At 27.1% G+C, this 56,631-nt stretch carries 65 protein-coding genes, 2 tRNA genes and 1 pseudogene (1 of these 68 only partly in view); 50 read left to right on the forward strand and 18 right to left on the reverse strand.

Annotated elements, in window-relative coordinates:
- The 5 genes from KGF42_RS03580 to KGF42_RS03600 all read right to left on the reverse strand — a co-directional run.
- Positions 1-227 carry the 5' portion of a hypothetical protein gene (locus KGF42_RS03580; protein ID WP_227825751.1) on the reverse strand. Its footprint begins 10 nt before the window's first position, so the window shows 227 of its 237 coding nt (coding positions 1-227); its start codon is at positions 225-227; the stop codon falls past the left edge of the window.
- 12 nt (positions 228-239) lie between these two features.
- Positions 240-380 carry a hypothetical protein gene (locus KGF42_RS03585; protein WP_021373113.1) on the reverse strand — a complete coding sequence of 47 codons (141 nt, stop codon included), beginning with the start codon at positions 378-380 and terminating at the stop codon, positions 240-242.
- Positions 381-450: 70 nt separating this feature from the next.
- Positions 451-708, reverse strand: coding sequence for a hypothetical protein (locus KGF42_RS03590; protein WP_227825752.1), 258 nt, complete (start codon positions 706-708; stop codon positions 451-453).
- Positions 709-862: 154 nt separating this feature from the next.
- Entirely contained in the window at positions 863-1,057 is a 195-nt protein-coding gene (locus KGF42_RS03595; protein WP_021381351.1) for a helix-turn-helix domain-containing protein, read from the reverse strand.
- Positions 1,058-1,153: 96 nt separating this feature from the next.
- Positions 1,154-1,456 carry a hypothetical protein gene (locus KGF42_RS03600; protein ID WP_227825753.1) on the reverse strand — a complete coding sequence of 101 codons (303 nt, stop codon included), beginning with the start codon at positions 1,454-1,456 and terminating at the stop codon, positions 1,154-1,156.
- Between the two features lie 553 nt (positions 1,457-2,009).
- On the opposite strand from KGF42_RS03600, the gene KGF42_RS03605 reads away from it, so the two are divergent.
- Entirely contained in the window at positions 2,010-2,321 is a 312-nt protein-coding gene (locus KGF42_RS03605) for a helix-turn-helix domain-containing protein (protein WP_227825754.1), read from the forward strand.
- Between the two features lie 266 nt (positions 2,322-2,587).
- Here the strand turns inward: KGF42_RS03605 and KGF42_RS03610 are convergent, their stop codons facing one another.
- From KGF42_RS03610 to KGF42_RS03655, 10 genes are all read right to left on the reverse strand, one after another.
- A complete protein-coding gene (locus tag KGF42_RS03610; RefSeq protein ID WP_227825755.1) occupies positions 2,588-2,926 on the reverse strand; it encodes a hypothetical protein in 339 nt (112 codons plus the stop codon).
- Positions 2,927-3,237: 311 nt separating this feature from the next.
- On the reverse strand, positions 3,238-3,432 hold the full coding sequence (locus KGF42_RS03615; RefSeq protein WP_021373110.1) for a helix-turn-helix transcriptional regulator: 195 nt from the start codon (positions 3,430-3,432) through the stop codon (positions 3,238-3,240).
- 249 nt (positions 3,433-3,681) lie between these two features.
- The gene (locus tag KGF42_RS03620; protein ID WP_124962842.1) at positions 3,682-3,882 is read right to left on the reverse strand and encodes a helix-turn-helix domain-containing protein; all 201 of its coding nucleotides are present in this window, start codon (positions 3,880-3,882) and stop codon (positions 3,682-3,684) included.
- Positions 3,883-3,965: 83 nt separating this feature from the next.
- Positions 3,966-4,121, reverse strand: a complete 156-nt coding sequence (locus tag KGF42_RS03625) for a hypothetical protein (protein WP_021373112.1) — start codon at positions 4,119-4,121, stop codon at positions 3,966-3,968.
- Between the two features lie 102 nt (positions 4,122-4,223).
- Complete coding sequence (locus KGF42_RS03630; protein ID WP_227825756.1) at positions 4,224-4,538, reverse strand: hypothetical protein; 315 nt, start codon at positions 4,536-4,538, stop codon at positions 4,224-4,226.
- A gap of 128 nt (positions 4,539-4,666) precedes the next feature.
- Positions 4,667-4,855 carry a helix-turn-helix domain-containing protein gene (locus tag KGF42_RS03635; RefSeq protein WP_227825757.1) on the reverse strand — a complete coding sequence of 63 codons (189 nt, stop codon included), beginning with the start codon at positions 4,853-4,855 and terminating at the stop codon, positions 4,667-4,669.
- Between the two features lie 203 nt (positions 4,856-5,058).
- On the reverse strand, positions 5,059-5,217 hold the full coding sequence (locus KGF42_RS03640) for a hypothetical protein (RefSeq protein ID WP_227825758.1): 159 nt from the start codon (positions 5,215-5,217) through the stop codon (positions 5,059-5,061).
- A gap of 160 nt (positions 5,218-5,377) precedes the next feature.
- The gene (locus tag KGF42_RS03645; RefSeq protein ID WP_167641004.1) at positions 5,378-5,572 is read right to left on the reverse strand and encodes a helix-turn-helix domain-containing protein; all 195 of its coding nucleotides are present in this window, start codon (positions 5,570-5,572) and stop codon (positions 5,378-5,380) included.
- Between the two features lie 205 nt (positions 5,573-5,777).
- The gene (locus tag KGF42_RS03650) at positions 5,778-5,936 is read right to left on the reverse strand and encodes a hypothetical protein (RefSeq protein ID WP_227825759.1); all 159 of its coding nucleotides are present in this window, start codon (positions 5,934-5,936) and stop codon (positions 5,778-5,780) included.
- A gap of 165 nt (positions 5,937-6,101) precedes the next feature.
- Positions 6,102-6,311 carry a helix-turn-helix domain-containing protein gene (locus KGF42_RS03655; RefSeq protein WP_227825760.1) on the reverse strand — a complete coding sequence of 70 codons (210 nt, stop codon included), beginning with the start codon at positions 6,309-6,311 and terminating at the stop codon, positions 6,102-6,104.
- Positions 6,312-7,763: 1,452 nt separating this feature from the next.
- Between KGF42_RS03655 and KGF42_RS03660 the strand changes: the two genes are divergently transcribed.
- From KGF42_RS03660 to tnpA, 35 genes and pseudogenes are all read left to right on the forward strand, one after another.
- Positions 7,764-8,678, forward strand: a complete 915-nt coding sequence (locus KGF42_RS03660; protein WP_227825761.1) for a ParM/StbA family protein — start codon at positions 7,764-7,766, stop codon at positions 8,676-8,678.
- A gap of 12 nt (positions 8,679-8,690) precedes the next feature.
- Positions 8,691-8,963, forward strand: a complete 273-nt coding sequence (locus KGF42_RS03665; protein ID WP_021381339.1) for a hypothetical protein — start codon at positions 8,691-8,693, stop codon at positions 8,961-8,963.
- Between the two features lie 272 nt (positions 8,964-9,235).
- Positions 9,236-10,099: a hypothetical protein gene (locus KGF42_RS03670; RefSeq protein WP_227825762.1), complete on the forward strand. Its 864-nt coding sequence runs from the start codon at positions 9,236-9,238 to the stop codon at positions 10,097-10,099.
- 180 nt (positions 10,100-10,279) lie between these two features.
- A complete protein-coding gene (locus KGF42_RS03675; RefSeq protein ID WP_227825763.1) occupies positions 10,280-10,528 on the forward strand; it encodes a hypothetical protein in 249 nt (82 codons plus the stop codon).
- Between the two features lie 2 nt (positions 10,529-10,530).
- Positions 10,531-11,973, forward strand: a complete 1,443-nt coding sequence (locus KGF42_RS03680; protein ID WP_227825764.1) for a hypothetical protein — start codon at positions 10,531-10,533, stop codon at positions 11,971-11,973.
- Between the two features lie 133 nt (positions 11,974-12,106).
- On the forward strand, positions 12,107-12,385 hold the full coding sequence (locus KGF42_RS03685) for an HU family DNA-binding protein (protein ID WP_227825765.1): 279 nt from the start codon (positions 12,107-12,109) through the stop codon (positions 12,383-12,385).
- A 156-nt stretch (positions 12,386-12,541) separates the two neighbouring features.
- Positions 12,542-12,618, forward strand: a tRNA-Tyr gene (locus KGF42_RS03690).
- Between the two features lie 169 nt (positions 12,619-12,787).
- Positions 12,788-12,877, forward strand: a tRNA-Ser gene (locus tag KGF42_RS03695).
- 54 nt (positions 12,878-12,931) lie between these two features.
- Positions 12,932-13,549, forward strand: a complete 618-nt coding sequence (locus tag KGF42_RS03700; RefSeq protein ID WP_227825766.1) for a hypothetical protein — start codon at positions 12,932-12,934, stop codon at positions 13,547-13,549.
- 368 nt (positions 13,550-13,917) lie between these two features.
- On the forward strand, positions 13,918-14,106 hold the full coding sequence (locus tag KGF42_RS03705; protein WP_009894806.1) for a hypothetical protein: 189 nt from the start codon (positions 13,918-13,920) through the stop codon (positions 14,104-14,106).
- 75 nt (positions 14,107-14,181) lie between these two features.
- A complete protein-coding gene (locus tag KGF42_RS03710; RefSeq protein ID WP_227825767.1) occupies positions 14,182-15,381 on the forward strand; it encodes a hypothetical protein in 1,200 nt (399 codons plus the stop codon).
- 130 nt (positions 15,382-15,511) lie between these two features.
- On the forward strand, positions 15,512-16,411 hold the full coding sequence (locus KGF42_RS03715; RefSeq protein ID WP_227825768.1) for a hypothetical protein: 900 nt from the start codon (positions 15,512-15,514) through the stop codon (positions 16,409-16,411).
- Positions 16,401-18,149 carry a hypothetical protein gene (locus tag KGF42_RS03720; protein ID WP_009894812.1) on the forward strand — a complete coding sequence of 583 codons (1,749 nt, stop codon included), beginning with the start codon at positions 16,401-16,403 and terminating at the stop codon, positions 18,147-18,149. The genes KGF42_RS03715 and KGF42_RS03720 overlap by 11 nt, the downstream gene beginning before the upstream one ends.
- 16 nt (positions 18,150-18,165) lie before the next feature.
- Positions 18,166-19,644, forward strand: coding sequence for a hypothetical protein (locus KGF42_RS03725; RefSeq protein WP_227825769.1), 1,479 nt, complete (start codon positions 18,166-18,168; stop codon positions 19,642-19,644).
- 2 nt (positions 19,645-19,646) lie between these two features.
- Complete coding sequence (locus KGF42_RS03730; RefSeq protein WP_227825770.1) at positions 19,647-19,838, forward strand: hypothetical protein; 192 nt, start codon at positions 19,647-19,649, stop codon at positions 19,836-19,838.
- A gap of 6 nt (positions 19,839-19,844) precedes the next feature.
- Positions 19,845-21,278 (forward strand): hypothetical protein, encoded by a 1,434-nt coding sequence (locus tag KGF42_RS03735; RefSeq protein WP_227825771.1) that lies wholly within the window; start codon positions 19,845-19,847, stop codon positions 21,276-21,278.
- 14 nt (positions 21,279-21,292) lie between these two features.
- Positions 21,293-21,790, forward strand: a complete 498-nt coding sequence (locus KGF42_RS03740) for a hypothetical protein (RefSeq protein WP_009894820.1) — start codon at positions 21,293-21,295, stop codon at positions 21,788-21,790.
- Positions 21,791-21,877: 87 nt separating this feature from the next.
- Positions 21,878-22,888, forward strand: coding sequence for a hypothetical protein (locus KGF42_RS03745; RefSeq protein WP_009894822.1), 1,011 nt, complete (start codon positions 21,878-21,880; stop codon positions 22,886-22,888).
- A 53-nt stretch (positions 22,889-22,941) separates the two neighbouring features.
- Positions 22,942-23,574, forward strand: a complete 633-nt coding sequence (locus tag KGF42_RS03750; protein WP_227825772.1) for a hypothetical protein — start codon at positions 22,942-22,944, stop codon at positions 23,572-23,574.
- A 5-nt stretch (positions 23,575-23,579) separates the two neighbouring features.
- The gene (locus KGF42_RS03755; RefSeq protein WP_227825797.1) at positions 23,580-24,218 is read left to right on the forward strand and encodes a hypothetical protein; all 639 of its coding nucleotides are present in this window, start codon (positions 23,580-23,582) and stop codon (positions 24,216-24,218) included.
- Position 24,219: 1 nt separating this feature from the next.
- Positions 24,220-25,209 (forward strand): hypothetical protein, encoded by a 990-nt coding sequence (locus KGF42_RS03760; RefSeq protein ID WP_227825773.1) that lies wholly within the window; start codon positions 24,220-24,222, stop codon positions 25,207-25,209.
- Between the two features lie 33 nt (positions 25,210-25,242).
- Positions 25,243-25,719 carry a hypothetical protein gene (locus tag KGF42_RS03765; RefSeq protein WP_227825774.1) on the forward strand — a complete coding sequence of 159 codons (477 nt, stop codon included), beginning with the start codon at positions 25,243-25,245 and terminating at the stop codon, positions 25,717-25,719.
- A complete protein-coding gene (locus KGF42_RS03770; protein WP_227825775.1) occupies positions 25,719-26,522 on the forward strand; it encodes a hypothetical protein in 804 nt (267 codons plus the stop codon). Before KGF42_RS03765 ends, KGF42_RS03770 begins: the two co-directional genes overlap by 1 nt.
- A 44-nt stretch (positions 26,523-26,566) precedes the next feature.
- A complete protein-coding gene (locus KGF42_RS03775) occupies positions 26,567-27,385 on the forward strand; it encodes a hypothetical protein (RefSeq protein ID WP_009894841.1) in 819 nt (272 codons plus the stop codon).
- 80 nt (positions 27,386-27,465) lie between these two features.
- Positions 27,466-28,269 (forward strand): phage tail domain-containing protein, encoded by an 804-nt coding sequence (locus KGF42_RS03780; RefSeq protein ID WP_227825776.1) that lies wholly within the window; start codon positions 27,466-27,468, stop codon positions 28,267-28,269.
- Between the two features lie 12 nt (positions 28,270-28,281).
- Entirely contained in the window at positions 28,282-28,494 is a 213-nt protein-coding gene (locus tag KGF42_RS03785) for a hypothetical protein (protein WP_227821712.1), read from the forward strand.
- A gap of 23 nt (positions 28,495-28,517) precedes the next feature.
- Positions 28,518-28,976 (forward strand): hypothetical protein, encoded by a 459-nt coding sequence (locus KGF42_RS03790; protein ID WP_227825777.1) that lies wholly within the window; start codon positions 28,518-28,520, stop codon positions 28,974-28,976.
- Entirely contained in the window at positions 28,977-29,417 is a 441-nt protein-coding gene (locus KGF42_RS03795) for a hypothetical protein (RefSeq protein ID WP_227825778.1), read from the forward strand. It begins immediately after the preceding gene.
- Between the two features lie 90 nt (positions 29,418-29,507).
- On the forward strand, positions 29,508-29,639 hold the full coding sequence (locus KGF42_RS19780) for a hypothetical protein (RefSeq protein WP_255650921.1): 132 nt from the start codon (positions 29,508-29,510) through the stop codon (positions 29,637-29,639).
- Positions 29,640-29,731: 92 nt separating this feature from the next.
- Positions 29,732-29,881, forward strand: coding sequence for a hypothetical protein (locus tag KGF42_RS03800; RefSeq protein WP_227825779.1), 150 nt, complete (start codon positions 29,732-29,734; stop codon positions 29,879-29,881).
- A gap of 51 nt (positions 29,882-29,932) precedes the next feature.
- Positions 29,933-30,100 (forward strand): hypothetical protein, encoded by a 168-nt coding sequence (locus KGF42_RS03805; protein ID WP_165478407.1) that lies wholly within the window; start codon positions 29,933-29,935, stop codon positions 30,098-30,100.
- A gap of 84 nt (positions 30,101-30,184) precedes the next feature.
- Complete coding sequence (locus KGF42_RS03810; RefSeq protein WP_074145057.1) at positions 30,185-31,078, forward strand: type II toxin-antitoxin system PemK/MazF family toxin; 894 nt, start codon at positions 30,185-30,187, stop codon at positions 31,076-31,078.
- Between the two features lie 744 nt (positions 31,079-31,822).
- The gene (locus tag KGF42_RS03815) at positions 31,823-32,227 is read left to right on the forward strand and encodes a BRO family protein (protein WP_227825780.1); all 405 of its coding nucleotides are present in this window, start codon (positions 31,823-31,825) and stop codon (positions 32,225-32,227) included.
- Between the two features lie 199 nt (positions 32,228-32,426).
- Positions 32,427-33,779, forward strand: coding sequence for an RNA-guided endonuclease IscB (gene iscB / locus KGF42_RS03820; RefSeq protein WP_227825781.1), 1,353 nt, complete (start codon positions 32,427-32,429; stop codon positions 33,777-33,779).
- Positions 33,766-34,166 (forward strand): annotated as a pseudogene (tnpA, locus tag KGF42_RS03825) (IS200/IS605 family transposase). The gene iscB and the pseudogene tnpA overlap by 14 nt, the downstream one beginning before the upstream one ends.
- Before the next feature lie 299 nt (positions 34,167-34,465).
- On the opposite strand, the gene KGF42_RS03830 reads toward tnpA, so the two are convergent.
- Positions 34,466-34,876 carry a helix-turn-helix domain-containing protein gene (locus KGF42_RS03830; RefSeq protein WP_227825782.1) on the reverse strand — a complete coding sequence of 137 codons (411 nt, stop codon included), beginning with the start codon at positions 34,874-34,876 and terminating at the stop codon, positions 34,466-34,468.
- Positions 34,877-35,136: 260 nt separating this feature from the next.
- On the opposite strand from KGF42_RS03830, the gene KGF42_RS03835 reads away from it, so the two are divergent.
- The 13 genes from KGF42_RS03835 (at position 35,137) to KGF42_RS03895 (ending at position 54,029) form a co-directional block, all read left to right on the forward strand.
- Positions 35,137-35,967: a phage antirepressor KilAC domain-containing protein gene (locus KGF42_RS03835; RefSeq protein ID WP_227825783.1), complete on the forward strand. Its 831-nt coding sequence runs from the start codon at positions 35,137-35,139 to the stop codon at positions 35,965-35,967.
- 130 nt (positions 35,968-36,097) lie between these two features.
- Positions 36,098-36,268, forward strand: a complete 171-nt coding sequence (locus KGF42_RS03840) for a ribbon-helix-helix protein, CopG family (protein WP_227825784.1) — start codon at positions 36,098-36,100, stop codon at positions 36,266-36,268.
- Positions 36,269-36,389: 121 nt separating this feature from the next.
- Complete coding sequence (locus KGF42_RS03845) at positions 36,390-37,178, forward strand: BRO family protein (RefSeq protein ID WP_227825785.1); 789 nt, start codon at positions 36,390-36,392, stop codon at positions 37,176-37,178.
- A gap of 320 nt (positions 37,179-37,498) precedes the next feature.
- Positions 37,499-38,686, forward strand: coding sequence for an ATP-binding protein (locus KGF42_RS03850; protein WP_227825786.1), 1,188 nt, complete (start codon positions 37,499-37,501; stop codon positions 38,684-38,686).
- A 20-nt stretch (positions 38,687-38,706) separates the two neighbouring features.
- A complete protein-coding gene (locus KGF42_RS03855) occupies positions 38,707-39,480 on the forward strand; it encodes a hypothetical protein (RefSeq protein ID WP_227825787.1) in 774 nt (257 codons plus the stop codon).
- A gap of 108 nt (positions 39,481-39,588) precedes the next feature.
- Positions 39,589-41,232, forward strand: coding sequence for a hypothetical protein (locus KGF42_RS03860; protein WP_227825788.1), 1,644 nt, complete (start codon positions 39,589-39,591; stop codon positions 41,230-41,232).
- Between the two features lie 369 nt (positions 41,233-41,601).
- Entirely contained in the window at positions 41,602-42,135 is a 534-nt protein-coding gene (locus KGF42_RS03865; protein ID WP_227825789.1) for a type III toxin-antitoxin system ToxN/AbiQ family toxin, read from the forward strand.
- A 382-nt stretch (positions 42,136-42,517) separates the two neighbouring features.
- A complete protein-coding gene (locus KGF42_RS03870) occupies positions 42,518-43,600 on the forward strand; it encodes a WG repeat-containing protein (RefSeq protein ID WP_227825790.1) in 1,083 nt (360 codons plus the stop codon).
- 57 nt (positions 43,601-43,657) lie between these two features.
- On the forward strand, positions 43,658-44,881 hold the full coding sequence (locus tag KGF42_RS03875) for a hypothetical protein (protein WP_227825791.1): 1,224 nt from the start codon (positions 43,658-43,660) through the stop codon (positions 44,879-44,881).
- Between the two features lie 611 nt (positions 44,882-45,492).
- Complete coding sequence (locus KGF42_RS03880; protein WP_227825792.1) at positions 45,493-45,630, forward strand: hypothetical protein; 138 nt, start codon at positions 45,493-45,495, stop codon at positions 45,628-45,630.
- Positions 45,631-45,895: 265 nt separating this feature from the next.
- Positions 45,896-52,369 (forward strand): hypothetical protein, encoded by a 6,474-nt coding sequence (locus KGF42_RS03885; RefSeq protein ID WP_227825793.1) that lies wholly within the window; start codon positions 45,896-45,898, stop codon positions 52,367-52,369.
- Positions 52,370-52,512: 143 nt separating this feature from the next.
- Complete coding sequence (locus tag KGF42_RS03890) at positions 52,513-52,908, forward strand: hypothetical protein (protein ID WP_227825794.1); 396 nt, start codon at positions 52,513-52,515, stop codon at positions 52,906-52,908.
- Between the two features lie 92 nt (positions 52,909-53,000).
- Positions 53,001-54,029 (forward strand): type II TA system antitoxin MqsA family protein, encoded by a 1,029-nt coding sequence (locus tag KGF42_RS03895; RefSeq protein WP_227825795.1) that lies wholly within the window; start codon positions 53,001-53,003, stop codon positions 54,027-54,029.
- Between the two features lie 730 nt (positions 54,030-54,759).
- Here KGF42_RS03895 and KGF42_RS03900 read toward each other — a convergent pair.
- Positions 54,760-54,921, reverse strand: a complete 162-nt coding sequence (locus KGF42_RS03900) for a hypothetical protein (RefSeq protein WP_018112694.1) — start codon at positions 54,919-54,921, stop codon at positions 54,760-54,762.
- A 258-nt stretch (positions 54,922-55,179) separates the two neighbouring features.
- Here KGF42_RS03900 and KGF42_RS03905 point away from each other — a divergent pair, with 258 nt between their 5' ends.
- On the forward strand, positions 55,180-55,335 hold the full coding sequence (locus KGF42_RS03905) for a hypothetical protein (protein WP_227821730.1): 156 nt from the start codon (positions 55,180-55,182) through the stop codon (positions 55,333-55,335).
- A 267-nt stretch (positions 55,336-55,602) separates the two neighbouring features.
- On the opposite strand, the gene KGF42_RS03910 is transcribed toward KGF42_RS03905, so the two are convergent.
- A complete protein-coding gene (locus KGF42_RS03910) occupies positions 55,603-56,529 on the reverse strand; it encodes an IS3 family transposase (RefSeq protein ID WP_311315297.1) in 927 nt (308 codons plus the stop codon).
- Positions 56,530-56,631 lie beyond the last annotated feature (102 nt).

Raw genomic sequence — 56,631 nt, forward strand, 5'->3', positions numbered from 1 at the left:
TTATATTGAATTTTATTTTCATTATCTAAATACATCATATTATTAATATTTTGTATTAATTGCTGTCTCAATTCCTCTCCTTTTAAAGACCAATCTAATCCGATTAAATTTCCTAGTCTGACATATAAAGAATTATAAGTTCCTGCTTCTCCTATTGTTTCACCTTCTAAAAGGTCACATATATTTATTAAATCTGTTGCTGTCATATATTCAGAATAATTTATCATGTTATTACCTCCTTATAATTTATTAGCTTGTTTCAATAATTCTAATTGATTGCTGTTTCCATATTTTGAAATAATACTTTCTGTAGTACTCCAATAGCTACTATCTAAATCCTTTTTAAACAATGATTTTATCTTGATTATTAATTTTTTCATGATTTATTCCCCTTTCAATTTTTTATTGGAAGTGGCGTTTTTAAAGAACGCCCTAAAACTTTTAATTTAGTTATTTGATGATAGTATTAGTAGAATTTAAATCTTTTCTATACTTATCATAGTCAAAATATCTTTCAAGTACTTCTTTAGCTAAATATTTAATATTTTCTGATTCTCCAATGTAAAGTTTAGCAAATTCAATAGTATCCATATTGTTATAGTATTCTATTTCATCTCCATCTATATAGTCATCAATTATCCTGCTTTTGTAAGGTTCTAAATCTCTTGCAAAAGCTTCTAAATCAAAATAACAATAAAGGTTTTTCATTTTTATATCCCCCTTTTTATTTAATTTACTGAAATTTAATAACCAGAATTTCGGTAAAGGATTTTATTTCTTTCTATTTCATATTTTTATAATAACATGTTTAACGAAAATTTACAACCAATTTTTCGGTTAAATGTTAATATTTTTTTAGAATTTATTGTAATTCTAGTAATTCCAATACTTCTTCACCTAAAAATTTATGAAGTTTTTCAAACTCTGGTATCGTAAAAGGCGTTTTACCTTTTTCTTTATCACTATAAGTTGTTTGGCTCATATCCATATGAGTAGCTAGTTGTTGTTGTGTATAGCCATGTTCTAGTCTTAACTCTTTTAACCTTTGTAGATTCATTTTATTCCCTCCAACATTATTATTATAGAATAATAATATCATATTAAAGAGTTATATAAAAGACACTTGAATTATTAAGTGTCTTTTTATGTACTACTATTTAATTGCTTTTAATTTTTCTATATCAGACCAATTTTTAGATGTAATAATTTGTGTAGCATTTAAGTCTTGTTTAATTTCTGTTACATCATCCTTTAAAGAAACAACATGTTTTTCTGTATATTCTAGTTCAGTCTTAATGTGTTTTACGTCTGTTTTAATTTCAATAATATCCTTTTGTATCTCATGTTGTCCAGTCTTTAAATCCTTGATGTCGCTTTCCATACCATCTAATCTAGTATTAATTCCTTTTATTTCTCCTTGCATTTCTTGTAATAATTCTAGTATCTTTTCATTCATAGCATTCACCATCCTATTATATTATTATAACATAATTCAAGTGTTATATTCCAACACTTACTAAGATAATCTAATAAATAGTTTAAATTATACTAGTAAATATTAGATAATTTATAACCATGTAGGTGTCAAGCAGTACAAACTATAATTTTAATGCTCAATCTTTAGTACTTTTGATAACGCAGTACCTCACAACTGCTATGTCATATTAAATTGTATTGAGTGCCATTATAGAAGCAATTTAATTAATTGATACCTCAATTTTTTATAGGCTTTAATTGGAAACCTTTATTAATTTACTTGTTTAATATTATTTATTAGCTAGAGTTTTAAGAAGGTTCTTCGCCTGTTACTTCTGTGAGAGGTGGTTCAGTGTTTTCTTGTTCTCCTTTGCTATGATTTAATTATAAAACAAATTGTTTTGAATGTCAATATGAAATATAAATAAACAAAACGATTTGTTTTAAGTAATGTTGTATATAAAACATACCGTTTTGAATACAATTGTAATTAAATTTATAATATGTTATATTTAGAATTAAGAGGTGATTTAATGAATAGATTGAGAGAGCTAAGAAAAGAAAAAGGATATTCAACTCAACAAGTGGGAGAACTATTAGGCGTACATTATGTAACAATACAAAACTATGAAACAAACAGAAGAAAAATTGACAATGAGACACTTGTAAAATTATCTAATATATACAATGTAAGTATAGATTATATATTATGTCTTACAGACAATAGAGAGAATATACAACTAGAAGAAGAAGAAAAACAACTATTAAATAATTATAGAGAGTTAGACAACAAGAGTAAAACGATAGTTCAAGAACAAATAAACACATTAAAAAAACTACTGTAAGCTAGAGTATATATGTCTAGCTTATTTTTTATATTCGATTCTAAAAAATAAAGGTACAAACAAGGCAATCACATTATAACACGCTTAAAATGGCTTTAAATGACTTGTATAATATATTATATTGTGTATAATGTACTATAATATAACCATATCAAAAAATCCCCTCATCTGCATACTTATATAAATATATATATCAATACGCAAGTGAGGGGAAAAAATATAAAAATATAAAAGTACTTAACAAAATGTCAAGTACTTTTTATGTATTATTGTAATTTTATTTTTATTTCTTCTAATTGTTCCATGTTTCTAGCGACCTGATCTGTTGTTCCATTTAGCTTTCTATTAATCTTAATTACTCTAGTTTCTATTGCATTTAACTTAATGTCAACCACATCAAAGTTATCTTTAATAGAAGTCATTTCCTCGGCTGTTGAAATAGATTGATTATATAGTATATCTTGTTTCTTTTCAATACTATCAAGCCTGTTTTCGATGCTATCAAATCTGGTATTCATATCTGTTTTTACTTCTTTTAATTCATTTTCAATTCCATTAAGTTTACTATCCATTTTCTGTAATAATTCTAATATCTTTTCATCCATCACGACCACACTCCTATTTAATTATTATAACATAATAATAAGTACTATATTCAAGTACTTAATAAAACAATCTGTAAATTATTTTACTAAATACTTGATGTGTTTTTGATAATGACATACTTCATAACTGTTATTTTATATTTAGTTTTAATATTATTTATAGCTAGAATTTTAAGAAGGTTCTTTACCTGTTACTTCTGTGAGAGGTGGTTCAGTGTTTTCTTGTTCTCCTTTGCTATGATTTAATTATATTACATTTAGAACAAAATTACAAGTAAAAAAGTTCTAAAAAATGTAAAAAATATTGGAATCTACTCTAAGTCAAGTAATTCCAATGGTTCTACATTTAAAAATTTTAAGATATTTTCGACTTCTGAAATGGAAAATTCTCTTTTTCCTGCTTCTTTATAACTGTATGCTCTTTGAGATATATTTATATAAGTAGCAAACTGTTGCTGACTGTATCCTCTTTCTATTCTTAATTCTTTTAATTTATCAAGTTTCATTTTATCACTCCTTTTTACTACATATATTATATAATATTTTAAGAATAGTATTTTGTCAAATTTGACAATATTGTAAGAATAAACAAATTACTATAAATTAGAATTATATATTTTAGCTTATTTTTTATATTCGATTTTAAAAACTAAAGGTATAAAACATGAGGTGAACGTATTGAAACATACTTAGAATGGATTTAAATGGCTTGTACAATATGTTGTTGTAATAAAATAGACTAGCTATAATCTAGTCTATTTTTTATGTGGTTCTAATAATTCATTTGCGTCTATATCTAAGTAATATAATATTTGTTCTAGTTCTTCAACTGAAAAATCTCTATGCCCATTTTCCTTATAAGCATATGCCCTTATGCTCATACCCATCTTAGTACTTAATGTTTGTTGAGTATAACCCTTTTGTTCTCTTAACTCTTTTAACTTACTAAGCTTCATTATATCACCTCTTGTAATTTTAATATTGGGTGTGTTACAATATACCTATAATATACTATTTACAGGTATATTGTAGCTTGTTATTAGTTATTAATCATATCTATTAATATGTATAACAAGCCTATAAATGAGATTAAAGCAAAAAGTATTTGTTCGGCTGATTTAATCATCTGAACTACGAGCTTTTCAAGTTGGTGGCACAACTCGATTAGCTCTTTTATTTTGTCTTTGGTTATCATTTAAGACACCCCCCAATATTAAATTGTATAAGGTAGTGTTAAGTACTACCTTAATTAGATTATACTGCCATAAGTAAAAAAATACAAGTAAATTATTACTTGTTATTCAAAGCCTTTAAGTTCAAGAAGTTCCTTCCAATTATTTATAATTATACTTTCTAAAATAGATAACTTATTATTGAATTTATTTGTATTACTTTCCATTTTCAATATAGCTGTTTCAACTGATTTCATACTAATGTTATCATCTGAATTACTAGTACTTTGAACTAGTTTCAATAAGTCAATTTGATTTACCATTTTATCTTGATTACTTTTTAATTCAATAATATCCGTACTTATTTTATTTTGTGAGGTTTTAATTTCTTTAATATCAGTTTTTAATTCTTCTAATAAATTGATTATACTAGTATCCATAGTTAGCCCTCTTTTCTATATATTTTAGTTGTGTTTTAATATTATAACATGGATTCCTGTGGATAACTTATACAAAAAAAGAACTACTATATGTCAAGTAGTTCTTTAAAATTTATTTTATATCTATTTTAATCAAGTAATTCTAACGGATTTATATCTAAATATTTATATATCTTTTCAAATTCTTCAATCGTAAATGATGTTTTCCCATTTTCTTTATTCTGATAAGTTCTTTCTTTTATTCCTAACATTTGACTCATATCATATTGTGTAATTCTCTTAGATGTTCTTAAATCTTTTAATTTATTAATTTTCATATTATCACCTCATTAATTTTAAAAATAAACAATATAAATTGCTTTTAATGCAAAATATAAGAAGAATAATAAGCCTAATACTTTTACTATTTGTAATGTAGTCTTAATGTGTTGATTCATTAAATCACCTCATTTACTTTTAATATTAGGTGTGTTACAATATACCTATACAATGTATCTATATAGGTATATTGTATTGGCTATTAATGTTTAATTATGTAGATAAGTATTAATAACCAACCGATACAAGAACATAAAGAAATCAAAATATGTTCAAGTGATTTAAAAACTTGGACAAGGAGCTTTTCAAGTTGTGCTACCAACTCGATTAGCTCTTTTATTTTGTCTTTAGTTATTCTCATAACGTCACCCCCTAATATTAAATTATATAGATAAGATTAATTCTTATCTTAAGTCTATTATAATACATGAAATAAAATTCGTCGATATAAAAATACGAATTGGATATAAAAATAGACTAGATATATTACAATCTAGTCTATTGAGTGTTATTAAATTATTTTATTTAATGTTAAGTATTTCCCTTGCTTCTATGTCATAAAGATTTATAAGCTTTTCAATTTCTGACGCTGTAAACTCTGTTTTACCTTTTTCTTTATTTTGATAACTTCTTACAGACATATTTAAATGATATGCTAGTTCGGTTGGAGTTAATTTATTATCTTTTCTTAATTGTGAAACTTTGTCTAGTTTCATTCTATCACCTACTTTACAAATAAACTATATACATGGCTTTTAATGTAAAATAAAGGAATATACATAATCCTAAAAATCTAAGTATTTTAAAGATTGTATTTGTATGTTGGTTCATTAAATCACCTCTTGTATAATTAATATTGGGTGTGTTACAATATACCTATATAATGTACTTATAGGTATATTGTAAGGGTTTTATGTTATATTAATTAAATATAATATAGATAAAAATAAAAACCCAGCCTAATAAAGATATTAAAGATATAAAAATATGTTCAGCAGATTTGACTATCTGAACTATGAGCTTTTCAAGTTGTTGCACCAACTCGATTAGCTCTTTTATTTTGTCTTTAGTGAACTTCATCAAGACACCCCCAATATTAAATTATTTAGTAAGTTTTTCTTACTATGATTATATAGTATCATAAATGGAATAATATGTAAATAAATTTCGGTAAAATTTTGCTGAAATATATTAGTATATTAAAATAGACTAGATCTATCACAACCTAGTCTATTGAATGTTATACTATACATTTTTTCTATCTAACAAACTTAATACTTCCTCATCACTTAAATTAAGTACGTCAAATATCTTTTCCAAATCTCCAATATAAAAAGGTCTTTGCCCATTCTCCTTACTTGAATAACTTCGATAAGACATATCAATATAAGTAGATAATTGTTGTTGTGTTAATCCCCTTTCAAGTCTATATTGTTTTAATAAATCTAATTTCATTAATTAGTATCCACCTCCTAAAGCAATCGTTTAATGTTTATTATTAATGCAATAATAACTATTAAACAACCAATACCGTACAATATACATGTTCTTGTATCTCTTTTCATAGCTTGTTTAAATGTGTTATAATATATAGTAGACGTATCACCTATACAAGAGTCGGTACACTCTTGTATAGGCTCATTGTTTTACTTATTAATAAAACAATAGATAGTTATTAAAGAACTAATAACACTTACTGTATTAAAGATAATAATAAATACTATCTTTAATGTTAAAACTTTGTTGATACGTCTACTATGCTTACCCACATTATTGTACCTCCTTTCTGTTAAATTTTGGTACAAGTTTATTATATCATTAACTACTACAATATTGCAAGTATAAATGTGAAGAAATTAGTATATATTATTTATATATTTGTTTAAATGATGTTATATCAATGGTTGTAAGTTACAAAGTTTGATTGGTGTTGAATGATGCTAAATGATGTATATAAGACTTTGTAATCCATAATAAAAAAATTTGTTCTATAGCAAAATAATATTTTATATAGATATCAACAACTAAAAATTGAAATGCAGTGATTACAACAGGTTTGTAGTCTAAGAATTATAATGACTGACATTTTACTGACAAAATAGAAAGTGTAGTTGTTGTAAGTGTTAAAAATGCTAGGTTTTAGGAAAATGGCATAAAATACTTACTTTTATGTCCTTTTTTACTGACAAAAATATATATTTTTAAAATAAGATAAAAGTAATATTTTAATTAATTAAATAAAGTAAATGGAGTATTTTACATATTAAAATAAATAAAAATGAGGTAGGGGGTATTTTATGGAAAGCGGCTTGTTTGTCAGTAAAATTTTGCGTGTAGTCCTTTCATTTCCACATTTCAAAAAAAATGCAGACGGATTTACAGACGAAATAGTTCTGTATTTTCCACATAAAACAAATATTTATCTAAAGATATTTCTTAGATTTTTACTCTTAAATTACATTCTCAACAAGGAAAATATAAAATAAAAGTGTATGTATTGATTACATAAAAATAACTAATACATATAAAAATATTAAATACAAAAAATAACTTGAAATATAGGAAGATTTATTAAATTAGAATTAAAATGTCGTCTGTAAGAAAATAAATTTCAATATTTTACTTAAAATTAAAATTAACATCTAAAAAAACACAAATAGTATAGTTAAAGAAATTGATTTATTGGTTTGGAAATAGTTGATATATGATTTAAATATTAACTAAAAATTTTTAATAATAAATTATTAGTTTAAATTTAAATAATATATAGTTCTAATTTAGTGCTAATTTTAACTAATAACTAAAAAATGTCATTTTATAGTTGAATTTTTGTGCAAATTTAATGTAATTATCAAGTTTTTATATGGTATAATATATTTAGCAAATATTTACTTAGGAGGAATAAAAATGGAAGAAAATTACCAAGTTATAGGCTTAGATATAGGAAGAGGATACGTAAAAGGATATAGTAAGTACAATGGAATGGTTAAAGAATGTTTATTCAAATCAGTATTTGGTGATGGAAGAAACATAGATTTTGAGAAATATGAAAATCCAATATACATAGATTTTGAAGGTGTAAGTTATTTTATTGGCTTATTAGCGGAAAAAGAAAGTATAACACCTATAAGAAATTCTGATGACTCTAAAATATCTTTGACAATGAGAATATTAGTTGCTGCTGCTCTTAATGAAATAACTGTAGCTGATGAAGTAAAAATAATGTTGGGTGTTCCATATAAATCATTTAGAAAAACTACATTAAAAGAAGTAATAGATACATATAAAGGTAAGACATTCAAAATAAAAGATAAAATAAAGGGTGGATATAAAGAAATAAAAATATCTGACATATCCATATTTAGAGAAGGGGATGCCGCTTTATATCATTTGTTAGAAGGTGAAGTGAATGAAGACAAGGCGGTTGGTGTGGCTCATATAGGATTTAGAACCACAGAATTATCCTACTTTGAAAAAGGTTTTGTATTTAATGACAAACTATCAGATACATTAGAAGCCGGAAATCAAGATGCTTTAACAATAGTTCAAAAACAACTTAAAGATAGAGGTATAATAAGAGAGCTTAATGAAATAGATAGTTCTAATGATTATGATGAACTTAAAAAGGCTGCCTATATTATGGCATCTGAAAGTACAGCTCAAAGAATAGCTTCTAAGTGGAAAAATATAGATGAAATGGATGTATATGTGAGTGGAGGTACTGCATTACATATGACATTTGATAATAGATTCAAAGTCTCTAAAGACGCTCAAATGGTTACAGCTAAAGGATTATTTGAAGTAGGTATGGAACAATTCTAGGAGTGATATTATATGAAAAAATCATCTAGCTTTTATTTAGAAGAAGATATATTTGGTGAAATAGAAAAATATCAAAATGATAAAAATATAAGCAGTAGAAATACAGCTTTGGAAAGAATAATATTAGAGTGGAAAAATCTTCAAGAAGAAAATAAATTATTAAAACAATGTTTAGGCAATGGTGTATATAGGACAAATAAAAAGACAAGTGTTACTGAAGAAAAAAAAGATATAAAAAAAGAAAATCCTATTATTAAGAATATATTTAATAATATGCCAGATTAAATAAAAATATCTACTCAAGAAATTTTGGGTAGATATTTAAAAAAAATATTGAGAACATAGAGGGTATGTGATATAATAGAAATAGAACATAGAGGGTAATAAAATTTCTGAAGCAACATGTTGCGAAGAACAATTGCAAGATGGTTTTTATCTTGTAATTGAAATAAAATTTATAGGAAAAGAGGTAGATATTTATAGTTAGAGGTAATGAATTTATAAAAGATGTTATTGTAACAGACAAAAGAACAGGAGAAATATTAGAATATAAAGGAATGAAAAGAGGTGAGGTACTTGAAATTGGAAAGAGAAAAAAGAGCTTTTCGCCAGAGCAAAAGGCTATTATGAATAACAAAAAAGAATTACCATACCATAATTTTAAATTAGGAGGTTTTGTATTTTGTACTTATGTTAAAAATGAATTATTATTTAATGAAGTAAATATAAGTAAAGCTAATATAAGTAGGTTAATATATCTTGCAACATATCTAAACTATAATACAGGAAAGGAAAATTTATTGGTTAGATATTCTCAGTTTAAAGAAATGATTCCTATAGATAGAAAAAACATGAGAGAAATATTAAATCTTAAAGATAGGGCATTTAGAAATTTTTTAGCAGACGTAAAAAAATGTGAGTTATTATATGAATCTAATAATAAATTTTATATAAATCCAAAGTATTTTACTAAAGGAATTCCTAATTTTGAAAATAAAGAATATACAAGAATATATATAAATACTAGTAGATTTCTTTTTGAACATTGCACACCAAGACAACATAAACAATTAAGTTATATATATCAACTCATACCATATATACATTTCGAGAGTAATATCTTATGTTTAAACCCTCATGAAACAGATATTTCAAAAATAAAAAAAATTAGTTTATATAAAATTTGTCAATTATTAAATATTAGTACAATAAAACAAGATATGAACAAATTTAAAAAAGAATTACTTAGATTTTATATAAAAGTAGAAGATGATAAATATTATTTTTTTAAATATGTAATTATTGAAGGGAATAATAAAAATACAGATTATTTTGTTATAAATCCTTGTGTAATATGGAAGGGAAATAATTTAAATTTAGCAAAGAAAACAATTGATTTATGCTTTTTTAATTGTATTTAGAAAGTCTGTCTAAGAATAAGAGGTAATGAACTATAAAAATTAACAAAAACATAGGAAAAACAGTTAAAAAATTAAATTTAGGGGTGGCACAGAAATGTGACCAAAAGGCAAAAAAACGGCACAGAAATGTGACCAAGAAAATTAATTAGATAAAATCTTATAATATAGAAAAGGAGAAGTATGAAAGAGAAAAAAATAGAATTAATATATTTAGAAGATTTAGATGAATCAGAGAAGACAGGAGTGCATAAAAATAGGTATCAAATATTGAATGAGGAATATGAACAAATGATAGATACATATACAGAGATGAGTAAATGGTCTTCATATGATGTCGTAAATGAAAGGCATAAGGAGGATTTTAAGGATGAACTATGGGATTATGATGATACAGATTATGATGATGGATTGCAAGGAAAGGAGATATAATATTGATATATAATAATAACAATTTTTATGAAGAAATAGATGGTAAATCTGCACAAGATTACATAAAGAACTTAGATTATAGCATAGACAATAGCAAAGATAGAATTAAATACATAGAGGAACGATTAGGGGTAAAACACACATGGTTTGAAGAGTCAAATAGAAATTATATAGATACATTTTATAATACTCTTACAAAAAGAAATGAGAATATTATTACTAGAGTGAAATATCAAGAAAAAAAACAATTCAATGATAAATTTTGGGAAAATATATTTGAGCAAACATCAGATAGTCCTTTAGATAAAGATGGTGTATATTATGTTATTATTGATGGAGAAGAAGTAGTTATGGATTATAATAGATTCATTACTTGGTGTGACTATAATCAGATTAATCCAGTCGAATATATAGATGTTAAAAATCCCTTTAGTAATAGTAATGGTACATGGGAGTATACACATCATAATACATCGAAAATTAAGTTGATATTAAATAAAGCTGACAGCACATATTCCACTTCTAATATAGCAAAAACATTAGAAATAATGGGGAGTTATATATTATCAGCTGATGATAAACCTAAGGAAACTAAAATAAGAATATACAATTCAAAAGAGTTATTTAATAGAGCATGTCAGGAAGAAGCACTTCTAAATAAAATAGCACCTGCAAATGGTGGAAATATAAATTCAAACACTTCTAATAAAGATGGATTCCTAGAAGACAATTCCTTTGCATTTTTTCAATTACCTAAAAACTATAAAAAAATAAAAGATATAAAAGTCAAACCTAAGGATATTAGAAAATATCCAATTATAAAAACATACTCAGATACTTATGAATGGTATAAAGCTAAATATAAAGAATTAGGACATAAACAATTAAGTAAAGAAGAGTTAAAACTTAAGAGAATAGTTAGGAAGAATTTAAATGCATTAAAAAATGATATGACTGATGCTAAAAATTCTATAGAGAGACCTATTATATGGAAAGCACCATTAGCAGATGCTGGAAGCCCAGAATGGGACTATTTAGATATGTTTGATAAATCACATGTTAAAGAGCTTCTAAAGGTTCAAAAGGGAAATGATTTACAAGATGATTTAACATGTATAGTTATGGATTTAAATAATATTATATCTAAGACTGAATTTACTACAGTACAAAAAGATATTTTAAATTTATATAGAAAAGATAAATCATTAGAGTTTATTTCAAATTTAATGAATATAACTCCTCAAGCAATAAATAACCAAATAAATAAAATAGTAAACAAAATAATAGATACATATGAAAAAAATTATGAAGAAAATTATTATTATATATCTGTTTGTAAAGGAAAATATAAAAAATGTAGCAGATGTGGAAAAATTAAGCTGCTATCTAGGTTTGATAAAAATGGTAAAAAGGGATATCGCTCAAATTGTAAAAACTGTAATTAGCTGGTGGGGAAAAGTGGTTTAAAAAAGGGTCGCTTAAAAGATATTACTTATGTAAGGGGTTAATAAAAATAATAAAATTACCCCTTACTATCATCAAATGAAAATTATATAAGAAAAGGGAGATTAAGAAAATATGAAAAAAGTAGATTTTTTAAAAGAAGTAGCAGAAGAATTAGGTGTGTCACAGATAAGAGTAAGAGAGATACTTGATGTGATAGAAAAAAAAAGAAACGAAGTACTACAAGATGGTGAAGAATTGACGTTGATGGGAGTTAAATACCTAACTAAAATACAAAAAGGTAAAGAAGGAGAAATAACTCTTAAAGATGGAACTAAAAAACCTTGGAAAACTGAGGAAAAAAGAGTTCCAAAATTAAAAATAGCTAAATCTCTAAAAGATGCAATTGTATAGAGAGTGTATGGGTTAAAAGCCCCTTCATATGGTGACATATGATAGCAAACCTAGAATATGCTAAAAGTTAATACAATTAGCAGAGATAGCTCATTTTGAGAAGCTCTAGTGGCTAGTAATAGGTATCTTACAATATAAGATGATGATGCCACTAAAAGGAATGTAGCTCAGGTGGTTAGAGCGTCAGAATGTAGTTCTGGAGGTCGTGAGTTCAACTCTCATTATTCCTACCATTAAGATGGGAGTAATGTCCCCAGTTCACTAAGATGAGAGTAAAATCTCCAATAAGAAATAGTAGAAAGAGACTTAATTATAAGTCTCTTTTTTGTTAAAGTAGCAGTCTCCAAAACTGTGCAAATATTATGCTATGAAGGTTCAAGTCTTTCTGCTCCTGCCAAATATGGAGAGGTACTCAAGTGGTAAAGAGGATAGTTTGCTAAACTATTAGGTCAATTAAATGATACAAGGGTTCAAATCCCTTCCTCTCTTCCAATAAAAGAATTTGTTGTTTTAAAATAATATTTTAATTAAAAGGGAGATGTTTTTATGGTTAAATATAATGTTCATAAAGCTTTAGCAGAAAAGAAGTTATTAGAAGATAAGATAGATAGATGTATTAGTAATTTTAAAATTGTAGGTACTAAAAAAGGTTCTGATAAAAATGTATATGAAACAAAAACAAGTGTAGAAGATTTTAATGTAGAAGTTTCAAGTAAATACCAGCAAATAGAAGATTTAATATATAATTATAATGCATTAGATAAAGCAATTAATATCTCTAATGCTATAACAAATGTTCAAATTGGTAATAAAAATTATACAGTTTTAGAAGCAATAAAAAGAAAAAATAGTATAGAATTAGATAAATCCTTGTTGAGACAAATGGTTAGTAACTATGATTGTATGATGTCTGAAGTAAATCGTAGAAATGAAGAAGTACAAAGAAATACAGATAAAATGTTTGAGGAAAAAGAAAAAAGTAAAGATGGAGCAGAACTTATTTCATTTTATAAAAAACAACAAGAATGGTCTTTAGTAGACCCTTTAAAAGTAAGAGAGAAAATAGAAAAGTTAAGGGATGAAATAGAAGAATTTGAAAAAGAAGTTGATTTTGCATTGAGTACATCAAATGCACTTACAATTATAGATGTAGATTTAAAATAGTCTTTAATTAGGCTATTTTTTAATTTGCAGGTTAGGCGAATAACATAAATTATAAGTTCCCATTGGTTTTGGGTTAAAAATCAAACTGCTTATATAAAAGTGATGGGTACATACAAACGAAACGATTGTACTGTATAAAAGAGAATAATGGATATAAAGCTTAAAGTTAAAAATTCAAATGTAAAATCTCAAGGATAAAAGATTAAATTATTAAAATAGTAAAAATAAAATAAAAAAGTTATAGAAAATCCTTGATAAATGCTAAATGCGTTAACTTATATTAGCTATTGTTAGCTACAAGGCTGCCTAATTTGCAAATAAATATATTCCCAGTAGAGTTAGTAAAATTATAAAAAAGGTGAGAGTACATGAAAAATAATAAAGGAACAGTATTAGAAAAATGTGAAATAATAAAACAAGAAAATAATACATATAAAATTATAGAACATTTGAAAGATGGAGACCATGAAGTATTACTTAGTGATGTTTTGGATAAGTATACTGGTGATACAGATTTAAACATAACGATAAGATTAAGTGAAACAATAGTCCAATAAATTAACATTGGGCTATTTATTTTTACTTAATATATCGATAATGATATTTATGTGATAAACAGGGAGATATTGAATATGGAAGACATATTGAAGAGAAAAGAAGATGAATCTTTGATTGATTACAGGTTTAGAATACGATTAGCAAAAGCTAATAAAGAGATAGATTTGGATTGGGGAGAGATAGTTGAACTATTAGGGTTAGAATGTTCTCCAGACCATTGTAGAAAGGTTTCTTATGGCTTGAAAGAGGCTTTTGATTATCTTAATTCTAAGATACAGGATAATTCTACTCAAGAAGAGATTGATAAAATAAATGAGAAAATATTAGAGTTGAAAAAGATGAAAGTACAGTTATCTGATGAAAGGTCATTAGTAAATAAGAAAATAAGAGAATATTCAAGAATGGATAATATAATTGATTTATTTAATAATAAAATAGATGATATATCACTTCATAAGCCGTTTCTAAGTGATTCTAGTTACAAATGCTATGAATCTTCAAATCAAGAGGCTATTATGCTAATTTCAGACATACATTATGGATTAGAGACTATTAATGCATTTAATAGATATAATTCAGAAATATTCAAGATAAGGATACAATATTTAAAAGATAAAATTATTGAATATAGTAAGTTACATAAGGTTAAGAGACTGCATGTAATGCTACTTGGAGATTTAATTTCTGGACATATACATAATTCTATAAGATTAGAAAATAGAGAAAATATAGTTGAACAAATTATAGAAGTATCTGAAATACTTAGTGAATTTATATATGAACTATCTAAAGAAATTGATAAAATCATTGTTTATTCAGCATGTGGAAACCATGATAGGATTCTTCCTAAAAAAGATGAAAATTTAGATAAAGATAATTTTACACTATTAATAGATGAATATATAAAGCTAAGAATTAAAAGTTTAGGCAATGTAATATTCCAAGAAAATATATATGATAATGATATAATAGTAGCTAAAATATGTGGAAATACATGTTTCGCAGTACATGGAGATAAAGATAAAATGTCTACAGCAATTCCTAAATTGACCTCTCTTATAAAATTAATTCCTGATTATATCTTTATGGCTCATTTACATAATTGTAAGGAAGATAATTATGGAGAAAGTGAAATATGTGTAAATGGAAGTTTCTCCGGAACGGATTCTTATGCTAAGAATCTAAGATTAAGTTCATACGCAATGCAAAAATTAATGATATTTAATGAAAGTGGGAGAATATGTACTTACAATATAAATTTAAGTAAGCTATAAGTTATTTATTAAGAGCTGAGTTAAGTTTATATTGTAAATTTAATTCAGCTCTTAATTGAGTTGAATCTCCCTATTAACCACTAGAGAACTAAATCTCTAGTGGTCTTTTTTAATGGTGGTGATGTTATGAATGGCAATTAGTAAAACAAAGTGTTTGAATTGTGGTGAAGAAAAATATACAGATAGATATTTTTGGAAAAGTCATAGTGAAATATTTACTTTAAATAAAAGACTTCCAGTATGCAAAGAATGTTTTAGAGCTAGGTTTTTACTATTAAATGGGTGTTACAATGGAGAACTTGTAAAGGCACTAAAACATATATGTTTCAACTTTGATGTTTATTTTGATGAAAAATTAGCTAAAGAACTTGCAGATAAAAAAAATAAAGATGAATTAATAGATGAATATATGAAAATTATTAATAGAAATTCAAAATATAAGGGAAAGACATCTTTAGATAATTTATTGAAAGAAATATATACAGGAGGTAATAATAATAAAAATATAGTCATAAATGATGAAATTAAATTAAAATGGGGAAGAGGTTTTGATGATTATGAGTATAAAATCTTAGAAAGAAAATATAAGGAATATAAAGAATATTATGAACCAGAATCATTAACTGAAAGAAAATTGTTTGAAGAGATTTGTATTATTGAATTAGAAAAAGATAAATCAAGAGAAAAGGGAGATATGAAAGCTTTTAATGATCTCTCTAAATTAGTATCAAGTAAAATGCAAGATGCTGAAATAAAGCCTAGTCAGAAAAAGAAAGCTGGAGATTCGCAAGATGATACATTTGGAATGAAAATGATGATATATGAAAAAAATAAACCTGTAAATGATAGGTTAAAGGAATATGAAGATGTAGATGGATTTGAAGCTTATGTAAATAAACATATGAAAAAACCACTTGCTGTTGCATTAGGTTTGGCTACAGGTAAGTATTCGATAAATGATGGCGATAAAGATATTAAATTTAAAGATGATGTAAGAGACATTTTAGAAGGTAATAAAAATGAGGACTAAATATGAAAAAAGAGAGCTGTCATCTAATGATTCATCCCGAAATCTACTAGAGAGTATAGGAGAGTATTGGGGTGCTTTTTATCTCGCAAATCCACATAGATTCTGTATGGATTACTTTGGATTTAATCTACATTTATTTCAACAGATATTAATTTATATGATGATGAAGTCTGACCAATTTGTATTTATTGCGTCTCGTGGACTGGGAAAATCATGGCTTCTAGGAGTGTTTTGTTGTGTTATAGCTGTATTAAAGCCAGGTACTTGTGTTTTAATAGCAGCAAAAAGAAAGAAACAAGCAAAACTACTTATTACAAGTAAAATTTTAGGTGATTTATACTTAAAATCAGATACTCTGAAAAGAGAAATTAAAAGTTTCCAAGTAAATGCACAAGAAGTATCTATAGATTTTTGGAATGGAAGCAGAATAGAAGCTGTTGTATCTAATGATGATGCAAGAGGTTACAGAGCTAATGTTCTTATTGTTGACGAATATAGAATGGTGGATGAAGGAACTGTAAATGATGTTTTAGTTCCATTTTTAACAAACCCAAGACAACCAGGATATTTACAGAATCCTAAATATAGATATATGCAAGAAGAGAATAAAGAAATTTATCTTAGTTCAGGCTGGTATTCTCAGCATTGGAGTTATAAAAAGTTTATGGAAACAGTAAAAGGTATGCTTAGTGGTGAAGATATGTTTGCATGTAGTATTCCATTCACTTGCTCTTTAGAACATGGACTATTAACTAAAAAAAGAATACTTAAAGAAATGAAAAAAGAGAGTATGAGTGATGCTTCTTTCATGATGGAGTATTGTGGAGTGTTTTATAATGAATCAGACGATGCTTTCTTCAAATCATCTTGGGTGAATCCATGTAGGGTATTGGAAAGTATGTTTTATCCTCCTAGTGATATAGAGTATCTTGAAAATAAGAAAAAAAGAGATAAGAAATATCATCTTAATAAGATAAAAGGAGAAATACGAATTATTGGTGCAGATATAGCTTTGGCCAGAGGAGTTAAGAATGATAATTCTATTTATACTTTGATGAGGATGCTTCCAAATGAAGGCACATATAAAAGATGTGTTGTCCATATAGAAGCATATAATGGTATGGAAGCTGAAAAACAAGCAATAAGATTAAAACAATTATTTTCAGATTTTCAGGCAGATTATATGATATTAGATACGCAAGGTATAGGAACAACTGTATGGAGCTATATACAGAAAGCAAATTATGATTCAGATAGAGATGAATGGTATGATGCTTACACATGTTTTAATGAAGATAATACTGTTGACAAGTCACTAGCAAAAAAATCACTTCCTGTTGTATATTCCATGAAAGCTTACGCTGATGAAAATCATAAAATGGCTATGTCTTTAAGAGATGTCCTTACAAATAGAACCTTAGAACTTCCTATAAGTGATATTGAAGCAAAAGAAATGATATTAGAAAAAGAAATGATAAAGGCAGATGAAATAGATAAAAAGGCAGAATTAGAAGCAAAATATATTGCCCCTTATCTTCAAACAACGGCTTTAGTGAATGAGTTAATAAATTTAGAATATAGTGCTGATGGAGGAAAAATTAAAATAAAGGAAAAAAGTGGAGCAAGAAAAGATAGATATTCTAGTTTGGCTTATACGAATTTCTTAGCAGATTATCTGGAAGAAAAAGAGAAAAGAAAAAATAGAAATAATCAAAAAACTGTTATGATTTATTGGTAAGAGATGAGGTGAATAAGTGGGCAAAAAAAATAATAATAAAAGCAAGTCTAAAGACAACAATTCTACACAAAATCAAATCAATATGCTAAATGCTCAAATTGGAAAATATGCCTCAGTAAAAGAATCCACAACATTAGCAACAGAAATGTATAAGTTAAGAAGTATAAGCAGAGACAAATTAAGAAAAGCTCTCTCCAATCCATATCAAATTTCAAATACGGATATACTTCAGGATGCAAGTATGATATTAAAAGCTACATCTGGCACATATAGAAGAGTTTTAAATTTAATAGCTAATATGAATACTTTTGACCATATCTTATACCCAAAAGACATAAGTAGATTAAAAACAAAAGAAAAAATAACAAAAGCATATATGAATTCGGCGAGTCAATTAGAAAAATATAATATAAGATTTACATCAGCTTGGATAACCGAAAAAGTATTGGAATTAGGAGAGGTTTATTTATATAAGATAGAAGATAATTCAGGGATGGTTTTACAACAGATACCAGCAAAATTTTGTATGATAACAATGATAGAAAATAATGTAATGAGATACGCTATAAATATAAAAAAACTTACTGACAAAAACATAATATCCTTTCCAGAAGAAATTAAAAACATATATAAAAAATATAAATCTAATTTACTTACACGAGAAGAATTAATTGATAATACATATTTTCAATTAAGTGATAAAGCAGTAGCATTTAATTATGATTTAGATTCAGTGAAAGGAGTTCCATTTTTTTGCTTTATATTTGACGATTTAATGGAGCTTGAAGATATGAAAGATTTAAAAAGCACAAATGCAGTAATAGAAAGTATTAAATTAATACATCAAAAGATACCATTTGGCAAAAATGATGAACCACTAGTAGACCTTAATTTAATTCCCATATATCACAATTCAACAAAAGCAAATCTACCAAAAGGAACAGCAATAACTACAAATCCTTTAGAGTTGGAAACACATACTCTTTCAGATGGAAAATCTAAAATAAATGATTATGTAAAAGAAGCAAAAGAGTTTATATTTGATAACGCTGGAATAAATACAGCCTTACTTAACTCTGACAAGATAAATAATGAATCTATCTTAAATGGTATTATTGCAGATAGCTTAATTCCTATGAGGATTCAACAAATGATAGAAAATTGGGTTAACTTTGAACTAAATAAAGACAAGAAGGCAAATTTATTTAATATGAAGTTTATTGGAACTACTCACTTTAATAAAATGAATTTATCCAAACAGTATCGAGAAGATATGGGATACGGAGGGAGTAAAAGTTTGTTTATTGCAAGTACTGGGTTTACTCCACTTCAAGCTATAAACACTTTACAAGCAGAAAAATTAATGGGATTTGATGAGTTTTTAATACCTCAACAAACATCTCATACTCAAAGCAGTGGTAGACCAGACAAATCTGATATAGGGACAGATAATGGTAATTCTACTCAAGCAAAAGGAAATGGGGAGAATGATTAGTTATGAGTAAGTTTATATATGCTTTTTCTGAAGACGATAAGAAATTATTAATAGAAAAAGGATATCGTTTTATATGTGAAAACAAGTTGAATAATAAGATTTTATATGTTTTTGAAAATAAATCAAAATTAATAAATAATTTCAGTAATGAAGAAATGAAAAGATTTATATTTACTAGCAAAATACGTTTTTAAAAGGAGGTGAAAAAAATAAAAATATTAAAATTACCTTGTAATTTAAAACATTATTCAGATAAAAAAAAATTGGAAGAATTAAATAGTAATCTTTTGCCTGTGTATATCTATGTTATGCATGAAGGTACAAATCCAAATGGAACTAAATTTTATGAAGAAGCTATTGATAAAGCTGAACCAACATTAAAAAATGTTCCAATTCTAGGATATGTAAAAATAAATGAAGATGGAAAATATGACTTTGATGGTCATAATGTTTTAACACAAGCAGTTCAAACAGATGAAGGGTTTATATTAGAAGAATATTATGAAGAACGAATAATTGGCGTTATACCAGAAACAAATAAATATGAAAAGGTTGAAATTGATGGGCAGAAGTATGTTAAATGTAAAGGATATATATATAAATCATATAGCAATCATGCTTACGATATAATTATGGATTCTGATGAAATAGAAATTTCAATGGAAATAGATATAAATGATTATCAATTAGATGATTCAGATGGATTTTATAATATAAAAGACTATGTATATCATGGAATTACATGTCTTGGTTCTGATGTAAAGGGAGCTATGGGTTCAAATTGTTGTTTAACTAAATTTTCAAGAAAAATTAATTATAAAGAAGAAATATCTAAAATATGCTCAGAAATTTATGCATTAGAACATGGAGAGGGGGAAAAGAATTTGCCAAATAAGAATCAAAAACTTAATAAAAATTCTGAAGGATATGCTTTAGCAGTGAGTAATCTTAGTGCTGAAATAAGAAATAAGTTAAAAGAATACAAAGTCGAAACTGAGAATTGGTATGGTGAAAAAGTTGAAGTACAAGCTTTTTATTATAATGATTTAATACCAGAAGAGAATATTGTTATAGTTGAAGATGAAATTAACTGGGGGTATTATTATGGCATTCCATATATAGTTAATGAAGATGTTGTCATTTTGGATTATGAAAATAAAAAAGCATATATACAAACTTGGAGGGAAAAACAAGAAGGAGAAATAGTACAGGTTTTTAGTAGACAAGAAAAATTAAAAAAAGAAATAATAGAGAAATTTACTGAAAAACAAAACGAAATATCTAATTTAAAAGCCAGTTTAGAGCCGTTACAGGCATTCAAAGAAGAAAAAGAATTTGAGTTATTTAAATCTAAAGTTGATGATGTAGCTCAAAAATTTGAATTAGCAGAAGATGAAATTAAAGATATAAAAATAAAAGCTTATAATAAGGAAATCACATTAGATGAATACAAGAAAGAATTGGGTTACATATTTGCATTAAAAACTCTTAGCAATAAACAAAGCGAAAAGGAAAATTTTAGTAGAAATGATGATAAAAATAATACGATAAAAATACCTATAAGTAATAATAATGATAGTTTTAGTGAACCAGAAGAAATATCTTTTATAAAAAAATATTCAGATAAAGAATAATAGGAGGAATTTACATGAAGAAAGATAAAGCAATAATACAAACAGATAAAGTAAAAAATCCTGATGTTTTAACAGGTAAATATGTTGTTCCATCAGAGGATACCAATCCAATAAATTTAGAAAATGGTGCTGTAATAAATATTGGAGAACTTGAAGACACGGAGTATGGTAGGGATACCCATAAAATATATAAAGTTACAAATGACACATTAGATTGGGGTATAGTTGATGACCCAGCAACTATGTATGATGAAAGATTAGATGAAAGAGATTACGAAGTTTCTCCTGGTCAGATATGTAGATGTAGACGACTAAAAAAAGGAGATGAGGTAACTATATCTCTATTACATATAGCAGATAAAAGTATTGCAGTAAAAGACAAGTTACAATTAAAATCTGATTCGTTTCAGTTTGAAAAATTGCCTACAGCAGATGCTAAAACTCCAGTAGCAGAAGTATTAGAATTATGGAACTATGAAGGTCAAGATTCGGTTACAATAAAAGTTTTATAAAATCAAATAAAATTAACAAACAGGAGATAACAGTCTATAACTGTTATTTTTTTATGCAAAAAAATAGAAAAGGAAGTGTGTAAATTAATGGCAACAGCAAAAACTTTAAAGAGAATAGCTCATGAGCTATATACAGATACATTTAGAGAATATACAGATAGAGATGGAAACACAATAACATATAGAGATGCTGAAAGTGCAATAAAGAATAAATTAAAAGAAATGATGGGAGGAGAAAAATATAATTATTATAAATTCCAAGAAAATAAATGGGGATTTTATAATTTAATATCAGAATTAATATCTGATGATATTAATAGATTAAATGAGGAAGTATTTAGTCCATTTTGTGATTTTGAGAACTTTGATTTAGGAGATAAAAAAGAATTTACTGTTGAAAATACTAATTTATTTAAAGTTGCAAATATAGCAGATGGTGTTAATAGTACAAGAAGACAAAGATTACTTAACAAAAAAGTTCCTACAACAGCATTTAAATTATCTGTTGCTATATATGAAGAAGCAGAGAGATTTATAACAGGAAGAATAAATTGGGTTGTATTTGTGAATAGGGTATCAGATTCATATCATTATGATATTGCTAGAAGAATAGCAAAAACATTTGAAGGTGCATATTCAACAATAAATGCTAAGTTTCAAGCTACAGGTAATTCAGACAAAGTATTATTGGAATTGATAGCTAAGGTAGAAGGGGCTACTGGTAAAAAGCCTATTATATATGGTACTCCACTTGCATTAAGTAATTTAGAAGGTGTTCAAACTGATTTAGAAAAAGAAGAAAAAAGAAAATATGGTTTTATACAAACATTTAGAGGAGGGTATAAAGTACTTAGTTTACCAAATGCTTATGATGAAAATGCAGCAGAAGGTAAAGAATGGGCTTTAGATAATAAGGCTATCTATGTAATACCTGATGGAGAGAAAATAATTAAACTTGGTACTGAAGGAGATGTATTGGTCATAGAAAATACTGATGAAAAAGAAAGAGATGACCAACAAATAGAATATTTTATGGCTCAAAAAATACATTTAGGAGTTGTAACTGCTGCTAAATTTGGAGTTTATAAAATACAATAATTGAATTAGAAGGTGGTTATACACATTCTTTTTTTAATGGGAGGGAGATTATTATGGCAAAAGCTAAAAAAGAAAATATTTCTAAAACAGAGGTCAAAGCTAATACTTTAGAAAAGGATATAAAGTCTACTTTAAATAAAAAAGAAGCTAGATTAAATAGATTAGAGCTACAAAGAAAATTGAAACAAAAAAAACAGGAAATAGATATAGAAATAAAAAATATATCCACATGGGATGTTGATTATATTGACCCAAGAGAAAAACAACAAATTTTTTCTTTATCTAAAGTAGGTTCAAAAGATTCAACTGAATTTATAGATTTAGATACTCTTTATAGAATAGTAAGAAGAAGTCCGGGTTTTTTTGAAGAACATAGATTAATAATTTCGGATGTAGATTCTTTAGATGTTGAATGTACTCCAATGGACATAATAGATTTTCTAGGATTGAATAGTTTATATGAACATATAAGAAATCCTAATGAAGACTATTTAGAATATTTCTTATCTGATAAAGTTGATATAAATTCTTTTGAAAAAATATTAAATAAAAATAATGTTGAGTTAACAAGAAGATTAGCTGAGAGGGCAATAGATTTACATAAAAAGAAAAAGTTTGATTCTGGGCTAAAGGCTAAACTATTAGCTAAAAGAATTGGAATAGAAGATTTGTACTTGTTTAGTTAAAGGTGGTGGAATATTTGGGTACACCACTTGTAAAAATATATAAAAAGTTTTTGGATGGTATTAATGATGAAGAGATGTTATTACTATCAAATGAAATAATAGAAAAAATGATGTACAGTTATTTAGAAGATGCTATAGTTGATTTTAATCAATGTAAAAAAGATTTGACTATAAAACATGTTGATGAAAAAGGTGGAGAAATTATTCCTGCTGCTCAACTAAGTTATACATCTAATTATAGTAATAAAAATGCAGAGATAACTTTGATGGGAAAAGATACAAAAGAAGAATACGAATTAGATAAAGATTATACAATAAGCTTTGAAGATGAAAAATTTATAATAAGTTTTGTCGTAGAAACTACAGAAGAGATAATTTTCAAATACAAATATTTAGGAGAAATAGTATCTGATTTAGATTTAGAGGAAATTAAAATATTATCATATGGTATGCAAATACATTGGTTACAACCTAAGATAAATAGAGAAGAAAATTTAAAACAGATGCTAACTGATTCTGATTATAATGCTAAATCAGGTGCTAATATGTTGGCTAAACTTCAAGCAAGAGAAGAGCAATTGAGAACTAGATTTAATAAATATCAACAAAGATACATGCTAAAAAATTTTGAAGGATGGAACTAGCATGAGTTACTTAAGTGATACAAAAAAAAGAATTGGACTTGGCTGTTCAACTCCTAAAGAAAAAAGAATATTACAACTTAGATTAAGTTTTAAGAAATACCTAAAAGAAACACCAACCTGTATTGAAGTACCAATAACTGATATAGATGAAATTTGTATAACAGAAGATACTAAAAGAGCTATAGTTGCAATTAATGATATAACTAATAATGATAAAAGAGCTTTAGATGAAAAAAATCTATTAGTTGAATCTGATTTAGATGTAGATGTGGGTTGCTATCTTTTCTATGATAATTGTTATTGGTTAACTATATTTAAAGAACATAAAGAAATGGATACATATAAACATTTCATAATAAAAAGATGCAATCAATTCTTTAATTATAAATATAAAGGTCAGATGTATAAAATCCCTATAGCTGTTGAAAATTTAACCTTATATTCTGATGGTATGGCAGATAATAAATATACTTCTATCTCAGATACAAAAAGACAGCTTTATTTTGGAAGTAATCCTGTCACTAAAACTATAGATATTGACACTAGAATAATGTTAACTGGTAAAACTGTATTTAGAGTTACTAGTATTAATGACTTTGAGTATAATGGCAGAGAAACGGGGGCAGATGGTCTTATTAAGGCTATTTGTTTACAGGATGCATTGATTTCAAAAGATGATACAATAAATAATGTTGCTTGGAATGATTTATCTGAAAATGATAATATAATTATTCCTTTTAGTAAAATTATGGGGGATGGATTTATTAATCTAGGTGAAGAAAATGAATACAGAATAGACCATTCTCAAGGAGTTGAATGGCTCTTAGACAAGCAATACGAATCTTGTAATATAATTAATCAAGATGAGAAAAAATGTGTCATACAGGCTAATACATTAGCTAAGTATTCTGGCTTAGAAGCCTTTCTATTGGCTAAAGATAAAGATGCAAATGAAATAATAGATACTAAAAAGATAACACTAAGGGGGTAGATATTATTAGCTTATATGGCTTTCCCTAACAAGATGATAAGTAATATTGGAACAACTCTAATGTCAAATCAAAACTTCGCTAAGTTTATGATTTATAATGATGAATCCCAAAAAGATATTTTATCCATGCCTGATATAAAAAATCCAGTTAAAGAGCTTAGAAACAAGAAAGTATTTCTAAATAGAAGAGTAGAAAAAGTATTAAAAGAAGCAGATATATCAGTTTTTATAATAATGACAGAGTATAGACCATGTTCTGAAGGAAGTAGGACAGTTAAAAAAACAAAGATAGAAATTGGTGTTGTTTGTCATGATGAATGTCAGGATACAGCAAATGGTCTAAGAGATGTTGCATTGGTGTGTTGTATAGTTGATATTATAACTCAAAATGAGGAAATAGCTGGTATAGGTAAGATTAAGCTAGAAAATGTATATCAAATGTATAATTTAAATACTGATTATAATGGATTTGTTATAACTGTATCTGCTGAAAGTTTTGGTGATATGTAATGTTAGAGAATTATTATATTACAGGACTACCAATAGTTTTAAATAATATGATGGGTACTATATATCAACCAACTATCGAAGAACTTGTTAAACTTGATATGGTTAACTTAGAGATAGTGAATCCATTTTTAATACTTGAGAAAAGTTATTCTCAGCTATGTAACGAGGAATCATTTGAACTAAAATGTAAATATGACACTATACCCATCTTGGATTTAATGATGTTAACATCAAGGAAAGATTCTTCTGAGAAAATTGAATTACTTAGTGATAAGATAAAAAAATCTTTATCTATATTATATAAAACTGATATTAGAAATATTGAGTATATGAATAATATTAAAATTGGTATTTTAATTAAATTTGATGATAAAAAGAAAAATGCTTTTATAAGTAGAGAGGATTTTGGACTAGTATCAGATTTAATTTTAGAGATGTTTTGTATTGATAAAAAGAATTTATTTAAAGATGATGAAGATAAGTGGATTGAAAATACTGGCTCTGAAAGAGAAAAACAGTTGATTGCACACTTTAAAGAGAAGGAAAGAAAGAAAAGAGAAAAAGAAGCATACCATTTATGTGATTATATAAATATAGTTCAAAATATAAATGGATATATAGAAATAGATGTGATTTTAAAAATGACTTATTGGCAATTAATTAATGTTTATAAGACTAAGATACAATTTAAAAACTATAATGAAAGTTTAGGCTATGCATGGTCATTTAAATATCAAACAGATATGGATAAAATGAAGCATTGGTCTAAAGAGATAAAAATACCACTTAGCACTGTTAAATAGCAGTGCTATTTTTTATGCAAAAAATGAGAGGATGATTTTATAATATGAAAAGATTTGCAGTGAAAGATGCAGGTAATGTAATAGTAAAAAATAAAGTAACAGGAGAAGTATTGTTTTATTCACAGGATTTAAATGCTTTTAATTTTAAGATGGATTCAGAATCAGTTTATGCAAAAGCTAAAGGTGCAAATACAATAGCTTTTGATGGAGCAATAACAGCAAGTTTAACAATGGAACAAGAAGTAATACAAATGGCACAATTAGCGATGTTATTATCTTCTGATATAGATGAAAAAACTGCAAAGGTTGGGAAAAGAAAAGTATTAACATCTGATAGTACTAAGAAAGTTACTTTAGAAAATATAAAGCCAGTTGCAAATAGCATATCTGTATATAGTATAGAAAGTGATGGAATATCTATAATTAAGAAATTACAATTCACTTCATCAGTTACAGGAGCTAATACAGAAATAACAATATCTACAGCCGATTTTAATGCGGGAGATAAAGTAGCAGTATTCTATTTAGAAGAAATACCAAAAGCAAAAGTTGTAAAAATAAAAGAAGAATCTACTGCACCAAATTACGTTGTAGAAGCTGAGGTAATGGTTAAAACTGTGGATGGTGAATATATGGTTTTATACATGAGTGTTCCAAATGCAAAAGCACAAAGAAGTATAGAGTTAAATCTTACTGCTGAGAATCCATCTGGATTTAATATGACATTAGATGTTTTACCAGATGAAAATAAAGAGTATGCTACATTCACATTTATAGGAGATGAAAATCTTAATCCTGCTAGAATGGCTTCAATGCTAGGTGTTGAATTAGAAGATGAAAAAGATACTAAACCTAAGAAATAGTAAAATGCCCTACTCTTAATTGAGTAGGGATTATTTTTTTACGTTTAAATGTGGTTTTAATCGGATTTGAACTTAAAAAAATGAAAGAAGGTGATAAATTGGTATTTTTAGATGATAAGTTTTTATTTGATAATGTTTCAAGTGAATCTATGAACATCAAATTAGTTACATTAGGTGATGATGAAATACTGAATGAATATGGATTGCCTTATGAAGAAGCAATTAAATCTGATATCAGTTTTAATAAAAATCCTTGTTACAGTGAAGATGAAACTACTATAGAACCTATAACATTACAATTCTGTTTATGTAGCGAACATGGGGAGGCTTATGAATGGGATGATTATACGCTAGAAAACATATGTAATTGGTTTTGGCAGAGAGAATTTAAACCTTTTATCAGTTATGACAATATAGAAGAAATATACTATTTCAAAGCGAGAAAGATAATAAAAAGATATACAAAAGATAAAAAAGGTGTATTAGAAATAGAGTTTCAACCATATACAAATTATGCTTATAGAAGCTTTCAAAAAGTCATAACTATCAAGGATACAAGGGAAATTAAACTAAATAATGTGTCTAATGTAGATGAAGAATATGCTCCAGTAATTGATATTGAATGTCTAAAAGAAGGAGATATAACAATTAGAAACTCCACTATCAGCGATAATGAAGAAGACAATTTAGTTATAAGTGGATTAGAATTAAATGAAAAAATAACAATAGATAATTTATACTATACTGTTTTAAATAGTTCTGGTGAGAATAGGTTTAATATTGTTAATAGAAAGTGGATTAGGTTAAGAAGAGGTGTAAATATATTGAAGTTTACTGGAAACTGTAAAGTTTCTATTAAGTGTAAATATCCAATAATAAAATAAGGGAAGGTAAAGATGAGAATTTTAGAATTAAGTGTTGATGAATATAAGCAATTAGAAAATATAAAAGATTCATACTCTAGTAAAGTAGATGAATATGGACTTATCATTAAGGATACAACATTTCGATGTAATGATGATGAATTTATTAATATAAAAATACATAAGAACAAACTATTAATGACAAAGGATTTTATTTGTTTTTATGTAAGACCTATAAATCAATAATAAAATAAAGGGAGAACGATAATATGAATAAAATACAAGTAGATAAATTAATGAAAGATGAGATAAGAGCAATAATACCATTTACAGATGAGAATGGAAAAGAAGAATATATAGAAGTTAGAAATCCTGATAAGGAGACTAAAGAAGAAATATTAAATAAAATATGGATTGGTATGGAGAATCCTGATTTAGCATTGTCCCAAGAAGATATTCTTAAAATGTTGATTGATAAATTGACTAATATAGAATTAAATATTGAAATAGAAGATTTAGTAGATAGCAATATATCTAGTGAATTAGAAACTGTGATGTATCACATATGTCAAATAGGAAATGAATTAACTGCATCTTTATTAATGAACACTGATGTTAAATTAGGTCAGATGAAGAATGAGATATTACAAGACAGGGTTTTAAAAGAAATTGAAGAAACTGAAGAAATTGAAAAAATGAATAATATTAAAGACAAGGTGGTGAATTAAATGGTATTTAAATCATTAGATGAACTAGTTGCCTATACAAAAAATAAGATTGCTGCATCTATGCCAAAAGTTGGAAAAGAAATGAAAGAAATTATGAAAGAAGAAGTAAATAAACAGGTTTATTCTGGTTATACTCCAGTTGGAGAATGGAATCCTAATGTTTGGGGAGGTAGAACAGGACAATTATTAGATGCTATAGATGTCACAGAACTCTCTTCTAATTCTGTCACTTCAGAGATACAAAATAATGGAAATTGGGTGGATGCATTTACACGTAATTCAGCATTTCCAATGGAAAGATTAGAAAAGGGGAAAGTCTGGGGTGTTGGCGGATATAGACCTCAAACAAATATAATGGAAGAGAGTAATTCTAAAGCACAAGAGAGAGTTCCTAAATGTTTTAAATCAACTATGAATGGACTGGGAGTGCCAGTAGAATAAATATTTTATCTTTGTCGAATTTTAACGGTTTGAACATAATATATTGACCGATATGATAAAATCATAGAATATTTTATGGGGAAATATATTATGTTTAAGAAAAAGTTAATAACTGTAGTAATGAGTATAACTATGATTAGTGTAGGAAGTTTTTCATATGCTCATTCAGGAAGAACCGATTCATCAAGAGGTCATTGTGATAACAAAATAAGTCTTGTTTAGGAAGTTATCACTATCATTGTGGTGGATATCCAACTCATTTACATAAGAATGGGGTTTACCCTTATACTGGAGATGGAAATAGTTCTGGAACAATGATTTTAGTAAACAATGAAGAGAAGCAAAAGAAACCTGTTGGAGAAAAAGGATATAATCAAGGATACGAGGATGGTTATAAAGAAAACTATAGTTCATCAAGTTATAGTGGAGATTATAGCGATACATATGAATTAAAGTACTCATAAGGATATGAAAAAGGCAAGGCTAAATTAGAGGAAGAAGAAAAGGCAGATGAAGTGGCTGGATATAATTTAGGACTTACAGGTGCTAAACCTAATAATACTTATGAAAAAGAAGTTTTGAAAAGTGCTTATGATACTGGATATTCAACTGGATACAATGAATATAAGACTAAATGGAAATATAAATTTTACATCAACATATCAAAGTTTTATATAGAATAAGTTTATGGTTTTTTGAAATATGGATATATATGTAAGTTTATAGTATAATTAATTAGATTATACTATAAATAGGGGGAAAAGTAATTGGGGGATTTAATTTTAAAAAAGGATGTAGAAAATTTAAAATTACTTGATTCAATAATTCGTACAACGAATATACATTCTATTAAACCATATAAAAGTAAGGCAGGATATGAACCTATACTAAAAAAAGGATATATTGTTCAGTGTAATTTTACTGGTCTTGGTAATGAACTAGATTTTTTACATTTTGCGGTAGTTTGGAATTCAAGTTCTTGTGAAGAAACTATAAATATTTTACCATTAACAAGCAAAAAAAAAGAAAATTCTTTAAGAACGCTTTTTTTGGGTAAAATAGAAGGTTTTATAACAAAGGATGATAATAATAATTATGTTAATAAAAACAGTTATGTATATATAAGTAAGATGATGGAAGTGTCAAGAAAAAGAGTTAAGTTAATATATAAGCAAAATAATAATGGAAAATTTCAAAAAATGGATGAAAGATTAATTCCTCTTAGTATAGATGAAAAATATATAAAGCCCATCTCAGATTGTATAAAATTGTTTTATATTAATGAAGGTGATTACTTAGTCGATATTTTAATAAATATGAGAAGTGATTATTTTTTAGATATAGATGAATTAAAAGATAATAAGATATTAAATTTGGGATATAGATATATTGAACATTTCAAGGAACATACTATTGATGAAAAGAAAATAATTATATGTTTTATTGATGGAGAAAGATATTCTTTAGTAATGAGAAAGTTAAATGAATCAAATTGGAATAAGTTTAAATCTGAAAATCATAGAAGATTATATGATTCAGTGATATATACAAAAAACAATATTGAAAGAAGAAAGTACATAATTTTGAGTTTATTTTCAAATAATAATATCAAAGTTAATGAATCAAAAAAAATAATAAAAAACATATTTAAAGAAGATTGATTTATAGTATGTTGTATGTTATAATATAAGTGTCCAGATGGATGGTTTAGATTATTTTCAGCCTAGATAGGCGGTTTAGAATTATTAATAATGAAATTTTAAAAGATACTTTCTTTGAGAGGGTATCTTTTTTTATTGTAAAAATATGACCTCACATATGTGTTTCTAAGGCTTTGTAAAAATGGTTACTTGTTTATACCTTAATTGCTTAGAATCGAACATAAGAGGTTGATTTTTATGATTGAAAGTATTGGAATTTCAACAAGTGTTCCTGAGAGGAACACTTTGTTTGGTGTTTAGCCACCATAAGAGCTTATTTTGATGTTTGAGTGGTTACCACTTTGAGTTTGATAGGATTGAGGAGCTATTACTTGAGAGTAGATGATTTACTGGAATGATTTATCATGTGAATTAAATTCCGTAGCTTCTAACTAGCCTTAAATTTAAAATTTAAAAATATTAAAAGTTTTTATATAATTAAAAAGTGGTTCTTTCTGTTTTATATCATAATTCAATAGTATTATATAGTAATTAAATTTGAACAACTTATAAATATAATTTCTGAAAGATTATGTATTAACAAATATATCTGAAATGTTCCATTTTAAATATACTTGAAGTATACTAATGTTAAAAGTTTTTAAAAAAGTATTGAGAACAGAGAAGTTTTATAGTATTATAAAAGTATAGTAAGAACAGAGAAGGAATTTTTATGTTTTTCAATTTAATTAGGGAGGATTTTTTATGAGTAACAACTTAATGATATTTGAAGGGAAAGAAGTTGAAGTGTTTGAATTTAAAGGAAAGATTTTATTTAATCCTAAGCATGTAGCAAAATGTCTAGAACTAAGTGAAAGTGCAACAAGAAACCATTTGTCTAAAATGAATAGTAAACAAGCTATATTATTAAGAAATTCAGATGTCCTTATCTCGGACATCCGAAAATTAAATAATGCAGGAGAGAAATTTCTTACTGAAAGTGGAGTATATAAACTAATATTTAAATCAAGAAAAGAAGAAGCTGAGAGATTTCAAGATTGGGTAACTGATGAGGTGTTACCAACTATAAGAAAAACTGGTACATATAATATGAATCATGATAATGTCAACTGCCAACTACCCTTTAGGGTAGTAGCTTGTAAAAGCTAGTTGAATAGCCTGAGTTTACACTACGTTATGTAAGAATATATAGGTACTTTAGGATACTTCTCTAGTCCTAAACTCTACGGTATATCATTAAACATCACTGATGGCAGGTGAAGTGTGGTATATTTAAAACCTTTCATAACATTGGCGAAGAGAGCTTACCACCGTAAGGTGAGGTTAAATTATCTGAAAGGATTATACTATGGTATATGTAATTAATTTTGAAGGAAAACCATTAATGCCTACTACTAATGCAAAGGCTAGAAAATTATTAAAACAAAAGAAAGCTACTGTTAAAAGAGTTAATCCATTTATTATACAATTATTATATAAGACAGATACTGAATATATTCAAAATATAACATTAGGGATAGATAGTGGATATTTAAATATAGGATTTTCAGCTATAACAGAGAGTAAAGAATTAATAGTTGGAGAAGTAAAATTGCTTCAAGGTATAAAAGATAGATTATTAGAAAAAAGTCAGTATAGAAAAATTAGGAGACAAAGATTAAGATATAGAAAACCTAGATGGAACAATAGAAAAATAAGACAAGGATGGTTAGCACCAAGTTTACAACATAAATTGGATACTCATGTTAAATTTATAGATTATCTTAATACTATATTGCCTATCAGAAATATAGTATTAGAGGTTGCTAATTTTGATATACAAAAAATCAAGAATCCTGATATATCTGGTGTAGAATATCAACAGGGAGAACAAATGAGCTTTTGGAATGTAAGGGAATATGTACTTCACAGAGATGGACACAAATGTCAAAATCCTAATTGTAAGAATAAGAGTAAAGAACAGATATTAGAAATTCATCATATTAAGTACAAGAGTGAGGGTGGTTCTGATGCTCCTAGTAATTTAATAACTTTGTGTAATAAGTGTCATACATCTCCTAATCATAAAAAGGGTAAATTTCTGTATGATTGGTGTGAAAATGGTAAAAAGGTCAGAGGTTTTAGAGATGCTACATTTATGTCAATGATAAGATGGTACTTATTGGAACAGTTGAAAGAAAAATATACTAACATTAAAGCAACTTATGGTTATTTGACTAAAAATCATAGAATTGAACATGGTATAGAAAAAAGTCATTTTAATGATGCTTTTGCTATAGCTAAAGGTGTTAATCAAGTTAGAAATTTAGAAATATTTAAAGTTGAACAGTCAAGATTAAATAATAGAAGTCTTGAAAAATTCTATGATGCTAAATATATAGATAATAGAACTGGTGAGAAGGTTTCCGCAAGTGAACTTAATTGTGGAAGAAGGACTAGAAACAAGAATTTAAATTTTGAAAATCTTAGAGTGTTCAGAGGTCAGAAAATATCTAAAGGTCAAAGAAGAATAAGGAAGCAAAAATCATTGTATCAGCCAAATGACCTGATTAAATATGATAGAAATGTTTATACAGTTAAAGGTAGTCAGAATGAGGGTAAATACATAGCTTTAAAAGAAATCAAAAAAGTACCAAATGTAAAACTAATTAAGCCATATATCTTTAAGAAGGGGTTAAATTGGAGTCATGGATTATATTAGTAGAAATCATTCTAAGTGTTTGTTATTGGTATATCTGATATTTGTATGTAAATACAGAAAAACTTGTTAATTAAATTTGGTGATGAAATTAAGCATATTCTTAGTGATATAGAAGAAGAAAAAGATTTAATCATGGTTGAAATGGAAGTTGATAAAAATCATGTGCATCTATTAGTTAAATACAAACCAACAGTTTCTATGTTGGAGATAGTAAGATGGTTTAAGCAAATTTCAACTTATAGAATTTGTCGAATTAATAATAATCAATTATACCTTAACAAATATTTCTGGAAGGAGAAGACCTTTTGGTCAGATGGATATTTTGCTTGTAGTATAGGGAATATTTCTAAAGAAACTATTGAAAGATATATACATAATCAGGGATAAGCTTACATCCACTAACCTAAAGGTATAGTGGTTTTACGCCTTATCTTATAAAACTACAGCTACTAAAATTTTTGCAAGATATGATGTAACTAAGTGGGAAGATATACCTGTATCTAAATTTAATGAGGTACATGCTCTGATTGACAGTTTGGAAGAAGTAGATGATATATATACTTGGAAGAATTAGAAAATCCCCAGTGTTAGGGATTTTAAAAATGGATAATTTTATGTTGTTTTATAGTTGTTTCAATGATGACATAAGTGTGACAAGTATAATTGTGAGAAGAGAAGAATGTATTTTAATCATCCTCTTTCTTATTATTAAAGATATTAATTATATTAATAATTGCTTCCAATTCATTGTTATTTAATTTCTGAGATTCTGAATATAACTTTTTTATAAGAACATCTTTTTGTTTAGATTTTATTGTTTCATTTATGGATTCATTAGTTATAATTTCATCTTCTCGAATAGGTGATAATCCAGCTATAGTTGCATTAACTGAGTAGTTTGTCTCAGAAAATCCTAAAAGATAATCAGTGGTAACATTAAAATATTGTGCTAATTTTATTAACGTAGATTGGTCTGCAAATCTTCTACCTTGTTCATACATACCTATTGTGCTTGCAGAAATACCTATCTCTTTACCTAATTCAGATTGTTTTAATTTTTTTTTAAGCCTTAATTCTTTCAATCTTTCTCCAAACATGATATCACTCCTTTCTTGTATTATACCACAAAAAAGGTGATATATAATATAATAAATCTTGACAACACAAAACGAATGATATATGATATAAATAAATCACACGATAAAGGTTATAAAACAACTAAATGTGTGAAATTAAAAAGATTCTACAAACTTTGCCGAGCAGTAGAACCTTTAATTAGATTGATATAATAATCAATAACACTAATTTTATTATATCAGTCTCTTAATAAAAATTCAAATAAAAGGGAGATGTGTGTATGAGTAATGAAAAAAGAAATGAAGTATTTACAAATGAACAGTTAGGTACAAGTGTTAGAACCATAAGTTATGAAGACGGAAGTATAGGTATTAATGCTGAAGACACAGCTATAGGATTTGGATGGTGCAAGGTAGAGAGAAAAGGTGAAAAAGAATATAAATCAGTAAGATGGAAAAGAATGAATGATTTTTCTAAGGAGTTTGGTTTCGACCACTTGTGGGCGAAAGATGATTACATACCAGAATCATTGTTTTACATGTTAGGAATGAAAGCTAAAAATGAAGCAGCATTAAAATTTCAAAAATGGTTAGCTACAGATGTAATACCAACTATCCGTAAACATGGAGCATATCTAACTGACACAAAGATAGAAGAAATATTATCTAATCCAGACACAATCATAAGACTTGCCACAGACCTAAAAGAAGAGAGAGAAAAGAGAAAAGCTTTAGAGGTAACAAATAATAAGCAACAGCAAATCATAGGTGAACTTAAACCAAAGGCAGATTATACAGACTTAATACTTAGAAATAAAGGGTTGGTGACTATTACTCAAATAGCTAAAGATTATGGAATGAGTGGTAAAGCTATGAATAAGAAACTACATGAGTTAGGAATTCAATTCAAGCAGAGCGGACAATGGCTGTTGTATAGCGATTATCAAGCTAAAGGATATACTCACTCAGAAACAATAGATATTGTAAAGGCTGATGGAACTCCTGATATTAAAATGAATACTAAGTGGACTCAAAAAGGAAGATTGATGATATATAAGAAATTGAAATCTATTGGAGTATTACCTATTATAGAACTTGAAGAAGTTTGTTAGATGAATGACATGAGAGATGAACTAAAAAGATTAATTGATTTAAAAAATCAGAAAAATTTGGATAATACATTGATTTTTGAGTTCCAAAACTATATAATCCAATTATGGAACTCAAAAGTGAGGTGATGATATGAGTCCTAAAAAAATGGGAAGACCTGTTGTTGGAAGCCCTAAGACAAATGACATTAAGGTTAGAGTGGATAATGAAACTCATAAAAAATTAGAGGAGTACTGCAAAAAAAATAACCTTACAAAAGCAGAGGCTATACGTCAGGGAATCCATTTACTTTTACAAAAATAAAATAAAAAGTAGCCCACACACCGACCAAAGCAAATGGACTACTTTATACAAGAAGTTATTCTCTATGAAATATTCTATCATAGAGTGATACTTCTTACAATCAATTTAGGGAGGATTTTATATGATGAATAATTTAGAATTAGTTAAATCAGAAAATTTTGGAAGAGTACAGTGTAATTTTTATGAAAATGATACTAAAGACATATTAATGACTAGAGAGCAAATAGGAATGGCTTTAGAATATTCAGAACCAAGAATAGCAATAAGCAAAATACATGAACGTAATAAAGATAGACTTGATAAATTTTCAACTGTAGTCAAGTTGGTTACAGTTGAGGGGAATAGAGAAGTACTAAGAGATACTATAGTTTATAATACAAAAGGAGTAATGGAGATATGCAGATATAGTAGACAGCCCAAAGCAGATGATTTTATGGACTGGGTATGGGATGTTGTAGATACTATAAGAAAAACTGGTTCATATGATATGAATATAAATAATTTAGAAAAAACAGTTGCTCCAATGATATTCAATGGTATACTTGCTGGGATAAAACAAGTTGCAATAGAAAATGATAAAAAAATAGATAGTAGATTTAATAAGATAGAAACTAAGTTAGACAAGAAATATAAAAAACAAGATAAGCAATTCCAAGAGATTAAAGAAATGATAGGCTTTAAGACTAAAAATACTATGATGTTATCTAAATTACTAAAAGCAAAGTTATCAGAAATAGAAGGCCACGATATTAATGCTTATAACTATACATATAGAACAGCAGTTACAAGATTATTTTCAAAATATAATGTGACTAAGTGGGAGGATATACCAGTTACTAAATTTAACGAGGTTCATGCCATGATAGATGGAATAGAAAGTATGGAAGATGTATATACTTGGACTCATTAGGAGGGTAATATGAGAGATGAATTGAAAAGGTTAATTGATTTGTTGGATGATGGTTTTGTAGGGATAGTATATTCTTTTGTGTCTGTGTTTTTTAAGTAATTATATGGAAGGTGATTTAGAATGGAATTAGATTTAGTTGATTAAATATATGGTGGAATAGTATGTATTATACATGTTAAAGTACTTTTAACTATAAATAAGTACTTTAACATACTTAAAATATACTTAAATATGTATAAGACAACTTAAATATGTTAATATATAAAATAAAGAATAAATTTATATATTATAATAGATATTTGATGAATGGAAGTGATAAAATGAATAGATTATTGGCAGAACAAGTTTTTAAGCCAGGTGCTTTTCCGGAATATACATATGTATCAAGAAAATCAACTGATTTAGATATAGACTATGAACTTAGACTAAGACAAGCTTTAAAGGTTTCTGGTTATTTGACTTCTATAATTGGGCCATCTAAGATGGGTAAGACTGTTTTATGTGAAAAAGTTATAGCTTTAGAAAATCTTATAGAAATGTCGGGAGTAGATTTTAAAGATAGCGAAGATTTTTGGAACATTATAGGAGTGAAAGTGGGTTTATCTGTTAGTGGAGAATTTGGAGAGGTAAATCTAAAGGGAAATATGGAATCAAAAAAAGAAATTAATAAATCTGAAAAATTTGTATTAAATAAAGACAGAGTAATCGAATATTTTAAAGATAATGGATTAGTGTTAGTACTTGATGATTTTCATTATGCTTCAGAAGATGTTCAAATACATATAGCTCAGCAATTGAAAGATGCTATAAGAAAAGAGTTTAAAGCAATAGTAATATCACTTCCTCATAGAGCAGATGATGCTATAAGAAAAAATGCAGACTTGACAGGTAGGATTAATTCAATAAACATAGAACCTTGGAAGGAATCAGAGCTAGAACAAATTGCAATAAAAGGATTTCGAGAACTGGGTATAAATATAAAAAGCGATATATCGAGAAAGATATCTATAGAAAGTTTAACCTCTCCTCAATTAATGCAGTATATATGTTTAAGCATATGCACATTAATAGATTCAGATGCGGGAAATATTAAAGAAGTACCAGAAGATGTTTTGGAAATAGCATATAAGTTTACAACTATAAATTTAAATTATAATGATGTTGTAAAAATACTAAAGGAAGGCCCTAATCCAAGAGGAAATAAGAGAAAGTTGTATAAAACTAATATAGATAAAGAACTAGATATATACGGATTAATAGTAGAATCTATAAGGAAAAATCCTCCTTTAGTTGGATTAACATTAGATGAACTTAAAAGAAGAATAGATGATTTAATTATATGTGATATAAAAAAGCCAGATAAAAAAACCATTAGAGAATCACTTAATAAAATACAAAACATTATAACTGAAAAGGATGGTATTTATAAAGTACTAGAATGGAAAGATAATGTAGTTCATATTTTAGACCCATTATTTTTATTTTATCTGAGATGGGGAACATATTAATTAGAATGGGGTAAATTAAATTGAGTCAAAAAGTAGAATTAATTTCAAACTTGCTTAATGAATTAGAAGCAATGAGTGATATAAGACTAATTAAAGAGTATATAGACAATATAGATAGTTTAAATATTCCTTTTAGCCAAACTGAAAAATCTGATATTGATAGATTATTGATGTATCAAGAAAATGATTTTTCTAATATGGCTACTAGAAAAAGTATCTTATCTGCTAAGTCTAGGTTAACTACTTACTTAAGGTCATTGTTAAATAACATTGAAAATAAAACTAATTTAAGTAATATGGGTGTATTTACTGAAGATGTCGCTAAAATGATTATAAGAAATGTGCTGAGTAATTTCTATATGCATATATATGAAATGTATGAAGCTAATACTCATGGGAAGGCACATATAACTAAAGATAAATTAAATGATATAAAAATAGGAAATGAATATGATGTTCAGAGGATTTTATATTCAATTATAAAACCTATTTTTCCAGACTCAAGAGTAGAGGTCAGTGATGATACAGGAAATGCGTCCATTAGATATGATATATTTATAGAACAATATGACTTAGTTATAGAAGTTAAGTGTTCTAGAGAATCTATGACTGAAAAGAAGCTAACAGAAGAAATAGGTTCAGATGGATTTCACTATAACTATAAGAATATATTTTTCTTTATATATGATAAAAATAGAGTTATAAAAAATAAATTAGCATTTGTTAATACATATACTAGATGTGATGAAAATAAAAATATAGAAACAATAGTTATTCAACCTATAAATCTATAAATCAATTTAGGGTATTTTCATTTAAATCTACATGATAGACTACATAGAGGTGATTTAGGATAAAAGGAAGGTAATTTAGGTTACCTTCCTTTTGGAGAAGGTGAGATTATGGTTAAAGATGTTAAGTTGAAGAAGGGTATGTGGAGAGATGAAGTTAATAGGTTGTTGAAGGAAAATGAAGTTGATTTAGAGTTGGTTGATGAGGTATATGGTGGAGTGTTAGAGGTTAGTAATTGGAAATGTAAATGTGGAGAAGAATTTAAAAGAGTTTGGAATAATATTAAAAATAGAAAATCTACGAAGTGTGAAAAATGTAGTAGAGGGGTAAAAGCAAAATACAATAATTTACAAGAAGTAATTTTAACTAAAAATATGGATGTAACACAAGTAAACAAATTAATAGCAAAATGGATATTGTTGTCTGATGAAGAGTTTAAAGGAAGTAAATATAATCATGATTGGAAATGTAAATGTGGAAATCCTATAAAAAATAGAAGATGGACTGATATAAAAGGTAAAAATATTTATAAATGTAATGATTGTAATAAAAAAAAGACTGAACATAAATATAAATATCAAGTGGAAAAAGATGGGGAGTATGAATACATAAAAAATTTTAGAGCCGGAGAAATACTTCCTAATGGAAAACAGGCAAATAGAGTGTATTTACAAATAAAGCATAAATATTGTGGAAATACATATGAGGTATCTGTAAGTCATTTTATAAATAGAAGAGATGGATGTCCTAAATGTTGCCAAAAATATGAAAATAGTTTTGCATATTATATAGAACAAGAATTAGAAGAAAAATTAGAAAAGTATTGGGATTCTGAAAAAAATACATCTAATCCTTATCATATTAGCAAATGTACAAAAGAAAAGGTATGGATTAAATGTACAAAAACTGAATATCATAATTCATATAGCAGTACTTGTTATAATTTTATTAATGGTAATAGATGTCCATATTGTACATCAAAAAAAATACATCCTAAAGATTCATTCGCACAATATTGTATTGATACTGTAGATAAAAATTTTATGAATAACTATTGGAGTATAAAAAATAGAATAAATCCATTTTTTTTAAGTAAAAATTCTTCTAAAAAAGTTTGGATTGTATGCCAAGAAAAAAAATACCATAAAGATTATGAAGTTAGTTGTGATAATTTTATAAAAGGTAAGAGATGTGGATATTGTAGACCCCAAAGTGGGAAAAAAATTCATTTTAGAGATTCTTTTGGATACAATAATTTTGACAAGGTACTCTCATGGCATGGAGATAATAATTTATCTCCATTTAGAGTGACTTTAAATAGTAACAAAAAATATAAATTTATTTGTCCTAAATGTAGTGCTGTTTTTAAAAGAGCTATTCGTTATGTGAACACAAGAGGATGCTATTGTTTTAAATGCCTAAAGAGTGAAGGGGAGAAAAAAATTGAAGAATGGTTAATAAAAAAGAATATTAGCTATAAAGAACAAGTAGAGTTTAACAAATTAGTAGGTGTAAAAGGTGGAAACTTATCATATGATTTTTATTTACCTAAATACAAACTATTAATAGAATATCAGGGAGAATTTCATGATGGAACTGCAAATATGCAGACTGAAGAACAATACAAAAGACAACAAGAACATGATAGAAGAAAAAGGGAATATGCTACAACTAATGGATATGAGTTATTAGAAATATGGCATCAAGACTTTGATAATATAGAAGAAATATTAGATAGAAAAATAGGAAAATAAATGTAAAATTAAACCTCCATAAAAATTGACTTAATTGCTATAATGTGGTATCATATAAATATAATTATTAAATACGTTTCACAATGTACGGCTGAAACATTGTCATGTCACAAAGATGCTTCACAATGTGCAATAAAAAACATTGTTTTAAGTATGCTTTATTATTAAATTTAAGTCTATAATATGATATACTTAAATTACAAAGTAATGTTGAGTGTCTCACCACTTTAAGCGTGAATTTTAATGTAGGGTGTTTAGCCACCTTAAGAGCTTGTTTAATGTTGAGTGTCTCACCACTTTAAGCGTGAATTTTAATGGATAATAGATAAGGTTAATTCCTTATCTTTTCTTATGTTATGGAGGATTACAATGGATGGGTTAAAGTTTTATACTGTAGATAAAGACTATTTGGAGTTTCTAAGGAAAGCTGAGATAAATAAAAGAGGTTTTACTAAAATTCCAAATTATGAATACAATAAAAATGATAAATTTGTATGTGGAGTAGTATTTAATATTGATAAATTTAACTACTATGCACCTATATCTTCATATAAAATAAAACAAAAGGAAAATATATTAATTAAAGATAAAAAAGGAGATGTTAAATCTTCTATAAGATTTAATTATATGTTTCCAGTTCCTAGACATTGTTTAAAATATAAGGATATATCTAAGGAAGACGATGTTGGATATAGAACTTTATTAAATATAGAATATCAATTTTGTTTAAAAAATATAGAAAAAATATTAAATTTAGCAAAAAGAACATATACTAAAGTTACAAAAAAGCTTAGTCCTCAACTTGTTAGTAATAGCTGTGACTTTAAATTATTAGAAGAAAAATACGAAGAGTACGAAGTGTTACAAGAAGTGGCACTTACAAGTTTAGCAACAAATGAATAGAAATTTAGAAAGTCTACTTTAAGTAGGCTTTTTATAAAAGTATATTATACTTTAAGTCCTCCAATTGCTAAATGGTTAAAAAATGCAGACAGATTAAATAATTTGGTAAGAAATATACTTGATAAAATTGTAAGCAAATTAAATAAATAAAGAAGATATTAAGACAATCAATTAAGGTTGTCTTTTTTTATGCTTAAAAAAGGAGTTGGTTAAATGACAGAAGAATTTAAGATTAAGACCAGTATAGAACTTGATGATAAAAAAGCTAGGAAACAATTAGCATCACTGAAGACATCTGCAAAAGAAAATAATGTCGAATTGTAATAATTTTCCTAATGGTATATTCTTGATATAATTAATATATCAGAATGGGGGAGATATTATGTTTAAGAAGATATTATTGATTTTAATGATTGGTATATTAGGATTTGGAGTTGTTGGATGTAGTGATAGTAAAGAAGATACAAATGAAGATATTTATTACTCAGAAAAAAGACATGATAATCCAAATGAAAACGCCTTTAAGGATGGAATAGCAAGAGTTAAACTAAATGGGAAGTATGGATATATAGATAAAAAAGGTAATACTGTAATAGAACCAGAATTTGATTATCTTGGATATTTTTTCGATGGATTAGCTGTTTGTCAATTTGGTACTGGAGATAATGAAAAATATGGATATATAAATGAAAAGGGAGATATAGTTATTAATCCACAATATGATTTTGCATTAGATTTTAGTGAAGGATTAGCTGTAATTGAATTAGATGGAAAAGATAAGTATATAGATACAAAAGGTGATGTTGTAATAGATATTAAAAATGTGCAAAGTTTTTCATTTAGCGATGGATTAGCTAGAGTTCGAGTAAATAATAAATATGGTTTTATAAATAAAGAAGGTAAATTTGTGATAGAACCTAAATATGAGTCAGCAGAAAATTTTTATGAAGGTTTAGCTGCTGTGCGAGTGAATGATAAATATGGTTGTATTGATAAGGAAGGAAATTTTGTAATAAAACCTAAGTACGAATCTTTAATGAGTTTTTATAGCAATCTAGCTATTGCATATAAAGACGATTCATATTTAACTATAGATAAAGACGAGAATATCATTTCAAAAGAGGCATTACAAAGACCATACACTAAATCAGAAAATTTATTTGTATTTCATGATAAAAGTGATAAATATGGTGCAATAAATAGAGAAGGAAAAGTAATTATTAAGCCTCAATTTCAATACTTGTATAACTTCAGTGAAGATTTAGCTGTGGTTAGCATTGGCGATAAATATGGATATATAGATAAAAAGGGTAAGGTAGTTATTAAACCTCAATTTGAAAGTGCATGTGCATTTAAAGAAGGATTAGCATTTGTATGTATAAGTGGTAAGTGGGGAGTTATAAACAAAAATGGTGAAATAGTTATTAAACCTAAATATGAAGATATAGTTAGAATATATAGTTAAATTATTAAGGCAGTCAATTGACTGCCTTTTTTTATGTAAAAAAAGGAGTGTGATTTAATGTCAGAGTTTAAGATTAGAACCAGTATAGAGTTAGATGATTCTAAAGCTAAAAAACAAATGGCAACTTTGCAAGAATCAACCAAAGGAAAACCTATTAAATTAGATGTACAGATGAATACTTCATCTTTAAATAATTTAAAACAATTAGAAGCAGTATTAACTAAAATTAATGCTTTAAGTGCAAAAACTCAAAATAGTTTATTTGGAGGAAAGTCATTTAACAACTCTGGTATGAGTAAAGCTTCTAGTCAATTTGCTAAATTACAAAGAGACGCTACAAATTTACAAAGTAAATTAGCTTCATTAGGAAAATCTGGATATGTAGACACATCTAAATTAAAAGCTTTATCAAGTGATTTAAAGAAAATACAAAATTTAAATTTTAAAAATATGAATAGTAGTGGAATGAACGCTGCTATATCAGGAATGGAATCATTAAAAAATAAATATAAAGAATTAGAATCAGCTACTAAACAATCTAAATTCAATGCTAAATTTGATATAAATACATCGAAAGCACAAGCTGATTTAGATAGGTTAAGACAGAAGGCATTAGAACTAGGTCAATCAACTTCTGGGATTGATAAGCTTGAAGCTAAATTAAAAGAACTTTCTAATTTACCAATGGATAAAAAAGCTAATGAATTAGCTAGAATAAAATCCCAAATAAGTGGTATGAAATCTAGTTTCTCAGGTTTGAATTCTAGTCTAAATACTACAAATAGATTTTTTCAAAATTTATATTCTAGTATGAGTACCTTTACACTTGGAAATATGATTGGTATGGGTATGATGAGCTTTGCTAGAAATATAAAGACAACAATTGTGGAGTTAGATAGTAGTTTCAGAGATTTGATGAAAGTTGCTCCAGATAATTTTCGAGGAACAACGGACGATTTAAATTCACTTAGAGATTCAGCAATTGAAGCCGGGGTAAGTGTTGCTCGTTCAAGTACAGACATAATACAGGGAACTGCTAAGGCACTTCAAACTGGTATAAAAGATATGAATGATGCGATGGAATATGCTACAAAATCAGCACAATTTGCGAATGTTTCAGATTTATCGTCAGAAGATGCAAATACATATTTGACATCAATAATGTCCGCATACGGTGGGGTGGCCAATAGTTTAAAACCTCTTCGTGCTGAATTACAAGGTGCAGGAAAAGATTATAATAATCTAACAAAGTTCTCAGACCTTGCCAATTATGCTGGTTAACAAAATAGCCCATTTATATAGTGATATATAATTGAACTCAGAATATCAGGGAAAGTCCTTAGAGCTTTAATTACCAAGCATTAGAGAAATCAAAATGTGGCATTGCTAATCACAATGGTATGGTAACAAAATTAAAGATTGGATAATCCTGAGACATAGTCCTAAGTTCTTATGAATATGGAAAGGTCGCAACGACTATCAATGAGTATCTTATTAAAGATAATGGTATAGTCTATTCCCACAATAAATATCGAGAAATCGAGGGTATAAAAGAATAATTTTGCAATAACAACTGGCGATTAACTTTAGTTGCACTATATAGTAATATATAGTTAAAAACTCCTTTAACTGCGGGAAAGTCTTTAGAGCTTAAGTTACTAAACTAAGATAGAAATATACTTAGTGGCAATGGGTAATTCCAAAGGTAGAGTAAAAATACTTAAGATTAGATAATCCGCAACCAAGCATCTTAACAGATGAAGGTTCAACGACTAATTGTAGATTCAAGTGAATCGAAATGGGGAGCATCCTTATAGGATGAAGATATAGTCTCGTCTTTATAGAAATATAAAGAAGTTCATAAGAGAACTGGTTAGGATTAACGAACCTAATTGAAGGTATCGGTAGGTGAAGCATTACAAAGAAGTGCAAGTGTATTAGCTGGATTTGGAACTTCAATGGAAGATTCAATTGCATTAGTGGTTGGAATGCAAGAAAGTACTCAAAATGCTAAACTTTTGGCGTGTTAGATAGAAATATCTAATATTATGAGGGGGCAAAATCGGTGAAGGCTGAGATGTTACCACCGAGGTAAATTAAAGGGCTAAAAAACTTTAATCACCGTAACGCATAGGAAATGAACCTGTACTATTTTTATGTTTCAAATAGTATAGAATATAATTTTCCCACGAGTGTCCTCCACCTTAACATTAAGTTGAAGGTGAAAATGTATGCTGAACTTACATTAATAAGAAATGTAAGAACTACAAGATAAAAAGCTTGTAGGATAACAATTTGGAAAAAACAGGTACAGCTTTAAAAAGTATTGCAGTGAATCTAGCAGGAGTAAAGGCTTCGGCCAAGGAAGGAACATTGGAGGCTAATAAAACAAATAAAGCCTTCAAACAACTAGCAAATATAGATATTTGGAATAAACAGACTGGTGAAATAAAAGGAACAATGGATGTTCTAGGGGAATTAAATACAAAATGGAAAGACCTTAATGATGACCAAAGAAATGGTATCGCTGAGGCCGCAGCTGGAAAATATCACATAAATAGTTTTGTAGCCCTAATGAACAATTGGAAAAGTGTTATAGCTTATCAAGAACAGTATAAACAGGGGTTAATGGTAGGTTCAAGTGACAAGGAAAATAAAAGATTTGTAGATAGTGCAGAAGGAAAGATGATACAACTATCTGAAGGATTAAAAAAAATAGTAACAACAACAATATCTACTGACATGTTTAAAGGGGTATTAGATGTTGCTATTTCTTTTGTAAATGTTTTAGATAAGATTGTTAGTGGTTTTGAAAAGATAGGTATGAGTATTCCTTTAGCTGTAGGTTCAATTGGTGGACTATTTGCAACGATTAAAGGATTAGGCACAACAGGAGCAATACCTAATTACTTTGCCAACACTATGAATAAATTAATACCAGTAGATACTAAAGATACTGAAAAAGCTATAAAATCATACGTTAATTCTCAAGCCAAATTAAATAATTATCAGAAACAAGGTTTATTGCCAATTGTTAATTATAATAAAGAATTGGGAAAAATGTCAAATAGTTACAACAAACTTTCCACTAATACTGAAAGAGTAATATCTTCAAATAATAAAATGAATCAATCTTCAGTAAAAGGGGTTAAGGCTAGTAAAGAAACTGCTAATGCTATGAAAGAAAATGCACGTTCTCTTTACATGATAAATTCAGCTTCCAAAGATGTTAATAAACTTAATAATGATACTAAAAGAAATTTACCAGTTGTCAATTATAATAAAGAAACAGGAAAAATGGTAAATGACTACAATAAATTATATATTAGTGGTCAAAAAGTTGCTTCAGTAAATAATAAAGTAAATGAATCTTCAATGAAGGGAATTAAGGCTAGTAAAGAAACTGCCAATTCAATGAAACAAAGTGCCGAAGCTATGAAACAAAATGCTGATGCAAGAAAAGAAAGTATCCGTTCACTTTATGCGGTTAATTCGGCGTCTAAAAAAACAGGTGAAAGTGCTAATTCAGCTTCAAAAGGTGTAAATGAACTTAATGATGGAATGAAAAGAAGTATGGTTGGTAGTTTACTTGCAAATACAGGTGTAACTTTATTAAATGGTGCATTTTTAGGACTTGCAACAGCAGGTATATCTACTGCTGTAAAGATGATAGATGAATACGTCCGTAGAAATGAAATAGCTAAGGAACAAGCAGAAGAAAGAATTCAAGTTGCTCAAGATGAAATAAATGGATATAAAAGTCAAAAAGATGGTTTGAAAAGTATTCAAAAAGAATATGACACATTGTATAATAAATCGAATAAGACTCCAGAAGAATTGGAAAGGTATAAAGCATTAACAAAAGAAATAGCAGAATTGATGCCTGAACTGGTTGTAGGAACTGATAGTGATGGAAACGCTATTTTAAATATGCGTGGAGATGTTAGTGACTTAATTTCTGATTTAGATGAAGCTATAGCTAGAAAAGAAGCTCTAATGGCTGGTGATAAAGAAGAGGCTGGTAAAATTGCATTAGACGAATTAAATGAGAAGGATACTGGAAAAGTTAGAAAACAAGGAGTCAATGGATTCTTTGACCAAGTGGTTAATTATAAAGATGCAAAAGAGAAACTTGCAGGTATTCAAAATGAAACGAATTCAAAAATTGTAGAGACTGAATCAAAAATGAATAAAGCTCTCTTAATGGCTCAAACTGAAGATGATGGGCAGAGAAAAAAAGCGTTAGCAGAATATCAAAAATACTATGAAGAAAGACAAAAAATAGTTGATAGTGGAGAAAGTGAATATCAAAGTAAGCTTAATGAAATTCAGAAAATATCAAATGAAGCAGGAGTAGGAATATTTGCTGGTATAAAATCTGATATTTCATTTTCAGACTTCACTTCAAAAATTCAAAGTGAAATACTATCTCTCCAAGGTTCATTAGATTTTTCAGATTTAACAAGTGAAGAGTTTACAAAAGCACAAAATGCAATAATGGCATTAGGCTCATCTGGAATTGATTTATCAAATTTTAAAAAATCATTAGATGAAACAAATAAAGCTTTTCAAAGTGGTCAAATTAGTGTTGGAGATTATAATAAAAAGATAGATGAATTAGCAAAATTAGCATCTGATGGTACTGGTTATGATGTTGACTTTTGGAAAGATATGCTTGATGGAATAACACAGGGGTCATATGAAGCTTCAAGAGGAGTAGAATCTTTTTTAAAATCTTTTAATAAAACAGATAACGATTTAAGAAATGGCGATTCTATGGCTAAAACACTTAAACGTCAATTTGAGGCTGTCAATAATACTTTAGAAGACATGATGAGTCCAAATCTAACAAAGGATATGGTTGAAAAGTATTCTCAAAATAAAGACCTTCCAAAAGAAATCAGTAAGATGTTAAATGAATTTTCTATAGGTGGAATTACTGGTGATGAACAAGCTTTTGCAATAAAAGTAATGTATGCTTTTCAACAAGGAGACACTAAAGAAGCAAGAAAAGCATTGGAAGAGATAAATAAGGAATTAGAAGATGAAGGTTTAGGTAAAATAGATATAGATGCTTTATTTAATGATAAAGAAGCTGTTGAAGAAATAGGGGCTTTTGAAGCTAGATTAAATGAGTTTAAAGATAAAGATATTGCTATTAAAATAAAAGATAATACTAATATAAAATCCGTTAAAGAGTTAGATATTCTTGATGAGCAATTAAACAAATTTAAAGATAAGGATACTAAATTAAATTTTATAGCTGATTGTGGTCAAGCATTTGAAGGTGTTAATTCTTTAGATGAAGCTATAAAAAATATTCCACTTAAAAATCTTGTAAAATATGATATAGATGTTAGTAATGATAAAAAACTTCAACAAATGAAAAATGACTATGAGTCCTTACCTAAAAATGCAAAATATATAATTGATACTAAAGTCATCGGTCAAGAACACGTAGGTAAAGTCAAAGATATGATAGAAAAACTTCCTACAAATAGAGAAATGACTCTCAAATTTATGGAAGAAAATAAAGATGTAATTGAAGATGCGAAAGACTATCAAGCTATTCTTGATAATCTGGCTAAAAATCCTGATATAGCATTGAAATATGGAATAAAAATAGAAGGTATAGAAGAATTTGAAAAGGTAAAAGGATTATTTGATAGGATAACAGATAAAACCTTACAGAAAAAATTTGCAAACTTTGCTATAAAATATCCAGATAATATTGATGTTATGAATTCTTTATTCAATCAAGCTCCATCTGGAAAAAAAGAATTTACTCTAAGTTTTATGATGGAAAATGCAGATAAACTTCAAATGGTGCAAGAATTATTTGATAAGGCTCCAGACGAGCAAAAGGAAGCTGTTATTAATTTTATTGTAAATAATTTAGATAAACTAAAAGAAGCAGGTAGCTTACAAGAATTAATAAATAGTTTACCTCCAGAAACAAAGAAACAACTTGGAATAGAAGTTGAAGGAGGAGAAAATGCAGAGAAAACTGTTAATACAGTTCAAAATGCAGATGGAACTAATGCTGAACTTTTAGTAAATGCAAAAGTTAATGGTGAATCACAAGTAGTTGAATGTATAGAGACATTAGATAAGAATGGAAATAAAACATACACTCCTAATTTAAATCCTCAAGTTAATAATAGTGAAAAAGTTGTTCAGTGCATGAGAATATTAGATGAATATGGAAATGAATCTTATATTCCAATTGTAAGTCCTCAGGTTACCAATGAAGAAGGACTTAACAGTACTAAACAAAAAATGGATGAGTTAGATAATAAAACTGTAACTCCAACTGTACAAATAAAGACAGAAGGGGAAACTGAGGTTGAGAAATTAAATGCTTTAGACTTAGACAAAGATGTAAAAATAAATATAATAAAATCACTAACTAATGGAGATATTAATTCATTAATTGCTGAAATAGAAAAATTACCACCTGAAAAACAAGTTGAAGTGATAGCAGCAGTTGAAGGAGCTATAAATGATATAGATAGTGTTGATAAAAAAACACTAAAAGATAAATGGGCTAAACTTAAGGCCAATAATTCTGCTGCATTAGCGACAATCCGTCAAACTGAGAATAAAAAACTAAGTGATAAGAGCTTTACAATAACAGCACATCTTCGTACAGTAGGAACTCTAGGCGGTATAGCTTCTCAATTTGCAAATAATGTACTAGATGGATTAAAAAGTAATAGAAAAAGTGCTAAAACGTTATTAGAGTCATCTCAACCAATTCCAGCTAATCTATCCCAACCTAGAACATCAGAACCAGCACCAATAAGTGACGAAACTCCTGTAACAAAGCCATCTCTATTCTCAAGAGCAGTATCAAGAGCCACATCTCCAATCAAAACTCTTACAGAAAAATTCTCTCGTATAACTAAAACTCCCAAGATAGCATTAGATACAAAATCTATTGATGCAGCAGTCAAATATAGCATTGATTTGCTAAAAGAATTAGAAAATGCAATATCCAAAGTTACAGACAAAATATCTCTTTTAGATAAGAAAATGAAATATGCAAGTGGAAAAGATAAACTTAAATATCTTGAAGAACAAAATGCTGCACAAAAAGAAGAATTAGAATTACTTAACCAAAAAGATAAAGCTCTTAACACTCAAAAGAATCATCTTCAAGATAGACTTAAAAAAGAGTATAAGTACACTTTTACAGATGATGAAAATCTAACTAATTATGAAGAGAAGTTAATTGCATTAGAAAAAGAATTAGAGAAGTTAGATAAGCAATCACAGAGTGATAAAGGTAGCAAAAAGAGCGAAGAACGTAAGAAAAAGATAGAAGAAGAGAAAAAAGTTGTTGAGGAATATTTAAAGATTGCTTTTACTGAGATACCGAAAGTTGCAGATGCTCAACAAGAGGTAACAAATTCTCTTATAGAATCAACTCGAGCAGCAGAAGAATTTAAAAAAGAATTAAAAGAGATTGGACGAGAAGCTGATTTAACCTCAGCACAAAAACATGTTACTGAAATACAAAATGAAATAGATTTAATAGACATTCTTATGAAAAATGCTGAAGGCGATGAAAAGTTAGACTTAATTGAAAAGAAAAAAGAATTATTAGCTAAACAAGCTAAAGAAATTAAAGATGTTATTAAAGTCTATGAAGATACTGCAAAAGAGTTAAGAGAAGGGTTATCAAAAGAAGGGTTTGAATTTTCTGCTGATGGTAAAGATATAAAGAATTATGGGCAACAATTAGAGTTTCTAAAAAATAACAAAGATGCAGATAAATATAAAGAAATAGAAGAAAATGCTAAAAAATATTTAGATTTACTTCTTAAAGATTTACCTGATGCTAATAATCAAATTAAGCAAAATAAAGAAGAAATAGAAAATTTAAATAAAGAGATTCAAGATGCTTATAAAGACCAGCTTAAAGAAGCTCAAAGTCTACAAGAAAAAATTAGAGACATGTATAAAAAAGAGCTTGAAGAGAGACTTAAAGAAATAGATAAGGAAACTAAAGCTAAAATTGATTCTCTTAAAAAGCAACAAGATGCTTACAATGACTCTAGAAAAGAAGCCAAATATCAAGATGATTATGAAGAACAACAAGATGTAATAAGTGATTTAGAGAAACAAATAGCAATAGCTGAAAGAGATACATCTCTAAGTGGTCAGAAGAAGCTTAAAGATTTACAAAAACAATTAAAGGAAGAACAGAAGAAATTACAGGATTTAGTACAAGACCATGTAGACGACCAAGTTAATGATATGTATGACAAGGAATCTGACAGACTACAAGAAGAAGCAGATAAGTTAAAAGAAGAATTAGAGAAAAAATATTCAGATGAAAATTTAGTTGATTTAATTAATCAGGCAATTAGCTCTGGTAAATTTGTAGGTCTTGATGGAGAGGTTAAGAAACTTCAAGATGCTATCATTGAATATATAAATAAATATGAATCTGGTATGTTGGCAATGGGTTCTGTCACTAAACAAGAATGGCTTGATAAGTTAAAAGAAGGTAAAGATACATTAGAAGATATTAATGATATATTAGATGAATTAGATTTAAGTAAATTTGCTATGCCTAATTACACACTACCTTCAAATTCTCGTTCAAGAAGTGCATCTCCAACATCATCAGTCAACTTTAACTCACCGTTCTTTGTTGTTCAAGGAAATGTAACTAAAGATACAATGAAAGATTTAGAGAAGTTTGGTAGAGATTTAGAGAATAGAGTATATAGAAAAATAGTAGAAAACATTAAATCATAATTTAATGATACATTTTTTAAAACAAATAATATTAATGATACGTTTTTGTGTTATTATACTTGATTTAAAGATAAAAATGTGTTATTATATAAGTACAAAAGATAAAAATGTATCTTTATTATGTTAGAGAGGGGTGTATTCTCTTGGAATCATCTGAAACACTTGAAAAAATTGAATCCATTTTAGATAGATTCAAGACTTGCTTAGAAAGTAATTGCTTTCTTATATCTCTTGGGAAAAACAGGGAAGTTAATAAAGATTTCTTAAGGAAATATAATCTAGATAAAAATAAACAAATAGAAATGTTAAATTGTTTAACAAAAGAAGATTTTTCAAAATCTGAGGAGCATAGAAATCATAAGGGTAGAATACTATACTTTTTTGGGAGGAACTATGAACTAACTAATTTAAATGGTACAAGAGAAGATGTAGAAGTATATATAAAGTTTTATATTGCAGAAGACCAAGAATCTAATGAAGATTTTACAATAATAATATCTTTTCATCCTGCAAGATATTCAATTATACACAAAATGTAACTTAATTAACTAAGGATAAAAGGGATACATAAAAAATGTATCCCTAGGTGAAAATTAATAGGGAAAATTTATTTTATAAGGAGAGATACATTATGGAGGATAAAATTATAGATAATAGTACAAAGAATTCAAATAAATCATTTTGTGAGTTTTGTTTATGTAAAGTAAATTATACTGTTAAGACAAAAGAAGTTATTGAGGAGGCTAGAGGAAGAGAAGTAAAATATTTAGAAAAAGAAGCATTCTGTGACAAGTGTGGAAATAGTATCTATGTACATGACATAAATGATGAAAACTTAAAATCATTATATACTAAAATTAGAGAAATGGATGATATTATAACTATCAAAGAAATTGAATCTATATTAGAAAAATATAATATAGGAAAAAGACCTCTATCATCATTACTAGGATGGGGAGATGTTACTATAACAAGATATTTAAAAGGTGATGTTCCTACAAAACCATACTCTGATAAATTGAGATTAATACTTGATAATCCAAATGAAATGAAAAAGATACTCGAAGAAAATAAAAATAATATAAAGGATATTGCTTATAAAAAATGTAGAGATGCTATTTTAGAAATAGAAGAAAAAAATACATTTTGGGAAACAGATAGAATAAGTATTATTGCTGAATATATAGTATCAAAATGTGAAGAGATAACACCTCTAGCTTTACAAAAACTATTATACTATTCACAAGCATTTACTAAATTATTTACTAATAATTACTTATTTGATGATGATTGTGAAGCATGGGTTCACGGGCCGGTATACAGAAATGTATATGAGAAATATAGAGATTTTGGAAGAAATCAAATAGAGTATGAGAACAATATAATTTCATTAGATAATGATATGGAAGAAAAGATTGTTGATGCTGTGATTAAATACTTTGGATGCTATAGTGGAAAAATGTTAGAAAGAATGACACATGAGGAAAAACCTTGGGTCATTAATAGACAAGGATTAGGAAAATATGAATCTTCTAGTAATGTTATAGAAAAAGAAGTTATTGATGAATACTTTAATAATATAAAATCTAAGTATAGTATAATAAATATATCTGATATAAATGACTATAGTTCTGATTTATTTAAAAAGATTCAAAGTTAATAGTGGATATAGTATAAATATCAATGAAAAAAGATTCTATAATTAGAATGCTTTTTATTTCTCTGTATTGTCAACTATGACAATATTGACTATTGTGACCATATTAGAGTATAATAGTAATATAATAAAGGCATAAAAAAAGAGACTACAAACTATTTGCACTAGGGTGTCTCTTCATAAATAAGCACTGCAAATTAATTGGAAGAAGAATCACCTGAACTGCCATTCGGGTGATTCTTAATTTTTTGCAACGTTTTCTTAAACTCATCTATTTCTTTAAGGAGTCTATTCAAATTCTGAACCAACTTAATCAAACTGATTATTATAGTTGTAAGAAATGTTATTATCGTTAGCAAACAAATTAAATATTTCATAATATCATATCACCTCCCATCTTGATTTGACATGGGAAGGCTTATGTACATGAAGATTCACCCTAATAGTCTTTTATGTAGTCTCTAAAAATATTATACCATAATTTACTAATATGTTAAATTTAATATTATATTGTCTACAATTGTAAAAGAGTATTGTGTTCTAAGAAGTTATTGTATTAATAGTATGACCTTTTTATTTTTCAATGAGAATAATGACAACATTGACAGTTGTGACAATATTGAAGTATAATAATATAAATGATATAAATTTATATTATAAAGACATAAAAAAGAGACTACAAACTATTTGCTGTAGGGTGTAGTTCTTAAAGTTAACAATAAAAAGAATAGATTTATGTATTACTTTCAGAATCACTAGACCCGCCAGTCTGGTGATTCTTTAGTTTTCTAATAGATGCTTTCAAGTTTAAGATTGCATCTATTAGCTTTGTCAAATGATTTATTATTCTTGTAATCATAATTATCATTATTAAAAACAAAACTAAGTACTCCATAGTCTCACCCCCTTTCTTACTGGGGATTTTAACTAAAGAGCCATCACCCTAATAGTCTAAACTGTAGTCTCTAAAAATATTATACCATAATTTTCCAATATGTTAAATTTAATATTATATTGACGACAGGAGTAGAATAAAGATATAATACAGATAACAGAAAATTTAAAAATTTTACATAAGAATTACTACTTATCTATGCCACCTTAAACAAGTGGCTCTTTTCTATTCTGGTATATATTTAAGGAGGTGTTACAAATGATAAATAATATAGAAGATTGTAAGCTTCTTATTGAGACAGAAATAAGAATGAAAGATATAGATGAAAAAGAACTAATATCTCAAAGGGAGATTCTGAAAGACCTAAATATTAATGAAAAAGACCTTGAAGATATTGAAGTGAATTTTGAATAATGAAATGATTTATAATATACCTATTTTAAATATGTATTAGTTGATATCAGTAATCGTCTTTATCTAGTGATTTTTTATTTATTAACTGTAAACGAATCTGTTTTACAAAAAACGTATCTGTGGTATAATAAAAGTAAGGAATTTAATCTACTTAATACAAAGAGTGATTGTTTCCTTAAAGTTAATTAAAAATTAATTTATCTTTTGAAACCACTCTTATTGTGAACTGAGACCTTTATATCGGACAGTTAAAAAACCACGGAGTGATTATGAAACCATAAGATGATTCTTGTAATGTACAGGAGTCATCTTTTTTAATCCCCATTGTTTTCTTTTATTATTATAATACTCTATGTAATTTGATACAAGATTTTTTACCTCATCAAAGGTTCTACACATTCTATAATTAACTTCATCTTTTAAATGACCAAAAAATGACTCCATTGGAGCATTGTCCAAACAATTTCCTTTTCTTGACATAGACTGTATTAAATTAGCTTTTTTACATGCACATATGAATTCTGGATATGTATAATGAATTCCTTGGTCAGAATGAATTATACAACCTTCCAAATCATTTTTTGAATACTTATCACTTATATCTTTAATTGGTCGTAGACCTAAATCCATAGATAAATTTTGAGAGATATGATAAGAAAGTATTTCTCTTGTTGCAACATCTTTTACTGCACCTAAATACGCTATATTTCCATTTGAATAGTGTAAATAGGTAATATCTGTAAGCAAAACTTTTAAAGGTTTGCTTTGTGTAAAGTTTCTTTTTAAAATATTTTTCATTACTCTATGCTCTTTAGTTGCAGTGGCAATATTTTTATATGGATTCCTTCTTCTAACCTTTGTCATTAATTTATATTTTTTCATTATTCTTTTTATTTTCTTATGATTCATTATTATGTTATCAGTTTCAAGAGCCATCTTTATTACTCTCCATCCAGCCTTTTTATGTTTTGATTCAAAGACATTTTTTATTAAAGTATAGTCATTAAAATCCTTATCTAAACCATTATATCGCTTTAACCAATGATAGTAGCCAGAACGGCTTACATTAGCTATTTTACAAAGTTCTTTTATTGTTACTTTAGGTAAAGAATTATCCTCTTTGTTTAATTTTATGCATTGTTCAAAGGTATTTTTTATTACAATATATTTATCATTTCCATAAACTTTATTTATTTTATCACTGTCCTTTCCAGAGCATCTATCTTTTTTAAAAAATTATTTTCCATTTCAAGATATTTGATTCTCGCTTTTGCTCGTTTTAACTCATCTTTTATA

The organism is Clostridioides sp. ZZV15-6383 (assembly GCF_020657735.1).
Classification (GTDB): domain Bacteria; phylum Bacillota; class Clostridia; order Peptostreptococcales; family Peptostreptococcaceae; genus Clostridioides; species Clostridioides difficile_D.

Coding starts and splice junctions, on each gene's coding strand:
- KGF42_RS03615 (WP_021373110.1), bottom strand. CDS start 3,432: ATGAAACTTGATAAATTAAAAGAATTAAGAATAGAAAGAGGATACAGT.
- KGF42_RS03800 (WP_227825779.1), top strand. CDS start 29,732: ATGATTTTAGTAAACAATGAAGAGAAGCAAAAGAAACCTGTTGGAGAA.
- iscB (WP_227825781.1), top strand. CDS start 32,427: ATGGTATATGTAATTAATTTTGAAGGAAAACCATTAATGCCTACTACT.
- KGF42_RS03720 (WP_009894812.1), top strand. CDS start 16,401: ATGAGGACTAAATATGAAAAAAGAGAGCTGTCATCTAATGATTCATCC.
- KGF42_RS03815 (WP_227825780.1), top strand. CDS start 31,823: ATGAGTAACAACTTAATGATATTTGAAGGGAAAGAAGTTGAAGTGTTT.
- KGF42_RS03715 (WP_227825768.1), top strand. CDS start 15,512: ATGGCAATTAGTAAAACAAAGTGTTTGAATTGTGGTGAAGAAAAATAT.
- KGF42_RS03705 (WP_009894806.1), top strand. CDS start 13,918: ATGAAAAATAATAAAGGAACAGTATTAGAAAAATGTGAAATAATAAAA.
- KGF42_RS03655 (WP_227825760.1), bottom strand. CDS start 6,311: ATGAAATTAGATTTATTAAAACAATATAGACTTGAAAGGGGATTAACA.
- KGF42_RS03610 (WP_227825755.1), bottom strand. CDS start 2,926: ATGGATGAAAAGATATTAGAATTATTACAGAAAATGGATAGTAAACTT.
- KGF42_RS03860 (WP_227825788.1), top strand. CDS start 39,589: ATGGTTAAAGATGTTAAGTTGAAGAAGGGTATGTGGAGAGATGAAGTT.
- KGF42_RS03625 (WP_021373112.1), bottom strand. CDS start 4,121: ATGATAACCAAAGACAAAATAAAAGAGCTAATCGAGTTGTGCCACCAA.
- KGF42_RS03660 (WP_227825761.1), top strand. CDS start 7,764: ATGGAAGAAAATTACCAAGTTATAGGCTTAGATATAGGAAGAGGATAC.
- KGF42_RS03665 (WP_021381339.1), top strand. CDS start 8,691: ATGAAAAAATCATCTAGCTTTTATTTAGAAGAAGATATATTTGGTGAA.
- KGF42_RS03635 (WP_227825757.1), bottom strand. CDS start 4,855: ATGAAAATTAATAAATTAAAAGATTTAAGAACATCTAAGAGAATTACA.
- KGF42_RS03645 (WP_167641004.1), bottom strand. CDS start 5,572: ATGAAACTAGACAAAGTTTCACAATTAAGAAAAGATAATAAATTAACT.
- KGF42_RS03600 (WP_227825753.1), bottom strand. CDS start 1,456: ATGAATGAAAAGATACTAGAATTATTACAAGAAATGCAAGGAGAAATA.
- KGF42_RS03900 (WP_018112694.1), bottom strand. CDS start 54,921: ATGGAGTACTTAGTTTTGTTTTTAATAATGATAATTATGATTACAAGA.
- KGF42_RS03685 (WP_227825765.1), top strand. CDS start 12,107: ATGAAAAAAGTAGATTTTTTAAAAGAAGTAGCAGAAGAATTAGGTGTG.
- KGF42_RS03795 (WP_227825778.1), top strand. CDS start 28,977: ATGGTATTTAAATCATTAGATGAACTAGTTGCCTATACAAAAAATAAG.
- KGF42_RS03775 (WP_009894841.1), top strand. CDS start 26,567: ATGAAAAGATTTGCAGTGAAAGATGCAGGTAATGTAATAGTAAAAAAT.
- KGF42_RS03760 (WP_227825773.1), top strand. CDS start 24,220: ATGAGTTACTTAAGTGATACAAAAAAAAGAATTGGACTTGGCTGTTCA.
- KGF42_RS03590 (WP_227825752.1), bottom strand. CDS start 708: ATGAAAAACCTTTATTGTTATTTTGATTTAGAAGCTTTTGCAAGAGAT.
- KGF42_RS03750 (WP_227825772.1), top strand. CDS start 22,942: ATGGCAAAAGCTAAAAAAGAAAATATTTCTAAAACAGAGGTCAAAGCT.
- KGF42_RS03780 (WP_227825776.1), top strand. CDS start 27,466: ATGAAAGAAGGTGATAAATTGGTATTTTTAGATGATAAGTTTTTATTT.
- KGF42_RS03830 (WP_227825782.1), bottom strand. CDS start 34,876: ATGTTTGGAGAAAGATTGAAAGAATTAAGGCTTAAAAAAAAATTAAAA.
- KGF42_RS03740 (WP_009894820.1), top strand. CDS start 21,293: ATGAAGAAAGATAAAGCAATAATACAAACAGATAAAGTAAAAAATCCT.
- KGF42_RS03605 (WP_227825754.1), top strand. CDS start 2,010: ATGAATAGATTGAGAGAGCTAAGAAAAGAAAAAGGATATTCAACTCAA.
- KGF42_RS03770 (WP_227825775.1), top strand. CDS start 25,719: ATGTTAGAGAATTATTATATTACAGGACTACCAATAGTTTTAAATAAT.
- KGF42_RS03730 (WP_227825770.1), top strand. CDS start 19,647: ATGAGTAAGTTTATATATGCTTTTTCTGAAGACGATAAGAAATTATTA.
- KGF42_RS03840 (WP_227825784.1), top strand. CDS start 36,098: ATGAGTCCTAAAAAAATGGGAAGACCTGTTGTTGGAAGCCCTAAGACA.
- KGF42_RS03650 (WP_227825759.1), bottom strand. CDS start 5,936: ATGAAGTTCACTAAAGACAAAATAAAAGAGCTAATCGAGTTGGTGCAA.
- KGF42_RS19780 (WP_255650921.1), top strand. CDS start 29,508: ATGTTTAAGAAAAAGTTAATAACTGTAGTAATGAGTATAACTATGATT.
- KGF42_RS03845 (WP_227825785.1), top strand. CDS start 36,390: ATGATGAATAATTTAGAATTAGTTAAATCAGAAAATTTTGGAAGAGTA.
- KGF42_RS03630 (WP_227825756.1), bottom strand. CDS start 4,538: ATGGATACTAGTATAATCAATTTATTAGAAGAATTAAAAACTGATATT.
- KGF42_RS03870 (WP_227825790.1), top strand. CDS start 42,518: ATGTTTAAGAAGATATTATTGATTTTAATGATTGGTATATTAGGATTT.
- KGF42_RS03675 (WP_227825763.1), top strand. CDS start 10,280: ATGAAAGAGAAAAAAATAGAATTAATATATTTAGAAGATTTAGATGAA.
- KGF42_RS03620 (WP_124962842.1), bottom strand. CDS start 3,882: ATGAAGCTTAGTAAGTTAAAAGAGTTAAGAGAACAAAAGGGTTATACT.
- KGF42_RS03640 (WP_227825758.1), bottom strand. CDS start 5,217: ATGAGAATAACTAAAGACAAAATAAAAGAGCTAATCGAGTTGGTAGCA.
- KGF42_RS03670 (WP_227825762.1), top strand. CDS start 9,236: ATGAAAAGAGGTGAGGTACTTGAAATTGGAAAGAGAAAAAAGAGCTTT.
- KGF42_RS03745 (WP_009894822.1), top strand. CDS start 21,878: ATGGCAACAGCAAAAACTTTAAAGAGAATAGCTCATGAGCTATATACA.
- KGF42_RS03905 (WP_227821730.1), top strand. CDS start 55,180: ATGATAAATAATATAGAAGATTGTAAGCTTCTTATTGAGACAGAAATA.
- KGF42_RS03765 (WP_227825774.1), top strand. CDS start 25,243: ATGATAAGTAATATTGGAACAACTCTAATGTCAAATCAAAACTTCGCT.
- KGF42_RS03785 (WP_227821712.1), top strand. CDS start 28,282: ATGAGAATTTTAGAATTAAGTGTTGATGAATATAAGCAATTAGAAAAT.
- KGF42_RS03700 (WP_227825766.1), top strand. CDS start 12,932: ATGGTTAAATATAATGTTCATAAAGCTTTAGCAGAAAAGAAGTTATTA.
- KGF42_RS03895 (WP_227825795.1), top strand. CDS start 53,001: ATGGAGGATAAAATTATAGATAATAGTACAAAGAATTCAAATAAATCA.
- KGF42_RS03835 (WP_227825783.1), top strand. CDS start 35,137: ATGAGTAATGAAAAAAGAAATGAAGTATTTACAAATGAACAGTTAGGT.
- KGF42_RS03875 (WP_227825791.1), top strand. CDS start 43,658: ATGTCAGAGTTTAAGATTAGAACCAGTATAGAGTTAGATGATTCTAAA.
- KGF42_RS03585 (WP_021373113.1), bottom strand. CDS start 380: ATGAAAAAATTAATAATCAAGATAAAATCATTGTTTAAAAAGGATTTA.
- KGF42_RS03850 (WP_227825786.1), top strand. CDS start 37,499: ATGAATAGATTATTGGCAGAACAAGTTTTTAAGCCAGGTGCTTTTCCG.
- KGF42_RS03865 (WP_227825789.1), top strand. CDS start 41,602: ATGGATGGGTTAAAGTTTTATACTGTAGATAAAGACTATTTGGAGTTT.
- KGF42_RS03710 (WP_227825767.1), top strand. CDS start 14,182: ATGGAAGACATATTGAAGAGAAAAGAAGATGAATCTTTGATTGATTAC.
- KGF42_RS03790 (WP_227825777.1), top strand. CDS start 28,518: ATGAATAAAATACAAGTAGATAAATTAATGAAAGATGAGATAAGAGCA.
- KGF42_RS03595 (WP_021381351.1), bottom strand. CDS start 1,057: ATGAATCTACAAAGGTTAAAAGAGTTAAGACTAGAACATGGCTATACA.